Origin of the sequence: Pseudoflavonifractor sp. An187, assembly GCF_002160275.1 — a bacterium.
In the GTDB taxonomy this organism is placed as follows: domain Bacteria; phylum Bacillota; class Clostridia; order Oscillospirales; family Oscillospiraceae; genus Enterenecus; species Enterenecus faecium.
Genome location: NZ_NFKG01000002.1, coordinates 1 through 57,542, shown reverse-complemented (window position 1 = coordinate 57,542; position 57,542 = coordinate 1). Strand labels below are relative to the sequence as shown.

At 59.8% G+C, this 57,542-nt stretch carries 54 protein-coding genes, 1 pseudogene and 1 riboswitch (1 of these 56 running past the window's edge); of the genes and pseudogenes, 25 read left to right on the top strand and 30 right to left on the bottom strand.

The genetic code is table 11. The features are described from left to right. The 4 genes from B5F22_RS01865 to B5F22_RS01850 all read right to left on the bottom strand — a co-directional run. Positions 1–715, bottom strand: partial view of an ATP-dependent RecD-like DNA helicase gene (locus B5F22_RS01865; protein ID WP_087390184.1) — the 5' portion only. Its footprint begins 1,505 nt before the window's first position; the window shows 715 of its 2,220 coding nt (coding positions 1–715); its start codon is at positions 713–715; the stop codon falls past the left edge of the window. 20 nt (positions 716–735) lie between these two features. Further along, positions 736–2,184, bottom strand: coding sequence for a cysteine--tRNA ligase (gene cysS, locus B5F22_RS01860; protein ID WP_087390181.1), 1,449 nt, complete (start codon positions 2,182–2,184; stop codon positions 736–738). A 3-nt stretch (positions 2,185–2,187) separates the two neighbouring features. Beyond that, positions 2,188–2,832: a serine O-acetyltransferase EpsC gene (epsC, locus tag B5F22_RS01855; RefSeq protein ID WP_087390178.1), complete on the bottom strand. Its 645-nt coding sequence runs from the start codon at positions 2,830–2,832 to the stop codon at positions 2,188–2,190. A 277-nt stretch (positions 2,833–3,109) separates the two neighbouring features. Continuing rightward, positions 3,110–3,826 carry a hypothetical protein gene (locus tag B5F22_RS01850; RefSeq protein WP_143482154.1) on the bottom strand — a complete coding sequence of 239 codons (717 nt, stop codon included), beginning with the start codon at positions 3,824–3,826 and terminating at the stop codon, positions 3,110–3,112. A 111-nt stretch (positions 3,827–3,937) separates the two neighbouring features. On the opposite strand from B5F22_RS01850, the gene B5F22_RS01845 reads away from it, so the two are divergent. After that, entirely contained in the window at positions 3,938–4,780 is an 843-nt protein-coding gene (locus B5F22_RS01845; RefSeq protein WP_087369652.1) for a DegV family protein, read from the top strand. 46 nt (positions 4,781–4,826) lie between these two features. On the opposite strand, the gene B5F22_RS01840 is transcribed toward B5F22_RS01845, so the two are convergent. The 6 genes from B5F22_RS01840 to B5F22_RS01815 form a co-directional block, all read right to left on the bottom strand. Continuing rightward, positions 4,827–5,978, bottom strand: coding sequence for a S41 family peptidase (locus tag B5F22_RS01840; RefSeq protein ID WP_087390172.1), 1,152 nt, complete (start codon positions 5,976–5,978; stop codon positions 4,827–4,829). A gap of 105 nt (positions 5,979–6,083) precedes the next feature. Then, positions 6,084–7,412 (bottom strand): M23 family metallopeptidase, encoded by a 1,329-nt coding sequence (locus tag B5F22_RS01835; RefSeq protein ID WP_143482153.1) that lies wholly within the window; start codon positions 7,410–7,412, stop codon positions 6,084–6,086. Positions 7,413–7,425: 13 nt separating this feature from the next. Further along, a complete protein-coding gene (gene ftsX, locus B5F22_RS01830) occupies positions 7,426–8,316 on the bottom strand; it encodes a permease-like cell division protein FtsX (RefSeq protein WP_087229047.1) in 891 nt (296 codons plus the stop codon). Continuing rightward, complete coding sequence (gene ftsE, locus B5F22_RS01825; protein ID WP_087229050.1) at positions 8,313–8,993, bottom strand: cell division ATP-binding protein FtsE; 681 nt, start codon at positions 8,991–8,993, stop codon at positions 8,313–8,315. Before ftsE ends, ftsX begins: the two co-directional genes overlap by 4 nt. 156 nt (positions 8,994–9,149) lie before the next feature. After that, entirely contained in the window at positions 9,150–10,241 is a 1,092-nt protein-coding gene (locus tag B5F22_RS01820) for a helix-turn-helix domain-containing protein (RefSeq protein ID WP_087229054.1), read from the bottom strand. A 136-nt stretch (positions 10,242–10,377) separates the two neighbouring features. Continuing rightward, positions 10,378–11,082 (bottom strand): 16S rRNA pseudouridine(516) synthase, encoded by a 705-nt coding sequence (locus tag B5F22_RS01815; RefSeq protein ID WP_087390167.1) that lies wholly within the window; start codon positions 11,080–11,082, stop codon positions 10,378–10,380. A 110-nt stretch (positions 11,083–11,192) separates the two neighbouring features. On the opposite strand from B5F22_RS01815, the gene B5F22_RS01810 reads away from it, so the two are divergent. Continuing rightward, the gene (locus B5F22_RS01810; protein ID WP_158096573.1) at positions 11,193–11,750 is read left to right on the top strand and encodes a DUF4830 domain-containing protein; all 558 of its coding nucleotides are present in this window, start codon (positions 11,193–11,195) and stop codon (positions 11,748–11,750) included. A 47-nt stretch (positions 11,751–11,797) separates the two neighbouring features. Here B5F22_RS01810 and B5F22_RS01805 read toward each other — a convergent pair whose 3' ends face one another. Next, positions 11,798–12,610, bottom strand: coding sequence for a mechanosensitive ion channel family protein (locus B5F22_RS01805; RefSeq protein WP_087390161.1), 813 nt, complete (start codon positions 12,608–12,610; stop codon positions 11,798–11,800). Positions 12,611–12,810: 200 nt separating this feature from the next. Between B5F22_RS01805 and B5F22_RS11925 the strand changes: the two genes are divergently transcribed. Then, positions 12,811–13,263 (top strand): hypothetical protein, encoded by a 453-nt coding sequence (locus B5F22_RS11925; RefSeq protein WP_143482152.1) that lies wholly within the window; start codon positions 12,811–12,813, stop codon positions 13,261–13,263. A 32-nt stretch (positions 13,264–13,295) separates the two neighbouring features. After that, positions 13,296–13,811 (top strand): hypothetical protein, encoded by a 516-nt coding sequence (locus tag B5F22_RS11920; protein ID WP_143482151.1) that lies wholly within the window; start codon positions 13,296–13,298, stop codon positions 13,809–13,811. A gap of 172 nt (positions 13,812–13,983) precedes the next feature. On the opposite strand, the gene tuf is transcribed toward B5F22_RS11920, so the two are convergent. The 5 genes from tuf to B5F22_RS01780 all read right to left on the bottom strand — a co-directional run bounded on the left by tuf (position 13,984) and on the right by B5F22_RS01780 (position 18,831). After that, positions 13,984–15,189: an elongation factor Tu gene (gene tuf / locus B5F22_RS01800; RefSeq protein WP_087229063.1), complete on the bottom strand. Its 1,206-nt coding sequence runs from the start codon at positions 15,187–15,189 to the stop codon at positions 13,984–13,986. 119 nt (positions 15,190–15,308) lie between these two features. Next, positions 15,309–17,417: an elongation factor G gene (fusA, locus tag B5F22_RS01795; RefSeq protein ID WP_087390158.1), complete on the bottom strand. Its 2,109-nt coding sequence runs from the start codon at positions 17,415–17,417 to the stop codon at positions 15,309–15,311. Positions 17,418–17,435: 18 nt separating this feature from the next. Beyond that, positions 17,436–17,906: a 30S ribosomal protein S7 gene (gene rpsG / locus B5F22_RS01790; RefSeq protein ID WP_087229069.1), complete on the bottom strand. Its 471-nt coding sequence runs from the start codon at positions 17,904–17,906 to the stop codon at positions 17,436–17,438. 180 nt (positions 17,907–18,086) lie between these two features. Continuing rightward, on the bottom strand, positions 18,087–18,521 hold the full coding sequence (gene rpsL, locus B5F22_RS01785; RefSeq protein WP_087229072.1) for a 30S ribosomal protein S12: 435 nt from the start codon (positions 18,519–18,521) through the stop codon (positions 18,087–18,089). Between the two features lie 70 nt (positions 18,522–18,591). Beyond that, complete coding sequence (locus B5F22_RS01780; protein ID WP_087229075.1) at positions 18,592–18,831, bottom strand: ribosomal L7Ae/L30e/S12e/Gadd45 family protein; 240 nt, start codon at positions 18,829–18,831, stop codon at positions 18,592–18,594. Between the two features lie 206 nt (positions 18,832–19,037). On the opposite strand from B5F22_RS01780, the gene gltX reads away from it, so the two are divergent. Beyond that, positions 19,038–20,546, top strand: coding sequence for a glutamate--tRNA ligase (gene gltX / locus B5F22_RS01775; RefSeq protein WP_087390155.1), 1,509 nt, complete (start codon positions 19,038–19,040; stop codon positions 20,544–20,546). A gap of 643 nt (positions 20,547–21,189) precedes the next feature. Here the strand turns inward: gltX and B5F22_RS01770 are convergent. The 5 genes from B5F22_RS01770 to B5F22_RS01750 all read right to left on the bottom strand — a co-directional run bounded on the left by B5F22_RS01770 (position 21,190) and on the right by B5F22_RS01750 (position 26,004). Next, positions 21,190–22,929 (bottom strand): NFACT RNA binding domain-containing protein, encoded by a 1,740-nt coding sequence (locus B5F22_RS01770; protein ID WP_087390152.1) that lies wholly within the window; start codon positions 22,927–22,929, stop codon positions 21,190–21,192. Between the two features lie 3 nt (positions 22,930–22,932). After that, complete coding sequence (locus B5F22_RS01765) at positions 22,933–23,334, bottom strand: ribonuclease III domain-containing protein (RefSeq protein ID WP_087369643.1); 402 nt, start codon at positions 23,332–23,334, stop codon at positions 22,933–22,935. Positions 23,335–23,740: 406 nt separating this feature from the next. Further along, positions 23,741–24,106 (bottom strand): type II toxin-antitoxin system PemK/MazF family toxin, encoded by a 366-nt coding sequence (locus B5F22_RS01760; RefSeq protein ID WP_087229084.1) that lies wholly within the window; start codon positions 24,104–24,106, stop codon positions 23,741–23,743. Positions 24,107–24,275: 169 nt separating this feature from the next. Next, entirely contained in the window at positions 24,276–25,406 is a 1,131-nt protein-coding gene (alr, locus tag B5F22_RS01755; protein WP_087390150.1) for an alanine racemase, read from the bottom strand. Further along, a complete protein-coding gene (locus B5F22_RS01750; RefSeq protein ID WP_143482150.1) occupies positions 25,348–26,004 on the bottom strand; it encodes a hypothetical protein in 657 nt (218 codons plus the stop codon). The genes alr and B5F22_RS01750 overlap by 59 nt, the downstream gene beginning before the upstream one ends. 421 nt (positions 26,005–26,425) lie before the next feature. On the opposite strand from B5F22_RS01750, the gene pheS reads away from it, so the two are divergent. From pheS to B5F22_RS12715, 15 genes are all read left to right on the top strand, one after another. Beyond that, the gene (gene pheS, locus B5F22_RS01745; protein WP_087229093.1) at positions 26,426–27,451 is read left to right on the top strand and encodes a phenylalanine--tRNA ligase subunit alpha; all 1,026 of its coding nucleotides are present in this window, start codon (positions 26,426–26,428) and stop codon (positions 27,449–27,451) included. Between the two features lie 20 nt (positions 27,452–27,471). Then, positions 27,472–30,168, top strand: a complete 2,697-nt coding sequence (gene pheT / locus B5F22_RS01740; protein ID WP_087390145.1) for a phenylalanine--tRNA ligase subunit beta — start codon at positions 27,472–27,474, stop codon at positions 30,166–30,168. Between the two features lie 128 nt (positions 30,169–30,296). Further along, positions 30,297–31,661, top strand: coding sequence for an amidophosphoribosyltransferase (gene purF / locus B5F22_RS01735; RefSeq protein ID WP_087390142.1), 1,365 nt, complete (start codon positions 30,297–30,299; stop codon positions 31,659–31,661). Positions 31,662–31,780: 119 nt separating this feature from the next. After that, entirely contained in the window at positions 31,781–32,668 is an 888-nt protein-coding gene (locus B5F22_RS01730; RefSeq protein WP_087229100.1) for a class I SAM-dependent methyltransferase, read from the top strand. Continuing rightward, positions 32,661–33,509 (top strand): energy-coupling factor transporter ATPase, encoded by an 849-nt coding sequence (locus B5F22_RS01725; protein WP_087390137.1) that lies wholly within the window; start codon positions 32,661–32,663, stop codon positions 33,507–33,509. The genes B5F22_RS01730 and B5F22_RS01725 overlap by 8 nt, the downstream gene beginning before the upstream one ends. 15 nt (positions 33,510–33,524) lie before the next feature. Then, positions 33,525–34,388 (top strand): energy-coupling factor transporter ATPase, encoded by an 864-nt coding sequence (locus tag B5F22_RS01720; RefSeq protein ID WP_087390134.1) that lies wholly within the window; start codon positions 33,525–33,527, stop codon positions 34,386–34,388. Then, a complete protein-coding gene (locus tag B5F22_RS01715; RefSeq protein ID WP_087390130.1) occupies positions 34,385–35,191 on the top strand; it encodes an energy-coupling factor transporter transmembrane component T in 807 nt (268 codons plus the stop codon). The genes B5F22_RS01720 and B5F22_RS01715 overlap by 4 nt, the downstream gene beginning before the upstream one ends. Positions 35,192–35,222: 31 nt before the next feature. Further along, positions 35,223–35,978: a tRNA pseudouridine(38-40) synthase TruA gene (gene truA / locus B5F22_RS01710; protein WP_087369634.1), complete on the top strand. Its 756-nt coding sequence runs from the start codon at positions 35,223–35,225 to the stop codon at positions 35,976–35,978. A 48-nt stretch (positions 35,979–36,026) separates the two neighbouring features. Then, entirely contained in the window at positions 36,027–37,205 is a 1,179-nt protein-coding gene (locus tag B5F22_RS01705; protein WP_087390127.1) for a DUF5711 family protein, read from the top strand. Positions 37,206–37,249: 44 nt separating this feature from the next. Continuing rightward, the gene (locus B5F22_RS01700; protein ID WP_087390123.1) at positions 37,250–37,972 is read left to right on the top strand and encodes a CvpA family protein; all 723 of its coding nucleotides are present in this window, start codon (positions 37,250–37,252) and stop codon (positions 37,970–37,972) included. A gap of 126 nt (positions 37,973–38,098) precedes the next feature. Beyond that, on the top strand, positions 38,099–40,597 hold the full coding sequence (locus B5F22_RS01695) for an ATP-dependent Clp protease ATP-binding subunit (protein WP_242955031.1): 2,499 nt from the start codon (positions 38,099–38,101) through the stop codon (positions 40,595–40,597). A 184-nt stretch (positions 40,598–40,781) separates the two neighbouring features. Further along, positions 40,782–43,532, top strand: a complete 2,751-nt coding sequence (locus B5F22_RS01690) for a DNA methyltransferase (protein WP_087390117.1) — start codon at positions 40,782–40,784, stop codon at positions 43,530–43,532. A 183-nt stretch (positions 43,533–43,715) separates the two neighbouring features. After that, the gene (locus B5F22_RS01685; RefSeq protein WP_087390114.1) at positions 43,716–44,099 is read left to right on the top strand and encodes a hypothetical protein; all 384 of its coding nucleotides are present in this window, start codon (positions 43,716–43,718) and stop codon (positions 44,097–44,099) included. A 224-nt stretch (positions 44,100–44,323) separates the two neighbouring features. Then, entirely contained in the window at positions 44,324–44,476 is a 153-nt protein-coding gene (locus B5F22_RS12200) for a hypothetical protein (protein WP_158096572.1), read from the top strand. A gap of 72 nt (positions 44,477–44,548) precedes the next feature. After that, positions 44,549–44,674, top strand: a complete 126-nt coding sequence (locus B5F22_RS12715; protein WP_275532468.1) for a hypothetical protein — start codon at positions 44,549–44,551, stop codon at positions 44,672–44,674. A 60-nt stretch (positions 44,675–44,734) separates the two neighbouring features. Here the strand turns inward: B5F22_RS12715 and B5F22_RS01680 are convergent, their stop codons facing one another. The 4 genes and pseudogenes from B5F22_RS01680 to B5F22_RS01665 form a co-directional block, all read right to left on the bottom strand. Further along, positions 44,735–45,934 (bottom strand): NADP-dependent isocitrate dehydrogenase, encoded by a 1,200-nt coding sequence (locus B5F22_RS01680; RefSeq protein WP_087390110.1) that lies wholly within the window; start codon positions 45,932–45,934, stop codon positions 44,735–44,737. A gap of 146 nt (positions 45,935–46,080) precedes the next feature. Beyond that, positions 46,081–46,855: pseudogene (locus tag B5F22_RS01675) on the bottom strand (hypothetical protein). A gap of 104 nt (positions 46,856–46,959) precedes the next feature. After that, entirely contained in the window at positions 46,960–47,421 is a 462-nt protein-coding gene (locus B5F22_RS01670) for a GNAT family N-acetyltransferase (protein ID WP_087390108.1), read from the bottom strand. Positions 47,422–47,440: 19 nt separating this feature from the next. Beyond that, a complete protein-coding gene (locus B5F22_RS01665) occupies positions 47,441–48,211 on the bottom strand; it encodes an MBL fold metallo-hydrolase (RefSeq protein ID WP_087390105.1) in 771 nt (256 codons plus the stop codon). A 137-nt stretch (positions 48,212–48,348) separates the two neighbouring features. Between B5F22_RS01665 and B5F22_RS01660 the strand changes: the two genes are divergently transcribed. Continuing rightward, on the top strand, positions 48,349–48,996 hold the full coding sequence (locus tag B5F22_RS01660) for an HAD family hydrolase (protein ID WP_087390102.1): 648 nt from the start codon (positions 48,349–48,351) through the stop codon (positions 48,994–48,996). 37 nt (positions 48,997–49,033) lie between these two features. Here the strand turns inward: B5F22_RS01660 and B5F22_RS01655 are convergent, their stop codons facing one another. The 3 genes from B5F22_RS01655 to B5F22_RS01645 are packed head-to-tail and all read right to left on the bottom strand — an operon-like array spanning position 49,034 to position 52,844. After that, positions 49,034–51,478 carry an HAD-IC family P-type ATPase gene (locus B5F22_RS01655; RefSeq protein WP_087390099.1) on the bottom strand — a complete coding sequence of 815 codons (2,445 nt, stop codon included), beginning with the start codon at positions 51,476–51,478 and terminating at the stop codon, positions 49,034–49,036. A gap of 1 nt (position 51,479) precedes the next feature. Next, a complete protein-coding gene (locus tag B5F22_RS01650) occupies positions 51,480–52,226 on the bottom strand; it encodes an acyl-ACP thioesterase domain-containing protein (RefSeq protein WP_087390096.1) in 747 nt (248 codons plus the stop codon). After that, positions 52,227–52,844, bottom strand: a complete 618-nt coding sequence (locus B5F22_RS01645) for a hypothetical protein (RefSeq protein WP_087229150.1) — start codon at positions 52,842–52,844, stop codon at positions 52,227–52,229. Between the two features lie 158 nt (positions 52,845–53,002). Here B5F22_RS01645 and spoVAD point away from each other — a divergent pair, with 158 nt between their 5' ends. The 3 genes from spoVAD to metK all read left to right on the top strand — a co-directional run bounded on the left by spoVAD (position 53,003) and on the right by metK (position 55,818). After that, on the top strand, positions 53,003–54,013 hold the full coding sequence (spoVAD, locus tag B5F22_RS01640) for a stage V sporulation protein AD (protein ID WP_087390093.1): 1,011 nt from the start codon (positions 53,003–53,005) through the stop codon (positions 54,011–54,013). Beyond that, entirely contained in the window at positions 54,013–54,369 is a 357-nt protein-coding gene (gene spoVAE, locus B5F22_RS01635; RefSeq protein ID WP_087229157.1) for a stage V sporulation protein AE, read from the top strand. Before spoVAD ends, spoVAE begins: the two co-directional genes overlap by 1 nt. Before the next feature lie 68 nt (positions 54,370–54,437). Beyond that, positions 54,438–54,551, top strand: a riboswitch (SAM riboswitch). 79 nt (positions 54,552–54,630) lie between these two features. Further along, entirely contained in the window at positions 54,631–55,818 is a 1,188-nt protein-coding gene (metK, locus tag B5F22_RS01630) for a methionine adenosyltransferase (protein ID WP_087390090.1), read from the top strand. A 124-nt stretch (positions 55,819–55,942) separates the two neighbouring features. Here the strand turns inward: metK and B5F22_RS01625 are convergent, their stop codons facing one another. Then, entirely contained in the window at positions 55,943–56,194 is a 252-nt protein-coding gene (locus B5F22_RS01625; protein ID WP_087369619.1) for a helix-turn-helix transcriptional regulator, read from the bottom strand. A gap of 229 nt (positions 56,195–56,423) precedes the next feature. Here B5F22_RS01625 and B5F22_RS11915 point away from each other — a divergent pair, with 229 nt between their 5' ends. Next, positions 56,424–56,828: a hypothetical protein gene (locus tag B5F22_RS11915; protein ID WP_158096571.1), complete on the top strand. Its 405-nt coding sequence runs from the start codon at positions 56,424–56,426 to the stop codon at positions 56,826–56,828. A 63-nt stretch (positions 56,829–56,891) separates the two neighbouring features. Here B5F22_RS11915 and B5F22_RS01615 read toward each other — a convergent pair. After that, positions 56,892–57,542 (bottom strand): nucleoside recognition domain-containing protein (locus B5F22_RS01615; protein ID WP_275532467.1); only part of this gene is annotated, 651 nt, incomplete at its 5' end.

Sequence of the window (57,542 nt, the reverse complement as noted above, 5' to 3'; positions counted from 1 at the left end):
GGAGGAACACGTGGCCGTTGTCGGCGTTGTGCTCCAGCTCAAAGAGGAGGGCGGTCTCCACCCGCTGGGGCTCGTCCCCCGCCACACCCAGCTCAATGGCCAGCTGGTCCACCTTGGAGAAGGGGATGTCCAGGCCACGGTCGGCCAGAAGATAGGGGTTATTCTGCACCATCTCCACCGCCAGGTCCCCGAACCGCTGGTAGAGGGGCATGGCGGCGGCCAGGGGCAGCTGGTGCTGGGTGAGAAACTCCGCCAGATTCCGCATGCCCATCTGGGCCCGGAAGCCCTCGCTGATGGTGCGGGCCCGCTTGAGGCTCACCCCTCGGATTTGGGCCAACTCCTCCGGGGCATTCTCAATGATCTCCAGGGCCTGGGCCCCGAACTTATCCACAATCTGACGGGCCAGCCCCATGCGGATGCCCTTCACCGCCCCGGAAGCCAGGTATTCATAGATGGCCTTCTCCCCCACCGGCATGCGCCGATAGATGGCCTCGGCCTTGAACTGCTCCCCGTAACTGGCATGGCGGCCCCAGCTGCCCTCCAGCTCCAGGGTCTCCCCCGGAGCCACGCCGGGCATACAGCCCACCACCGTCACCTCACCCCGGTTGGGGGTGTCCAGACGCAGCACCGTGTAGCCGTTCTCCTCGTTGCGGAAGAGGATGGCGGTGACGGTGCCCTCCAGGTGGTTGTGAGATTCTTGTTGGGTCTGGCTCACGCCCCGCCCCTCCTCTTGCTTCAAATTCGTCTCCAGCTGGCCCCGTTGGGCATGTCGGTGACCTCAATGCCCTGGGCCTTCAGCTCGTCCCGGATGCGGTCGGCCTCGGCGAAGTTCTTGGCCTTCTTGGCCTCGGCACGGGCCTTCACCAGCGCGTCAATGGCGGGGTCTCCCTCGCCGTGGATGGTGAACTCCCCAGAGGCAGCCTTCTGGGCCTGGGCCTGCTGGGCCTTGCGCAGCTCAGCGGCCTTGTCCAGCAGGGACAGGGAGAGCACCTGGTCAAAGTCATTCAAAATGGCCAGACGCGTGGCATCGTTGGTCTTGGCCTTCAAGGCGTCATAGAGGCAGGTGACAGCCATGGAAGTGTTCAGATCGTTGCCCACCTGAGTCTTAAACTTGGTGCGGTACTCCTCCACCACAGCCTGGTCCACCTCGCCGTCCTCGGGCTTGAGGGCGGCAATCTTCTTCACCAGCTTCTGATAGGCGGTGGCGGCGTTGTCCAGGTTCTCCCAGGTGAACACCAGGCCCTTGCGGTAGTGGCTCTGGAGGCAGAAGAAGCGGTAGGCCAGGGGGTCATAGCCCTTCTCCTCCAGCAGGGAGACGGTGAGGAACTCGCCCTTGCTCTTGGACATCTTGCCGGAGTTGGTATTCAGGTGAGCCACGTGGAACCACTGCTTGCACCAGGGGTGGCCGAAGTAGGCCTCGGACTGGGCAATCTCATTGGTGTGGTGGGGGAAGGCATTGTCCACGCCGCCGCAGTGCAGGTCCAGATACTCGCCGTTGAACTTGGCAGAGATGCCGGAGCACTCAATGTGCCAGCCGGGATAGCCCACGCCCCAGGGAGAATCCCATTTCAGGGCCTGGTCCTCAAACTTGGACTTGGTAAACCAGAGCACAAAGTCGTTTTTGTTGCGCTTGTTCACGTCCTCTTCCACGCCCTCGCGGACACCCACGGCCAGGTCCTCCTCGTCGTGGTCGTTGAACACATAGTAGTGGTCCAGCTTGGAGGTGTCGAAGTACACGTTGCCGCCGGCAAAGTAGGCGTACCCCTTCTCCATGAGGGTCTCCACCATGTGGATGAACTCGTCAATGAGGCCGGTGGCGGGCTGCACCACATCGGGGGTCTTGATGTTCAGCTTGCGGCAGTCGTCAAAGAAGGCATCGGTGTAGAACTGGGCGATCTCCATGACGGTCTTGTGCTCCCGCTTGGCGCCCTTGAGCATCTTGTCCTCGCCGGTGTCCGCATCGGAGGCCAGGTGGCCCACGTCGGTGATGTTCATCACCCGGTTCACATCATACCCCTCCCAGCGCAGGTACTTCTCCAGCACGTCCTCCATGATGTAGGAGCGCAGGTTGCCGATGTGGGCAAAGTGGTACACGGTGGGGCCGCAGGTGTACATCTCCACACGGCCAGGGGTGTGGGTCTGGAATTCGTCCTTCTTACGGGTGGCGGAATTGTATAGATACATGGTTTACTTCTCCTTTTTCATCTGGTTTACCTGTTTTTCCAGCAGCTCAACCCGAGCCGCCAGGGTTCCCAACTTTTCCAATGTGGGGTTTTTCACGCTGGTCTGGTCCACCGTATCGGTATAGTTGACCTTTTCCCCGCGGACCCGCACCACCTGGGCAGGGACACCCACGGCGGTGGCATGGTCGGGAATCTCGGTGAGGACCACGGCATTGGCGGCAATGCGGGAGCCGTCTCCCACGCGGAAGGGGCCCAACACTTTTGCCCCGCAGGAGATCATCACATTGTTGCCAATGGTGGGGTGGCGTTTACCGCAGTCCTTGCCGGTGCCGCCCAGAGTGACTCCGTGGTAGATCAGGCAGTCGTCTCCCACCTCGGCGGTCTCGCCGATGACAATCCCCATGCCGTGGTCAATGACCAGGCGGCGGCCCAGCTTGGCCCCAGGGTGAATCTCGATCCCCGTCCAGAACCGGCTCCACTGGGACACCAACCGGGCCAGGAATTTCAGGTGGTGCACATAGAGGAAATGGGCCAGACGGTGATAGAGCACCGCGTGGACGCCGGGATAGAGCAAAAAGATCTCCAGACGGCTCCGGGCCGCCGGGTCTCTGGCTTGGTAAGCACGCAAAGTTTCTCCCAATCGGGTCAAAACGATTCCTCCTCTCCTGCGGATAGACCCATGAAACAAAAACACCTCTCATACCATCAAGGTATGAGAGGCGATGTACTCGCGGTTCCACTCTCGTTTGTCACTCAAAGGCCGTCACGTGGCCTGGCCGGAGGGCATCTGCATCCCCCTCGCTCCCGCTTGCACTTCACGCACGCTTCCCCCGAGCCCTGCTTTCAGCCGCTGACAAGGCCTCTCTGACGGATTTCACACACGCTACTCAAATGCGTTCACAGCGATATTTACTTACCTCAGTATATTACCACGGCCCCTTTGGGGTGTCAAGGCTCGTAACCGCCAAATCCTCCCCCCGGATTTCTCCTCGCTCCCACAGCACGGCCAACAGCGGCTCTTCCATCTCCTCCGGCAGGTCCAGCCCCGGGGCGGTGAGGCGCAGGCCGTCCAGGCGGCAATCCCCGTACACCTCCAGGCACCGTCCCCATCGGAGACCGCCGGGAGAAAAGGCCACCGTCACCTCCGCCCCCGCCGCAGCCGGGGCCACCGGGAGGCCGTACTGGCCGTGGAGCCACCGGGCGTAGTCCTCCCCTTCCCCTGGCACCTGGATGAGCAGCCCCTTGACCTGTGGGCACAGCCGCTGGGCGGTGCGCTGCAAGGGGATGGTAAGCCGCTGTCCCACCAGAGCTATCCGCCCCTCTCCTAGGGGAATGCCTAACCCTTCCAACGCCCCCAGAGCCAACTGGTCCGCCTGGGCCTGGTACAGGGCCTCCACCTCAATTCCGACAAAGCCCGCCTCCTGGAGGCTCCAGGGGCAGTTCTGGGGCCAGATCACCTGGCGCACCCCCGCCTGGTACAGGGCTCGCACTGCCCGCCGCATCCGCCGCCGTTTTCGCCACATCCCCATGGAGGGTGGAGCGCACACCGTCATGGTCAGCACAGGCAGCGTCCCGTAATAGTGCAGGTCACTGCTCCCCCGCCCCTTCTCTTCTCTCCAGATCAGCCGACCCACCGCTGCCACATCCGCCACCTACTTCCAAAACCCGGAACTGCACCATTGATTTCACCCCGGATTGATGATAGAATACAGGGGTATTCCAAGAACCATACTTATGACGATGGAGGACTCTCTATGTCTATTAAAATCACCGCTGACAGCACCTGCGATCTGCCCCAGGCCCTGTTGGAGAAATACCAGATCACCATTGTGCCCCTCTATGTGAATCTGGACGGGGTGGTGCATCGGGACGGCGTGGACATCGTCCCCGAGCAGATTTTCGACCACGTGGCCGCCGGAGGCAACCTGCCCACCACAGCCGCCATCAACATCGCCGATTACACCGAGATCTTCGCCCCTCTGTCCGCCCAGTATGACGCGGTCATCCACATCAACATCAGCCAGGACTTCTCCTCCTGCCACCAGAATGCGGTTCTGGCCGCTGGGGAGTTTGACAACGTGTTTGTGGTGGACTCCCGCAACCTCTCCTGTGGCCACGGCTTTGTGGTACTGGAGGCCGCTCTGGCCGCCGCTCGGGGAGAAAAGGTGGAGGACATCCTGCCCTATCTGGAGCGCTTGACCGCTCGGGTGGACACCACCTTCGTGGTGGACAAGCTGGACTACCTGGCCAAGGGTGGCCGCTGCTCCGCCGTGGCGGCGCTGGGCGCCAACCTGCTCAAGCTCAAGCCCTGCATCCAGGTCTCGGACGGCAAAATGGGCGTGGCCAAGAAGTACCGGGGCAACTGGGACAAGGTGCTGCTGGACTATGTGAAGGAGCGGGTGTCCGACCCCACGGGCATCAACCGGGACCGCATCTTCCTGGTACATACCCGGTGTGACCAGGGGGTGGTGGAGTCGGTCCGGGCCGCCCTGGTGGGCTACGGCTTCCAGGACATCTACGAGGCCACCGCCGGATGCACCATCTCCAGCCACTGTGGCCCCAACACCCTGGGCATCATCTTCCTGCGCAACGAATAAGCACAAAAAAGGACCATCCACGGACAAATCCGTGGATGGTCCTTTTTTATTTCAGCAACAAGTCAATGGCAGCTTGCAGCTGGTTGTCGGTGCCGCTGTCGTCCAGAGACAGCTCCACATCGGGCTGAATGCCCTCCCCAATGAGGGAGTGACCGCCGCCGGTGCAGTAGGCGGACACAGACAGGCCCAAGCCGCCCCCGTTGACCAGGGGGAAGGTGAGCTGGGCGTAGCCCTTGCCGGAGGTCACCTCGCCCACAATGGGGGCCTGGACGCTCTCCCGCAGCTGGGCGGCGAACAGCTCGGCGGCAGAGTAGCTGTTGGCATCCACCATCACCACCATGGGCAGGTCCACACAGGAGGCGTCGGACTCATACACCGTCTCCTTGCCCCACCGGGGCCGCTCGGTAAAGACGGGGCCTTCCGGGAGCAGGTAGTCCAGAGCGGCGATGAGCTCGGCCACATAGCCACCGGGATTGCTACGTACATCCAGCACCAGGCTGGTGGCTCCCTGGTCCATGAGGCTCTGCACCTCTCGGCTCAGGGAAGAGGCCGCCCCGGAGTAGAAGTTATCCAGGCGCACATAGCCCACGCCGTTATCCAGCAGCTTGCTGCTCACCGAGTCGCTTTTCAGGGTCTGGCGGGTACAGGTCACCGTGCGGGTGGTCCCGTCCTCTCCCAACAGGGTCAGCTCCACCTGGGTGCCCTCTTCCCCCGCAATCCTATCCGTGGCCTCATACCGGGCGTCCCCGGCCACCGAGGTGCCATCCACATGGGTGATGACATCCCCAGCCTTGACCCCCGCCTGCTGGGCGGGGCCCTCCTCGGTGACCTCCTGCACCAGCAAGCCGTCCTCCCGGTCATAGCTGACAGTGACACCGATGCCCACATAGTTGTTGGCCCGGCTCTGCAAGGTGTTCTGGTAGCTCTCCGGGTCCAGGTAGTAGGACCAACGGTCTCCCAGCCCTTCCACCATGCCGTCCAGAGCACTGTCCACCGCCTTGGACAGGTCTGCATCTGTCTCCACAAAGGAGAACTTGGCCAGCAGATACCCCTGCATCAGGGCGATGCCATCCTTACCAAACACCACCACAGCAGCGCCTGCCACAGCTCCCAGTGTCAACACCAGAGTCAGTACCACCGCTATGACGATCTTCGCCCAACCGGGAAACCGGCGGCGCTTTTTTTGTTGTTCCTCCATGTGATAACCTCCTTGGCCTATGCTTATGCGGGACCATACACCCACATTTCAAAAAAGAACCAGGGGGTGCAGAACCAGTCTGCACCCCCTCAGAGAAATCATACTTTACAGCCCACTGAAGCTCAGGTTGGGATAGAGATCCAGGGCGCTGGCGCGCTGGCCGTTGATGCGCAGCTCAAAGTGCAGGTGGTTACCGGTGGAGCTGCCTGTGGTGCCCACGTAACCAATCACCTGACCGGCAGACACAGACTCACCCACACTGACGCTGGGTGTGCTCTGCATATGAGCGTACAGAGTGGCATAGCCATCTCCATGGTACACAATGCAGTAGTTACCGTAACTGCTGCCGGCACTCTCAGGCACCACAGTGGTCACCACGCCGTCCTTGGCACACTGGATGGGGGTACCGCCGGGAGCGGGAACATCGGTGCCGGTGTGAGTCTCCCACACACCAGTGATGGGATGATAACGACCGCCGAACACAGAGGAGATGTAATAGTAGCCGGGCAGAGGCCAATACCAGTTACCAGAGGGGTCCACCACGGGGTTGCTGCTGCCGCCACCGGAGTTGCCTCCACCACCAGCACTGCTACCGCCACCAGTGTTGCCACCATTGCTGGGAGGAGCGGGCGTGGGGGTGGGCTTGGGCTTCTTGGCCTCTTCCAGCTGCTTCTTATACTTCTCCTCAGCCTCAGCCAAATCTGCCTCGATCTGCTTCTGTTCAGCCTCCAGTTGAGCTTCCTCGCTGTCGTAGCTCTTCTCATCCTCCAGCAGCTGCTGATAGTACTCGTCCGCCTCTTTCTTCTGGCTGTTCAAATCAGCCTTGGCGGTCTCCAGCTGGCTCTGGGCAGCTGCCTGCTCATCCCGGGCGCTCTGCAGATCATCCCGGGCCTGGGCCAGATCTGCCTGGGTCTGCTCCAGCTGGGTGATGATCTTATCGTTGTAGTTCATGATGTCGGTGACCAGCATCATGTAGTCCAGCAACTCCGAAAAGCTGGAGGCCTGGAAAATGATAGAGATAAAGGAGGCGCCGCCGTTCTCTTCCATCCAGCGGGTCTGGGTGTAGAACTCGTCGTACTGCTGGTCCTCCTGCTCCTCCAGCTCGGTGATCTCGGCCTTTTTGTCCTCGATCTGCTGGTCATAGCTGTCCAGCAGCTTCTGGCTCTCGCCGATCTGCTGCTCGGTGAGGAGGATTTGCTCCTGGAGCAGAGCCAGCTTCTCTTGCGTGGCCTCCTTGTCGTCCTGAAGGGCATCCAGCTTCTTTTGCAGCTCAGACCGCTGTCCCTGGACATCTTGGAGGCTGCTCTTGTAGTTGTCAATGTCTTGCTGTGTCACAGCTGCGCCAGCCAACGTGGTCATGGCGGGCATGAGCACGGACAACAGCATGACCACAGCCAGCAGCAACACCATGACTCGAATTCCTGTTTTTTTCATCATGACACTCCTTTTACACACGCAGGAAGCGGCGGATGGCCAGGCCAGAGCCGCACACACCAATGAGGACACCTGCCAGGGCAAAGACCCCCAGCACCCAATACCAAACCGCCCCGAAGGTCACCGGAATGACGATGGTAGCGGCACTGCTGGTCATCACCGCTTTGTACACCCCGGCGTAAATGCCCCACTGGGCAAAGAAGGCCAACAGGGCGCCAAACAGGCCCAACAGCATACCTTCAATGACGAAGGGCCAGCGGATGAAGCTGTCGCTGGCACCGCACATCTTCATGATGGCGATCTCCTCCCGGCGGGCAAAAGCCGCCAGGCGTACCGTATTGGCAATGATAAACAGGGAGATGGCCGCCAAAATGCCGATCAGAATGCCTGCCACAGCGGTGGCCACATTTCGCACGGTGATAAATGCGTCGGTCAAATCCTGCTCCGCCCGGTGATCTGCCACCCCTTCCAGGGCGGACACCTCATCCACCGTCTGGGAGAACTTCTCCAGATCATAGACGTGGATGACCAAGCGGTCCCGGAACACCTCGTCGGGCATGTTCACAAACATCTCCTCGGTGCGGCCTCCCAGGTATTCCTCCTTGGCCTGTTCCCGGCTGACAAACTCCACCGAGGCCACGTTGTCGATCTGTTTGACCTTGGCCTCCAGCTCGGTAATCTGTTCATCGGTATAGTTCTCGTCGATGTAGGCGTAAAAGACGTTTTCACTCTCCAGCTGGCTCATCACCTGGTCGGCGTTCAGGGCCAGCAAACTAAAGGAGCCCATGATAATGAGGCAAGCCACAATCATGCACACAGCGGCAAAGGACATCAGCCCGTGGGAGAAGATGCTGTGAAATCCCTCGCTGATAAAATATCCAAGGTTGGTTCGCCGTTTTCTCATAGTTTGTAGTAGCCTCCCTCTTCATCGCTGATGAGTTCTCCGTTTTGGATGGCCACCACACGCTTGGAGAAATGATTGACAAGGCCTCGCTCGTGGGTGACCACCAGCATGGTGGTGCCCATGGAGTTGATGCGCTCCAGCAGCGTCATGATTTCCAGGGAGCGCTGGGGGTCCAGGTTTCCGGTGGGCTCGTCGGCGATGATCATCTGGGGATTGTTCACCAGGGCTCGGGCAATGGCCACACGCTGCTGCTCGCCGCCGCTCATCTCGTTGGGGTAGGCTTTGGCCTTGTCGCTCAAGCCCACCAGGTCCAGTACGTAAGGAATGCGCTTTCTCATCTCCCGGTTGGTGGCGCCGATGATGCGCATGGTAAATTCCAGATTGCCCCACACCGTCTTTTTGTCGATGAGTCGGAAGTCCTGGAAGATGACACCCAGGGTGCGGCGCATCTTGGGAATCTGGCGGCGCTTGATGGTGCTGAGGTTGTAACCATTTACCATCACGCGTCCCTTGGTGGCAAATTCTTCCGCCGTCAAAAGCTTAATGATGGTGGATTTACCTGAGCCGGAAGGCCCCACCAGAAAAGCGAATTCTCCGTCATCTATCCGTAAATTCAGTCCTTTTATGGCTTTTGTGCCGTTGTCATATTCTTTATAAACGTCCACCATTCGTATCATGGAATTGACCTCTCCGTAGTAACTATTTGTAACCATTTGTTACACATATCTTTTTTTATTATATACTGCCCTTTGACCTGTGTCAACAATTTATGCCCATATATGTAAATAGGAAAAGAGCACCTGGAACCAGGTGCTCTTTGAACAGGTGACAAATTAGGACTCAATTCCCCGGGAAACCAGATACTTTTTGACCATCAGGGCCACCTTGAAGGTGATGGCGTCGTCAAACTCTCTCAGGTCCAGGCCGGTGAGCTTCTTGATCTTTTCCAGTCGATAGACCAAGGTGTTGCGGTGGACAAACAGCTTACGGGCGGTCTCGGAGACGTTGAGGTTGTTCTCGAAGAACTTGTTGATGGTGAACAGGGTCTCCTGGTCCAGGGCATCAATGGGGTTCTTCTTAAAGACCTCTTGCAGGAACATCTCACACAGAGTGGTGGGCAGCTGATAGATCAGACGGCCGATGCCCAGATTCTCATAGTTGATGATGGAGCGCTCGGTGTCAAACACCTTGCCCACCTCGATGGCCACCTGGGCCTCCTTATAGGACCGGGCCAGATCCCGGACATGGCCCACGACAGTGCCCATGCCCACAACAGTCTTGATTCCCAGCTCCCGCAGCAGGGTCTCCTGGATGTTCTGGGCGATCTTGTACACGTCCCGGGCGTCGGTGTGCTCGCTGAGCTGCTTGACCAGGGCCACGTCAGTCTCGCTGAGGGAGAGAACGAAGTCGGTCTGACGGTCGGGGTACAGGTTGGTCATCACATCCACGGCGGACACGTCGGGCACACCCAGCTGGCGCACCAACAGGACCACCCGGGGCACCTCGGAGACGAAGTGCAGCTCCTTGGCCCGGACATAGATATCGCCCAGGAGGATGTTGTCGGACAGGATGTTCTTGACAAAGGTAGCCTTGTCGTGCTTCTCCTCATAATAGGTCTTGGCACCGTTGAGCGCGATGGTGGCCATGGCGCACATGGTGGCAGCCTGTTCATCTTCGCCCCGGACAAAGGCGGCATAGTCAAACTGACCATTCCAACCGGACATGGCCTTAAAGGTGAAGCCGTTGCTCACCACCATGTTGTCCCCTTCGGCAGCCAACAGTGCGGGTACATTCCCCCACTTCTCACCAATGTAAGCCAATTCGTTACATGCCAGTACGGTGCCCTGCTCGTCGATGACTCCGATGGCTCGGTCGGAGCAATCCTTCATCTGGAGAACGATGCTCTGGAAAATGCGGCTGGACATTGCGCAATCCCCTTTCCTGGCAGTTTGACGCTTCCCACTGCCTTGTTTATTTTCACAAATGATATTATATCGGTTTGTCCCGCCGACTTCAATAGTTTTTTTTAATTTTTTTGGTGATATTGCCATAACTTTCGTCTCATTGACGGAAAAGCTCTTGCAATTCCTCCTGGGTTAGTGCTCTCCAACCACCTTTATCCAGTTGCGGGTCCAGCTGGAGGGGCCCAAACCTTATGCGTTTTAGATAAGATACCGGTTTCCCACGGGCTGCCATCATCCGCTTGATTTGGTGATATTTTCCCTCTCGAATGGTGATATAAGCCGAAGTATTCCCTTCTAGAAGTTCCAGTTTTCCCGGTAGGCACTGGTATCCATCCCGCAATACAATGCCCTGGGACACCGCCTCCACGTCCTGTTGGTCCAGAATTCCGTCCACTTCCACATAATATACCTTGTCCACATGGCGCTTGGGAGCGAGCAGACGATGGGCCAGCGGTCCGTCGTTGGTCATGAGCAGCAGCCCCTCCGTGTCCTTGTCCAGCCTTCCCACTGGAAATAGCCCCATGGCGGGATAGGGGTCTGGGAGCAGGTCCAGAACGGTTTTCTCCTCCCGGTCCTCCGTGGCAGACACCACCCCGGCAGGCTTATGCAGCATCAGATACACCGGTCCCGCCGCTCCGATGGAAGTGCCGTCCACCGCCACCAGGGCGTCCTCTTCCACCTTCTGGTCAATGCTGCGGCACACCTGGCCCTGCACCTGCACCCGGCCCGCCCGAATGAGCTCCCTTGCCTCCTTCCGGCTCCACCGTCCTGTGGATGCCAGCCGCTTGTCCAATCGCTCCATATCCCTTCTCCTTTTCCTTGTGTGGTATGGTTGTAGAAATTGTATCATATTTTCCCGGGAAAATACATATCCATCCTGTGTATGAGTCCATGAAGACGGGAGGAATCAACATGCTCATTGTCACGGCTCGCATTCCCCGGCGCCGACTGATGGCGGGGGGCGTCAGTGTTCTGTGCTGCTGTCTGGTGCTGGTGGTGGCACTGGTTCTGAGTCTCAATGGGGGAGCAGTGCCCACCTCAGCCTCTGTGTCGGGGATGGAGGACAACTCGGCCCGGGTCACCTATCTCCAGCAACGGGGCTGGACGGTGGGAGACCAGGCAGTTTCCACCCAAGAACTGCTCATCCCGGACACCCTGGATGAGAGTTATGATTCCTATCAGACCTTGCAGCGTCAGCAGGGCTTTGACCTGGAGAACTACTGCGGCCAGCGGGTCCAGCGGTATGTCTATCAAGTCTCTAACCATCCCACCGGGCGGTCGGATGTGCAGGCAGTGCTATTGGTGTGTGACGGGACCTTGATTGGGGGACACATTCAGGCCGCTGACGGCAGCTTTGTCAGCACCTTGGAATTCCCCGCCGCATCGGCGGCCCCGTCTGCGTCGCCGTCCCCTGCGCCTTCTGCTGCTCCCTCCCCCGCCCCCTCTCCTGCTGCCTCCGCCACCATCTAGACGAAAATGGGCCTGTGGTGTTCCACAGACCCATTTTGCTTTTTCCTTCAGTTTTTCATCATGTGCACGTTCAGGTGTGGATAGGTCATCTCAATGTTGTTGGCATCAAAGGCGGGCTTGATGGCCTCCATCAGATCATAGTGCACCGTCCAATAGTCCTCATTGGCACACCAGACCCGGATGATATACTCGATGGCGCTGTCCTGGTAGTTGTTCACCCGCACCATGATGGGCTTTTCCCGGTCCACCAGGGGATTGTCCCCCACCACTTTGGACAACACCTGTTTCACCTGTTCGGTGGGTGCATCATAGGAGGCGGTGACTTTGATCTCCACCCGGCGGTGGGTCTGGCTGGAGTAGTTGACCACATTGGAACCCACGATGGTGCTGTTGGGCAGCTGGATGAGCTTGTTGTCCACGCTGGTGAGCTTGGTATAGAACAGGCCAATCTCATACACGGTACCGGAGCAGTTACCTGCGTCCACGTAGTCCCCCACCTTGAAGGGCTTGGAGGCCAACAGCTGGAGGCCGGCAAACACGTTGGACAGGAAGTTCTGGATGGACAAGGACAGTGCCAAGCCTGCCACAGAGAGCAGGGCCACAAAGGAGGTGACTGGAATCTCCAGACAGCTCATGAGGACAATGGCCGCCACCGCCAGCAGCAGGATCTTGATGGAGGTGCGGACCAGGGTCTTAATAGTCTCGTCTGTGGGAAGGCGGCCCAGCATCCGGTCCACCAATTTCATAATGATCTTGATGGCGATCAAGCTGACCACAACTACTGGCACAATAATCAGAATCTTCCCCACGGCAAAGTCCACCAACTGGCTCAGCAATTCCGTGAGATTGTTCCATGGCATAAGCAACCCTCGTTTCTATTTATTATATAATCATATTACCATAGACAAAGGGTATCCTCAATGAAAAATACACCAAACTAATCTTACCCTTTCTTTCACTTTTTGAATTTCTAGAGAAAGATTTTCTAAGGAGTGTATACAAAATTCAGGTTCTTGATTGAAGTAAATCTTCCAATATGGTAAACTGGAGGTGCATAGAAATGTTTATTACCATCTATACAAAGGAGATGAGAATATATATGAGATTAGGAAAAAAAAGCTATCATCAAAACAACCCAAAACGTAATCAGCACAAAAGACATTCTTTTATTACTTCAGATTTTAGGCCCACTACTTCTCTAAGAAACGCAGAGGTATCTGTATCCCATTCCTCCCCAGCCATCCGTACTTCCTCCACAACACCAGTTAAAATCGTTTCTACCTCTAGCCAAAATAAAAAGCCTCGCTATATCGTCTTTCAACATAACGCTGAGCTTTATGTTGGGCGACAGTCTGGGAAAACTCTACGTGATATCACACGATTTACCGCTGAAACACCTGCTCAACTGGCTGGAAGTGAAGTTGTTATCAAGCGCAAAGGTATGTCTCGTGTAGAAGTTGCTAGTATTGTAAACGCAATGTCCAACCCCAACATGGACACATATGACAGCTGATTCTATCTCTATACGAAAGATGATGATTTACTATGACTGTTAAAAAAAAGGATACAAGAAGTTTGATAGATACCAAAAATTTAGAGTATTCTCGTAATCACCTAAACCGTGATCGAGAATATGTCAAACTGCTCCAACATTATGTAAATAATCAGCGCCGTACGGATATATCTCAACTCATTCTTAAAATTTTCTTTTTTTTGATTGTATGTAGTACCTATGTTATCACAATTTATTTTGGAGGGCAGACAATTTTAAATGTTTCCAAAAAAGAAAATATTTCTTTGGCCGATCTAGGTGCTGCTCTCACAGGTCTGGCTAGCATACTAAGTGTTATCATTATACTTCCTAGTAAAATCGCAGAACATCTGTTCCCTTCCGGTGGTGATCAAAGCAGCACCGACTTTATACAGTCCATGCAAAGTTATGATTTGTCCAAAAGTAGTTCTCAAAAATATCTATCGGATGAAAGCGACCTAGTGATACAGGTTCCTGAATCTACCAAGAATGGTCTAGCAACACCTGACCCGGATTCTTCCTCAGATTGATGTTCTCTTTTCACCCGTGTTGTTGCAATCATGTTTCAAAATGGAAAGTTTAAAATACCGAGAACTGTCAGTTCTCGGTATTTTTCGTATTTCACTTTTTGTTTTTAAATTATTTTTGCTGTGTAAAATAAAAGAGCGGCCCGAAGGCCGCTCTTTTGGGAACAACTAAAAATTAGTCGTTGATGACGTCGATAACAACACCGGAGCCAACGGTACGGCCGCCCTCACGGATAGCGAAGCGCAGGCCCTTCTCGATGGCGATGGGGGTGATCAGCTCAACGTTCATGTCGACGTTATCGCCGGGCATGCACATCTCAGTGCCCTCGGGCAGAGTGATGACGCCGGTCACGTCGGTGGTACGGAAGTAGAACTGAGGACGATAGTTGTTGAAGAAGGGGGTGTGACGGCCGCCTTCCTCCTTGGACAGGACGTACACCTGGCCAACGAACTTGGTGTGGGGGTGAATGGAGCCGGGAGCACACAGAACCTGTCCACGCTCGACCTCCTTCTTGTCGATACCACGCAGCAGAGCGCCGATGTTGTCGCCAGCCTCAGCGTAGTCCAGCAGCTTGCGGAACATCTCGATGCCGGTGATGGTGGTGTCCTTCTTCTCCTCGGACAGACCAACGATCTCCACCTTGTCGCCCATCTTGACCTGGCCACGCTCCACACGACCGGTAGCAACGGTGCCACGGCCGGTGATGGTGAACACGTCCTCAACGGGCATCAGGAAGGGCAGGTCAGCCTTACGGTCGGGAGTGGGGATGTAGCTGTCAACAGCGTCCATCAGCTCCTTGATGCAGGCGAAGTCGGGATCGTTGATGTCGCCGGACTCGCAGGTCAGAGCGTTCAGAGCGGAACCCTTGATGACGGGGATCTCGTCGCCGGGGAACTCGTACTCGGACAGGGTCTCGCGGACCTCCATCTCCACCAGCTCCAGCAGCTCCTCGTCGTCGACCTGGTCGCACTTGTTCAGGAACACGACCATGGCGGGCACGCCCACCTGACGGGCCAGCAGGATGTGCTCACGGGTCTGAGCCATGGGGCCGTCGGTAGCAGCGATAACCAGGATAGCGCCGTCCATCTGAGCAGCGCCGGTGATCATGTTCTTGATATAGTCGGCGTGGCCCGGGCAGTCAACGTGGGCATAGTGACGAGCGTCGGTCTCGTACTCCACGTGGGCGGTGTTGATGGTAATACCACGCTCACGCTCCTCGGGAGCCTTGTCGATGCTGGAATAGTCCTCGTACTGAGCCTGACCCTTCAGAGCCAGGTACTTGGTGATGGCAGCGGTCAGGGTGGTCTTGCCGTGGTCAACGTGGCCGATGGTGCCGATGTTGACGTGGGGCTTAGTACGCTCAAACTTTTGCTTAGCCATTTTGAGTTTCCTCCTTATACTTCAATAAAATTGGATTCATTCATCCAGACCCATTATGGGCCTATTTTATCCTATCGCTGGGAAAAAATCAACAGATTTTTTCCCGGCTATTAAGATTTTTAGTCGTCCTTACGACCACGCTGGGCAATGATCTTCTCAGCGATGTTCTTGGGGATCTCCAGATAGCTGTGGGGCTCCATGGAGTACTGGCCACGGCCCTGAGTGCGGGAACGCAGGTCGGTGGCGTAGCCAAACATCTCGCTCAGAGGCACCAGAGCGTCGATCTGCTGGGCGCCGGGACGAGCTTCCATGCCCAGAATCTGGCCACGGCGGCTGTTCAGGTCACCGATGACGTCGCCCATGTAGTCCTCGGGCACGATGACGGAAACCTTCATGATGGGCTCCAGCAGGCAGGCACCAGCCTTGCGGCAGGCCTCCTTAAAGGCCATGGAACCGGCAATCTTAAAGGCCATCTCGGAGGAGTCCACTTCGTGGTAAGAACCGAAGGTCAGGTGGACCTTCACGTCCACCACGGGGTAGCCGGCCAGAACACCGGCCTGCATGGCACCCTGGATACCAGCGTCAACAGCGGGGATATACTCCTTGGGAATGACACCGCCGGTGATCTCATTGAGGAACTCATAGCCCTTGCCAGGCTCGTTGGGCTCCACAGTGATGCGGACGTGGCCGTACTGGCCCTTACCGCCGGACTGACGGGCATACTTGGTGTCCTGCTCCACGCTCTTCTTGATGGTCTCCTTGTAGGCGACCTGGGGAGCGCCCACGTTGGCCTCCACCTTGTACTCACGCAGCAGACGGTCCACGATGATCTCCAGGTGCAGCTCGCCCATGCCGGCGATGATGGTCTGACCAGTCTCCTCGTCGGTGTAGGTCTTGAAGGTGGGGTCCTCCTCAGCCAGCTTGGCCAGAGCGATGCCCATCTTCTCCTGACCAGCCTTGGTCTTGGGCTCGATGGCCACGCGGATCACGGGCTCGGGGAACTCCATGGACTCCAGGATGATGGGGTGATCTTCCACACACAGGGTGTCACCGGTGGTGGTGTTCTTCAGACCCACCACGGCGGCGATGTCGCCGGAGAAGACCTCCTCGATGTCCTCACGGTGGTTGGCGTGCATCTGGAGGATGCGGCCAATGCGCTCCTTCTGCTTCTTGGTGGAGTTGAGCACGGTGGAACCGGTGGTCAGCTTACCAGAGTAGACACGGATGAAGGACAGACGGCCCACATAGGGGTCGGTCATGATCTTAAAGGCCAGAGCGGAGAAGGGGGCGTTGTCGTCGGCGGGACGCTCGTCCTCTTCCTCGGTCTCGGGATCCACGCCCTTGATGGCGGGGATGTCCAGGGGGGAGGGCATGAAGTCCACGATAGCGTCCAGCAGCTTCTGCACGCCCTTGTTGCGGTAAGAAGTACCGCACACCACGGGCACCAGCAGGTTGTCGATGGTACCACGGCGCAGAGCCTTGCGGATCATATCGGTGGGGATCTCTTCCTCCTCCAGAGCCAGCATCATGATCTCGTCGTCGATGTCGGCGCAGGCGTCGATGAGCTTGGTCCGGTACTCCTGGGCCAGCTCCATCATGTCGGCGGGGATCTCCTCCACGCGCATGTCCTTACCCAGATCATCATAGTACACGTCGGCCTTCATCTCCACCAGGTCGATGATGCCGCGGAAGGTGTCCTCAGCGCCGATGGGCAGCTGGATGGGCACAGCGTTGCACTTGAGACGATCGTGGATCATGTTCAGCACGTTGTAGAAGTCGGCGCCCATGATGTCCATCTTGTTGACGTAGATCATGCGAGGCACCCGGTAGTGGTCGGCCTGACGCCACACAGTCTCGGACTGGGGCTCCACGCCGCCCTTGGCGCACATGACGGTCACAGAGCCGTCCAGCACGCGCAGGGAGCGCTCCACCTCAACGGTGAAGTCCACGTGGCCCGGGGTGTCGATGATGTTGATACGAGTCTGGGGGAACTGCTGAGCAGAACCGCTCCAGAAACAGGTGGTAGCAGCGGAGGTGATGGTGATACCACGCTCCTGCTCCTGAGCCATCCAGTCCATGGTGGCGGTACCATCATGGGTCTCACCGATCTTGTAGTTCACGCCGGTGTAGTACAGGATACGCTCGGTCGTAGTGGTCTTACCGGCATCGATGTGAGCCATGATACCGATATTACGGGTATTCTGCAGAGAAGTCTTTCTAGTAGCCATATCTCTGTTCCTCCCGGATTACCAGCGGTAGTGAGCGAAGGCCTTGTTGGCCTCAGCCATCTTGTGAGTGTCCTCACGCTTCTTCACGGCGGAGCCGGTGTTGTTGGCGGCGTCCATGATCTCGCCCGCCAGACGCTCCTTCATGGTCTTCTCACCGCGGTTGCGGGAGTAAGTGGTCAGCCAGCGCAGACCCAGGGTCTGACGACGCTCGGGACGCACTTCCATGGGCACCTGATAGGTGGAGCCGCCCACACGACGGGACTTGGTCTCCAGAGAAGGCATGATGTTCTCGATGGCAGCGTTGAACACCTCCAGGGGCTCCTGGCCGGTCTTCTCTTTGATGATGTCAAAGGCACCGTAGACGACCTTCTGGGCAACACCCTTCTTGCCGTCCAGCATGATGCTGTTAACAAGCTTAGTGACTAAGACGGAATTATACAGCGGATCGGGCAGAACCTCCCGCTTGGGTACGTTTCCTCTTCTGGGCACTTTGCTTCCCTCCTTCTTAATAAAATAGAATTCATAGGTACTCAGGCCCCGATGGCCGGGGCTTGTGTCATGCCTGTCCGAGGTCTACCCACATATATATGGAATAAACGCTCGGCAAGGCGCAGTTTGCCTTGCGCAGTCAGCGCAGTAAGCAAGTTAGATGCACAGGTGGGGTAAGAATTACTTCTTAGCGCCGCCCTTGCCGGCCTTGGGACGCTTGGCACCGTACTTGGAACGGGCCTGCATACGGCCATTGACGCCCTGGGTATCCAGAGTGCCACGGATGATGTGATAACGCACGCCGGGGAGGTCCTTAACACGGCCGCCGCGGATCAGCACCACGGAGTGCTCCTGCAGGTTGTGGCCAACACCGGGGATGTAGGCGGTCACCTCATAGCCGTTGGTCAGACGCACACGAGCGATCTTACGCAGAGCGGAGTTCGGCTTCTTAGGAGTGGAAGTACGAACGGCAGTGCAGACGCCGCGCTTCTGAGGGGAGGGCAGGTCAGTCTCCTTGTTCTTCAGGGTGTTCAGACCATGCTGCATGGCGGGAGAGTTGGACTTGTAGGTAGTCTTCTCACGGCCCTTGCGCACCAATTGGTTAAAAGTAGGCATGATTTTCCTCCTTTCAATGAATATATATTTTAACGAACTCTCATAAGATTATTCGCTAAAATCAAGAAAATTATACGGTTGCCGCTACCGCAGCTCCCACGGCGATGCCGCAGGCATGTCCCAGAGCCTTCATGGTGTCCGTCCAGTGGACCTCCACCCCTTGCTCCTGGGCCTGTTGAGCCAGTGGCTCGGTGAGGGCGGGATCGGCATTTCGTGCCAGATAGATTCCCGTCGCCCGCCCATCTTTCAGGGCTCGGCGAACCTGCTTGACGCCCACAACCTTGCCGGCTTGTTCCAGTTTGGTCAGCATCCAAGCAGACCTCCTTTTTGGCATATCAGCACAATTTGGGATTGTAGCACAAAATCGTCCTCTCGTCAAGGAAAAACGCCCAGATTCACCTATCTATTTTTTACTCTTTTTCCCGCCATTTCCTTGTGCAATCTGTCTGCCTCTTGCCAAACCGTCCCCTGGAGGCTATAATGGGGACACACTGTAAACTGGAGGTTTTGATTGACATGGCTCTCAATCAGCAATGGTTTGACGATATGGAAGCCCGCATCCCCCACGACGGGGTGCGCACCCGCTTCGCCCCCTCTCCCACGGGCTACATGCACGTGGGCAATCTCCGCACCGCCCTGTACACCTACCTCATCGCCCGCCACGCCGGGGGCAAGTTCATCCTCCGCATTGAGGACACCGACCAGGGCCGTCTGGTGGAGGACGCCACCGAGATCATCTATAATACCATGCGCGCCTGCGGCCTGACCTGGGACGAAGGTCCCGACGTGGGCGGCCCCGTGGGCCCCTACATCCAGACCCAGCGCCGCTCCTTCTACGCCGAGTACGCCAAGCTGCTGGTGGAGCGCGGTCACGCCTACTACTGCTTCTGCGACAAGCACGAGGAGACCGAGGAGGAAGAGGGCAACTTCCAGAAGGAAGAGGACCCCTGCCGCAACCTCGACCCCGAGGAAGTGGCCGCTCGTCTGGCCAATGGTGACCCCTATGTCATCCGCCAGCGCATCCCCCACGAGGGCCAGACCACCTTTATGGACGCCGTGTACGGCGCCATCACCGTGGACAACGACACCCTGGACGACCAGGTGCTGCTGAAACGGGACGGTCTGCCCACCTATAACTTCGCCAACGTGGTGGACGACCACCTCATGGGCATCACCCACGTGGTGCGTGGCGCGGAGTACCTCTCCTCTGCCCCCAAGTACAACCTGCTGTACGAGGCCTTCGGCTGGGAGATTCCCACCTATGTCCACTGCTCCTCTGTCATGATCACCGACCCCGAGACCGGGGCCGTGCGCAAGATGTCCAAGCGCAAAGGCGACCCCTCCTACGAGGACCTCATCCAGATGGGCTATCTGTCCCAGGCTGTGGTGAACTATGTCTCCCTGCTGGGTTGGGCCCCCCACGGTGAGCTCAGCGAGCAGGAGTTCTTCACTCTGGACGAGCTGGTGAAGGCGTTTGAAATCTCCGGCATCTCCAAGTCCCCCTCCGCCTTCGACATGGAGAAGCTCAACTACTTCAACGCCACCTACCTGCGCTCCATGACCCCTGAGGCCTTTGCTGAGGTGGCCCGGCCCTACATCCGTAAGGCTGTCACCAACGAGGCCTATGACGCCGACGTCATCGCCTCCCTGCTCCAGGCCCGGTGCGAGCGCCTCACCGACATTCCCGAGAAGGTGGACTTCTTCGATGTGCTCCCCGAGTACGGCGTGGAGCTGTTCACCAACAAGAAGTCCAAGACCAACTCTGAGGTGTCCCTGGACATGCTGGAGAAGACCGTCCCTGTCCTCTCCGCTCTGGAGAGCTGGACTCAGGAGGGCATCCACGACACCCTCATCCAGCTGGCCGAGTCTCTGGGCGTGAAAAACGCCACCCTCATGTGGCCCCTGCGCATCTCCATCGCCGGCAAGACCGTCACCCCCGGCGGCGCTGTGGAGCTGTGCTACATTCTGGGCAAGGAGGAGACCCTGCGCCGCATGGAGCTGGGCATCCAGAAGCTGAAAGCCTGATTCCCTCTATAACTACGGCGGAAGCAGCCATTTGGTTGCTTCCGCTGTTTTTCTATGGTCAATCATCTGCTCTTCTCCAATGTCTTTATGCAGACTTGCCAGTCTGGCGGGGACGCTCCGCTAGGGGTCTATTTTTGAGCGGCCAAAAATAGACGAAAAAGCCGCCTAGGGGTTGCACCCCTAGGTACCCTGCTTGGGTCAGTAGTCCTTTGACTCTGGATAAATCCCAATCGGCCCAGGGGTAAGCCGATCCTCTATGCCGCTACATCCGCTACCGCTCAATCTTCCAGAGTGGAAGGAACTGCCCCAGAAGGACAGGGCCGGTGGTGGGTGGGAACTGCAAGTCTCCACCATGCACCGACGCTGTACCCAAGGAATCACCGTGGCAATACGGGGAATATATCAGCGGCAGCGGAGCAAGAAGAACCAGACAATCCTTCCTCCCTCAGTGTCGGTGGGGGATGCTCCAGCGCCATGCAAGGAGACCTCAGGGGGTACCTAGGGGGAACGCCCTAGGCGATTCTTTCCCCGATTTCTCATCGCGGAGAAATCGGGCCCAGCGGAGCGTATTTGCCACGCTAGCAAATCTGCGCCTAGTACAGAAAAGAGGGACAGCCGCCGAATTGGAAGCTGTCCCCTTTGCTCATTTCACCCGCAGTTTCTTCACCAGTTCCTCCTGGGGTGTGACATACACCGTGTTATAGGTGTTGTAGATGACAAACCCAGGCTTGGCCCCCGCAGGCTTCTTAATGGCTTTCACAGGGGTCACATCCACCGGCACCTGGGCGGAGTCCTTGGCCTGGGAGAACCAGGCGGCCAGCATGGCCGCTTCCGTCACCGACTGGTCGTCGGGCTGGACCCCTCCGGTCTTCAAAATCACGTGGGAGCCGTGGAGCTTTTGCACGTGGAACCACAAATCCCGCTTGTCCGAGTCCTTCAAGGTCAGGCGGTCATTCTGGCTGTTGTTCTTGCCCACCAAAATGGTGAGGCCAGCGGAGGAGCGAAACTCCATGGGCTTGGCGTGGATGATCTTCACCTTGCCCTTGGCGGTCATCTTCCGCTTGTGCTGGCGCAAATACCCGTTGTCCATCAGCTCCTGGCGAATCTCCTGCAAGTCCCGGTCTCCCTCGGACAGGGTGATCATTTGCAGCACGCTGTCCAGGTACTCCAGCTCGGTGCGGTTTTTCTCCAGCTGGATGGCCAGCATCTCCTCCGCCTTCTGGGCCTTTTTGTAGTCCTTATAGTACTTGGCGGCGTTCTGCTGGGGAGTGAGCAGGGGGTCCAGGGGGATCTCTACCTCTTTGCACTCCGGGTCATAGTAGTTCTGAGCCACCAGCACCGACTGGCCCCGGTGCATCTGATAGAAGTTGGTGGTGATGATGTCCCCATACTCCCGCATCTGCTCCCGGTTACCCGCTCGGCGCAGGTCTGCCTCCTGGTTGGCGATCTTCTTGGCGGTGCGGTTGCGGGCCTGGGTCACCGACCGGATGAAGTCCGCCCCCCGCTGTTTCACCCGCTCCTGGGCCTCCCGGGCGGCGTAGTAGTCGTCCAGCAGCTGGGAGAAGGTCTCACAGCGGGTCAATTCCACTTCGGGGCCGTATTGCAGAATGGGCAGGAAGGAGAAGTCCATCTCCTTCCCCTCTTTTTTCAGCACCACCGGCTCATACTTGCCCTCCAGGATGATGGAGCGCAGCCGCAGCACCTCCCGGGCCAGGCCCTGGGAAGTCTCGTCGGCCCGGAAGGCCAATTCCCGGGCCACCAGGGGGGAAATGCCGCTGAAGGTGTCCAGCAGCCACTTGTCCTGGCCCTCTCCCTGGGGCGCCTGGCTGGACACCAGCTGCTCCAGCTCTTCCTCCCCCATGGCAGTGAAGTCCAGCTTGCCCGTGGGCACGGGGTACTGGTAGAAGAGGCCGGGCATCACCGGGCGCTGGGCGGAGATATCCCCGTCCACCCGGCGCATGCTGTCGGTGATGCGCCCTGCTCCGTCCAGCATAATGAGGTTGGACTTGCGGCCGATGCACTCCAGCACCAGGGCCCGCTCCACCCGGTCCCCCAGCTCACTGAGGGTCTCAAAGCGGAACTCCAGCAGCCGCTCCATGGGGGGCTGTTTGATTTCCAGAATGCGGCCGCCCAGGAAATACTTGCGCAGCAGCATACAGAACATGGGAGGCGTCTCCGGGTTCTCCCGGGTCACGGTGGTGAGCTGGGCTCTGGGGTGGGCGGGGTTTGCCGACAGCAGCAGCTTCACATTTCCCTGCCCAGTGCGCATGTGCAGCACCACCTCATCCCGGGTGGGCTGATAGATCTTGTCCACCTTTCCGCCGGTGATGCGTTCCCGCAGCTCTCCGGCCAGGGCGGTCATGACAATTGCATCCAAGGGCATGGCTCATTCCTCCGTCATCATCCGTTCAAACAGCTCATTGAGCCGGTCCAGGCGGCCCTGCAAGTACAGCCAGCCGAACAGGGCCTCCAGCCCGGTGGCGGCGTGGTACTCTCCCACGCTGGCCCCCTTGGGGATGGCGGCGGTGTGACTGTTGCGGGCCCGGCGGTACACGTCCTGCTCCTCCTCGGTGAGGATGGGCAAAATCAGCTTGACCCGCTTGGCCTGGGCGGGGGCGGAGACATAGGTCACCGCCGCACGGTGCAGCCCCTTGTTGGTGGCCTTGCCCTTCAGGCACAGCCAGGTGCGCACCATGAGCTCATACACTCCATCCCCCAGGTGAGCCAGCGCCAGGCTGCTCATGGGGTGGAGGATATCCTGTCCCACTGACAGGTGAAAGTAATCCATATGATTTCTCCATTCTCTAGGTTGGCCCGGGCGTCCCCGGACATTCGGCATCTCTCCATAGTCTACCCCGTCCAGGCGAACTTGGCAAGTGTTTTCCGTTTTCCCCCTTCTCCCGGCACAAAAAAAGCCTGTCAGGAAAGGCTTGGCCGTTCCGACAGGCTAAACAGAGAGGGTGTCTCTGGAGTTGTTTGTCCGGGGGGCTCCGACTGCTGCCAGAGCAGCCCCGGTTGTTCGTTCGTCGCTGTCAAGGGAGGTCTCAGCTCTGCCTGGACATCTCTTCCTGACATGGCCTATGATACCAGAACCCCCATGTCGAATGATAGACAATTTGGGAACCAGTTGTGAACCTTTTGTAAACCCCAAACACAGCTTGCGGCCTGCCCCAAATTTGGGGCAGGCCGCACCTTCAAACCAACTGCTGGTTGGACAGGCCGAAGCTGACCGCAATGGCCCCGTCCACCTTTTTCATCACTTGTTCGTCCACCCGGCCCATATGTTCCCGTAGCCGCCGTTTGTCCAGGGTACGAATCTGCTCCAACAGCACGATGGAGTCCTTGGGCAGGCCATAGCTGTGGGCTGCCAGGGTGATATGGGTGGGCAGTCGGGCCTTCCCCGTCTGAGAGGTGATGGCCGCTGCAATGACCGTGGGGCTGTGTTTGTTTCCGGTGTCGTTTTGCACGATCAGGACAGGGCGAACGCCCCCTTGTTCGCTGCCCACCACCGGACTGAGGTCGGCGTAATAAATATCGCCGCGTTTGACACTGTTGTCCACAGGATTTCACACTCCGCCGGATTTATAGTGCCCGGTCCTTGCCATGCCTGCCGGGTACTATCATTCTCCCACGGTGGGGCGGATCTTATACCGGTGGAACAGGATTCCTTCGCCACCGGGTGCCGCTCCATCTCTCGCCGCTCCCTCGGGGGCGACCCCCCGTGTTATCTTATGCGCCCTGGTACAATCTGGGCACCCGGGGGGAGACGGCGCACAGCAGCTCGTAGGGGATAGTCCCCGCCAGCTGGGCCATATCCTCCAGGGAGTGGTGGGCGCCGAACAGCTCCGCCTCGTCTCCCGGCTGCACCTGGTCCTCCTCCTGGAGGGCCACCATGCACATGTCCATGCACACCCGGCCCACAATGGGCCGCTCCTGGCCGCCCACCAGCACGGTGCCCTGGCCGGACAACACCCGGTGCAGGCCGTCGGCATAGCCCACCGGCAGCACCGCCACCCGACCGCCGGAGGCGGGCATGTGCTGGGTGCAGCCGTAGCTCACCGGGGTGTCCCCCGGCAGCTCCCGCACCGCCGCCACCCGGGTCTTCAGGGTCATCACCGGCCACAGCTCCCCGGCGTCCAGCCCCTGGCAGGAGGGGTCGGACAGGTAGCCGTACAGGGCAATGCCCGGGCGCACCATGTCCAGGTGGGTGCAGGGGAAGTTGAGCACGGCGGCACTGGCCGCGCAGTGGCGCAGCTGGAAGGTGCGTCCATAGGTGTTTTTCAGCACATCCAGGGTGTCCAGGAAGCGGGTAAACTGCTCCATGGTGTACCCCTCGTCCCCGTCGGCGTTGGCAAAGTGGGTGAAAATGCCCTCGGCCTCCAGCCCCTCCAGGGCGCACAGGGCGTCCACCTCCTGGGCCGCCTGGGCCGGGTCGTGGGCCAGAATCCCCAGACGGCTCATGCCGGTGTCCAGCTTAACGTGGATTTTGGCCCGCTTGCCCTGGGCCACAGCGGCCTTGGACAAGGCCTGAGCCAGCTCCAGGGTAAACACCGCCTGGGTCAGGTCGTGCTCCACCACCTGGGGGGCAAACTCCGCCGGGGTGGCTCCCAGAATGAGAATGGGCATGGTAATGCCAGACTGGCGCAGCTCGGTGGCCTCGTTGAGGCAGGCCACGGCCAGATAGTCCGCCCCCAGCTGCTGCAATTTGTGGGCCACTTCCTCCGCCCCGTGTCCGTAGGCGTTGGCCTTCACCACGCCCAGAAACTTGCTCTGGGGGGCGCAAGACCGCAATACATGGTAATTATGCTCCAGATTGTCCAGACGGATCTCCGTCCAGGTCCGCATGGTCTGTTGATTCATCCTCGTTCATCTCCATGGTAAAATCATCACTTGTCACGGTGAGCACGGTGACTCCTTCCACCTGTACCTCCGCCATGCGAAGGGCAAAGGTGTCCGGGGCAAACCACATGGTATACTCCGTGCCCGCTCCCTGCTCCTGCTCCGGGTCCCGGCAGGTCAGCTCCAGGAAGGTGTCCTCCCCCTCCTGCGCCCAGCTGCACTGGGCTATGTAGCCCTGGGCCACCTGGTCCAGCATCTCCGGTATGGCGGCAATGGGGCTCAGGCCGTCCCCGTTGAGGGTGCCCAAGGTCATCCCCGCTCCGTCATACTCCAAGACCGCCTCCTCATCGGTCATCCGGGCGGTGACTCCTGCCATCCACTCCGGCTCCACCACGGTGAGTACCGTCTCTCCCTCCTGCTGGGCCGTCCCCTCTAAGGTGAACTCATAGAGCTGCTGGCCCAAATGGGCGCTGACCCGGAAGGTGCCCGACCAGCCGCTCATGGCCTGGTACTGGCCCCGCAGCAGCACGCCCTGCTGCTGCGCCTGCTGGTCCTGCTTGGAGCAGCCTGTGAGCAGCACCGTCATCATCAGCGCCCCGCAGACCAATTCTCTGCGCAATGCGCTCCCCCCTTTCCCGTACTTGAGGGGCGGAAACCGCCGCCCCTGTCTCCATATATATGAAGACGAGATGGGGGTATGTCAGATCGTGCACGCCCCATTATAAAGTTTTCCCTCTTGCTTTTCAACCTATATTGTGATATAAAAGTTTTTAGTGCAAATGCGAAGAACGGGAAAATAGCGTGCTGGCATATCTGAAGAGAGAGGCGGTCACCGGCTGAAAGCCGCCTTGGTGTGTGTCGCTTGGTTCGCCCGGGAGCGGCCTGTGAGAGCAGGACGGCGTGCCCTCCGTTATGGGGCAGAGAGTGTGTGCGCATGGCGCACAAATGCGGGTGGTACCGCGGAAGGCTGGCCTTTCGTCCCTGTTTGTAGGGAGGAAAGGCTTTTTCATTTCATATTTTACCCGAAAGGAAGAGAATAGATGAAGCAGCAATTAAACGACATTCGTGTGCAGGCCCTTGCCGCCTTCGAGGCCGCTGACAGCCTGGCAGCCCTGGACGCCCTGCGGGTGCAGTACCTGGGCAAGAAGGGCGAGCTCACCGGCGTGCTCAAGCAGATGGGCAAACTCTCTGCTGAGGAGCGCCCCGTCATGGGCCAGCTGGCCAACCAGGTGCGCGCGGACCTGGAGGCCGCTCTGGAGACTCAGGGCAAGAAGCTGGAGGCCCAGGCCCTGGAGCAGCGGCTCAAGGACGAGGCCCTGGACGTGACCATCCCCGGCAAGCCTGTGAAGGTGGGCCACCGTCACCCCATGTATATCGCCCTGGATGAAATCAAGGAGATCTTCATCGGCATGGGCTTCACCGTGCTGGACGGCCCCGAGGTGGAGCTGGCTGAGCTGAACTTCGACCGCCTCAACGCCGAGGAGAACCACCCCTCCCGGGACTGGTCCGACACCTTCTATTTTGATGAGGACAGCCGGGTGATGCTCCGCTCTCAGACCTCCCCCATGCAGGTGCGGGCCATGGACACCATGGAGCTGCCCATCCGCATCATCGCCCCCGGCCGTGTGTACCGCAAGGACGAGGTGGACGCCACCCACTCCCCCATGTTCCACCAGGTGGAGGGCATGGTCATCGACAAGAACGTCACCATGGCCGACCTGAAGGGCACCCTGAACACCGTGGTGGAGAAGCTCTACGGCAAGGGCACCAAGACCCGGTTCCGTCCCCACCACTTCCCCTTCACCGAGCCCTCCTGCGAGATGGACGTGCAGTGCCACAAGTGCGGCGGCGTGGGCTGCCCCACCTGTAAGGGCGAGGGCTGGATTGAGCTGCTGGGCGCTGGCATGATTCACCCCCGGGTGCTGGAGATGAGCGGCATCGACCCCAACGAGTACTCCGGCTGGGCCTTCGGCATCGGCCTGGAGCGTACCGCCATGCGTCGGTTCAAGATCGCCGACCTGCGCCTGATTTTTGAAAACGACGTGCGCTTCCTGGAGCAGTTTTAAGGAAAGAGGGGAACATTACCATGAATTTAAGCAGAAACTGGCTGCGTGAATTTGTCACCGTAGACGCCAATGACCATGATTTTGCCGAGGCCATGACCCTGTCCGGGTCCAAGGTGGAGCTGACCCACGACCTGGGCGCTGAGATCTCCAACGTGGTGGTGGGCCGCATCCGGTCCATGGAGCGCCACCCCGACTCCGACCACATGTGGATCTGCCAGATCGACGCCGGCCAGGCCGAGCCGGTGCAGATCGTCACCGGCGCCTGGAACGTCCACCCCGGCGACCTGGTGCCCGTGGCCCTGCACAAGTCCACCCTGCCCGGTGGCAAGAAGATTGAGAAGGGCAAGCTGCGTGGCGTTGTGTCCAACGGCATGATGTGCGGCCTGCTGGAGCTGGGCCTGGACGAGCGGGACTTCCCCTACGCCGCCATCACCCCCGCCGCCATTCTGGGCGACTACAAGCCCCTGGACCCCGCCAAGCCCTCCATCTCCACCGATATCCAGCCCGGCGACAAGATTTACGGCCCCGTGGTGGCCGCCAAGGTCCTGGAGTGCGCCTCTCAGCCCGACGGCACCTTCCACACCTGCCTGGATACCGGTGACGGCACCGCCGCTCCCGACACCATCTGCCCCAACCTCCACGAGGGGGATCTGGTGGCCTACAACACCAAGACCGACTCCATCTGCACCCTGGCGGACCTCCACGCCCAGCAGGCGGAGTTCCCCCACTGCATCCCCGACGGCATTTTCGTGCTCCGGGAGGACTGCAAGCCCGGCGACGACATCAAGCCCATCATCAACGCCGACGACCACGTGGTGGAGTTTGAGATCACCCCCAACCGCCCCGACTGCCTGTCCGTCATCGGCCTGGCCCGGGAGGTGTCCGCCACCTTCGGCGCACCCCTCACCCTCCACGAGCCCGTGGTGAAGGGCGGAGCCGAGGGCAACCTCATGGAGCTGCTGGACGTGGAGACCCCCGCCGCCGATCTGGTGCCCCGGTACACCGCCCGGATGGTGCGCAACGTGAAGATCGGCCCCTCCCCCAAGTGGATGCGGGAGCGGCTGCGCTCCATGGGCGTGCGCCCCATCAACAACATCGTGGACATCACCAACTATGTCATGCTGGAGTATGGCCAGCCCATGCACGCCTTTGACTACCGCTATGTCCACGGCGGCAAGATCATCGTCCGCCGTGCCCAGGAGGGGGAGGAGCTGACCACCCTGGACGGCAAGAGCCACATCCTCAATGCCAACCACCTGGTCATCGCCGACGAGACCCGGGCCGTGGGCCTGGCTGGCATCATGGGCGGCGAAAACAGCGAGATCGTGGACGACACCGTGGACGTGGTGTTCGAGTCCGCCTGCTTTGACGGCGCCACCATCCGCAAGGGCGCTCTGGCCCTGGGCATGCGCACCGAGGCCAGCGCCAAGTTTGAAAAGGGCCTGGACCCCATGAACACCCTCCCCGCTGTCCAGCGGGCCTGTGAGCTGGTGGAAATGCTGGGCGCCGGCGACGTGGTGGACGGCATCATCGACATCCTCAACTATGTGCCCCAGCCCCGGGTGCTCACCCTGGAGCCCGACCGCATCAACGCCCTGCTGGGCACCGATGTGGCCGAGGAGGAGATGGTGCGCATCCTGCGCAGCCTGGACTTCCAGGTGGAGGGCAACCAGGTCACCGTTCCCTCCTGGCGTGGCGATGTCATCGGCATGGCCGACCTTGCCGAGGAAGTGGCCCGGTTCTACGGCTACAACAACATCCCCTGCACCCTCATGCGGGGCCAGACCACCCTGGGCGGCTACTCCGATGAGGAGCTGCTGGAGCGCCAAGTGGGCAGCATGTGCCGCACCATGGGCTATGACGAGATCATCACCTACTCCTTCATCTCCCCCACCTGCTACGACAAGATCAACTGGCCCGCGGACTACCTGGGCCGTAACTCCCTGAAGATCTTGAACCCTCTGGGCGAGGACACCTCCATCATGCGCACCACCACCCTCCCCTCCATGCTGGAGATTCTCACCCGCAACTACAACTACCGCAACCAGAACGTGCGCCTGTACGAGGTGGGCCGCACCTACGCTCCCGGCGGCGAAGATGGCCTGGCGGTGGAGTCCAAGACCCTCACCCTGGGCGCCTATGGCTCCGACATGGACTTCTACACCATGAAGGGCTGCATTGAGGCCATTTTGAAGGACCTGCGGGCCAGCGACGTCACCTTCCGCACCGGCTCCGGCTTCACCGAGCTGGTGTCCTACCACCCCGGCCGCTATGCCGAGGTGTGGGTGGGCTCTGACTGTGTGGGCTTCTTCGGCCAGATTCACCCCCTGGTGGCTCAGAACTACGGCGTGGACGGCGAGCTGTACTGCGCCCAGCTGGCTCTGGACGAGCTGGCTCTGGCCAAGGGTGCTGACCCCGTGTACACCCCCCTGCCCAAGTTCCCCGCCGTCACCCGTGACATCGCTGTGGTGTGTGACGAGGCCGTCACGGTGGGCGCTCTGGAGGCCTGCATCCAGAACGCCGCCCACGGCCTGCTGAAAAACGTGACCCTCTTCGACATCTACCGGGGCAAGGGGGTGGAGGACGGCAAGAAGTCCGTGGCCTTCAACCTCACCCTCCGGGCCGACGACCGCTCCCTCACCGGCGAGGAGGCGGAGAGCGAGGTGCAGCACATTCTGGCCGCCCTGGCCTCTGAGCTGGGCGCCACCTTGCGCTAAGAGCCATTTTTCGGCAATTCGCAGATTGACAAGCTCCCGTCTACTCCGCTATAATGGGCGTATGACGACAGCAAGGGCGCTGTGGCCATTGGGTCACAGCGCCCATTTGATTTTCAGGAGGAATGACCATGTCCATCCACGAAGAGTGTGGCCTGTTCGGCATCAGCGACCCCCACGGGGACTGTGCCCGCACCACCTATTACGGCCTGTACGCCCTCCAGCACCGGGGGCAGGAGGCCTGTGGCATCGCCACCATCAACCAGCGGGTGCTCTCCTTCCACAAGGATGTGGGCCTGGTGGGAGACGTGTTCCACCCCGACGTGCTGGACCGTCTCAATGGCACCATGGCCGTGGGCCATGTGCGCTACGCCACCACCGGCGGCGGGCAGCGGGAAAACGCCCAGCCCCTGACCCTCAAGTACGTCAAGGGCACCCTGGCGGTGGCTCACAACGGCAACCTGGTGAACACCGCCGAGCTGCGCACCTTCTTTGAGTACCGGGGCGCCATCTTCCAGACCACCACCGACTCCGAACTCATCGCCTACGCCATCGCCCAGGAGCGGCTGCGCTGCGCCTCCGCCGAGGAGGCAGTGTGCCGGGCGGTCAAGGGCCTGCGGGGCGCCTTCTCCCTGCTGGTCATGTCCCCCCAGAAACTCATCGCCGTCCGGGACCCCTGGGGCTTCCGCCCCCTGTGCATGGGCCGCCGGGGGGATGCGGTGATCTTCGCCTCGGAGAGCTGCGCCCTCCACGCCGTGGGAGCCCAGTTCGAGCGGGAACTGGACCCCGGCGAGATCGTAGTGGTGGAGGGCACCCAGGTGCGCTCCATCCGGGAGAACTGTCAGGGTTCCTCCAGCCATATGTGCATCTTCGAGTATATCTACTTCGCCCGCCCCGACTCGGTGCTGTGCGGCCAGTCGGTGCACCTGGCCCGGCGCAACGCCGGACGGCTGCTGGCCCGGGAGTTCCCCGTGGAGGCGGACGTGGTCATCGGCGTGCCCGACTCCGGACTGGACGCCGCCATGGGCTTTGCCGAGGAGTCCGGCATTCCCTACGGGGTGGGCCTGGTGAAAAACCGCTACATTGGCCGCACCTTCATTACCCCCGACCAGGAGAGCCGGGAGCAGGCGGTACGCATCAAGCTGGGGGCTCTGGCCAGCTGTGTGGCAGGCAAGCGGGTGGTGATGGTGGACGATTCCATCGTCCGGGGCACCACCTCCAAGCAGATTGTCTCCCTGCTCCGAGAGGCGGGGGCCACGGAGGTACACATGTACTCCTCCGCCCCGCCCTTTATTGCCCCCTGCTACTTCGGCACCGACATTCCCGACCGGGACGCCCTCATCGCCTGCAACTACACCCAGGAGGAGATGCGGGAGATGATTGGGGCCGATTCCCTCCACTTCTTGTCTCTGGAGGCCCTGCACCAGATCGCACCCCAGGCCGACTGCGGGTTCTGCGACGGGTGCTTCACTGGCAAGTACCCCATCGAAGTCTAACCCCCTCACCCCACGGAATGTTCCCCCTTCCGTGGGGTGTTTTTTCGTCCCCCACGGGTTTGACTAATTCCCACCTGTGTAGTATAATACGTTGATTATATAATGAGGAGAATGTGCTCATGTGGTTGGCCAAAAATTGGAAAGATTATGAGCTGCTGGACTGCGGCCGTGGAGAAAAACTGGAGCGTTGGGGCTCTCACCTGCTGGTGCGCCCGGACCCCCAGGCCATTTGGAATACCCCCCGCCAGAACAAGGGCTGGAAGACGGCCCACGCCCGCTATTCCCGCTCCCACACCGGCGGCGGCCAGTGGGCCTCCAAGCAGGTGCCCGAGCGGTGGCAGATTCACTATAAAGAACTGACCCTGAACGTGGGCCTGATGAACTTTAAACATACCGGCGTGTTCCCCGAGCAGGCGGCCAACTGGGACTTTGCCCAGGACCTCATCCGCCGGGCGGGCCGCCCCATTTCGGTGCTGAACCTGTTTGCCTACACCGGCGGGGCCACGGTGGCCTGCGCCGCGGCCGGGGCCAGCGTGTGCCACGTGGACGCCGCCCGTGGCATGGTTCAGTGGGCCCGGGAGAACGCCAAGTCCTCGGGTCTGGAGGACAAGCCCATCCGCTGGATCATTGACGACTGCGCCAAGTTTGTAGAGCGGGAGATCCGCCGGGGCCGCCGCTACGACGCTATCATCATGGACCCCCCCTCCTATGGCCGGGGCCCCTCCGGTGAGGTGTGGAAGCTGGAGGAGAACCTGTACCCCTTTGTGGAGCTGGTGTCCAACGTCCTCAGCGATGACCCCCTCTTTGTGATCCTCAATTCCTACACCACGGGCCTGGCCCCGTCGGTGCTGACCTATATTTTGCAGACTGTCATCGGCGGCAAGTTCGGAGGGCGCACCGTGTCCGACGAGCTGGGCCTGCCGGTAACCCAGACCGGGCTGGCCCTCCCCTGCGGCGCTACCGGGCGCTGGGTGGCATCTTCCGTGGAGCATGTCTACCATGGCTAATCCCATCATCCAGGCCAGAGGCCTGACCTTTCGCTACACCACCGCCGAGGGGGTAGCCCCCACAGTGCTGGACCACGTCAATCTGGACATTGAGGCCGGCTCCTTCGTGGCCATTCTGGGCCACAACGGCTCGGGCAAGTCCACCTTCGCCAAGCACCTCAACGCCATCCTCCTGCCCACTTCGGGCAAGGTGTACGTGGACGGCATGGACACCACCGACGAGGACAAGCTGCTGGACATCCGCCGCACGGTGGGTATGGTGTTCCAAAACCCGGACAACCAGATCGTGGCCAGCGTGGTGGAGGAGGACGTGGCCTTCGCCCCGGAAAACCTGGGGGTTCCCTCGGCGGAAATTCGCCGCCGGGTGGACGAGGCCCTGGCGGCCGTGGGCATGACGGAATATGCCCGCCACGCTCCCCATCTACTCTCCGGCGGCCAGAAGCAGCGGGTGGCCATCGCTGGGGTGCTGGCCCTGCGTCCCCGGTGCATCGTGCTGGACGAGCCCACCGCCATGCTGGACCCGGTGGGACGCCGGGAGGTGCTGGACACGGTATGCCGCCTCCAGCGGGAGCTGGGGATGACCGTAGTACTCATCACTCACCACATGGACGAAGCGGCCCGGGCCCAGCGGCTGGTGGTCATGGACAACGGCCACGTGGTCATGGACGGCCCCCCCGCCCAGGTCTTTCAGAACGTGGTGGGGCTGCGCCGCCTGGGGCTGGAAGTGCCGGACTCGGTGGCGCTGCTGTACGAGCTGCGCCAGGCCGGGCTGGACGTGCCCCTGGACGTCCTCACCTGCGAGGACTGCGCCCAGGCACTGGCCCACATTCTACCCCGATAAGAGAGGCCCGTATCTATGACGCCTATCATTGAACTCAGACAACTCACCCATATCTATAGTCAAGGCACCCCCTTTGAGCACGTGGCCCTGCAAAACGTGGACCTGACCGTGGCCCCGGGGGAATATCTGGCGGTCATTGGCCGCACCGGCTCGGGCAAATCCACCCTGATGCAGCACCTCAACGGGCTGCTCCGCCCCACCTCGGGACAGGTACTCTTTGAAGGGGAGGACATCTGGGGCTCCAAGGAGCGTACCCGTCAGGTGCGCTTCCAGGTGGGCCTGGTGTTCCAGTACCCCGAGTACCAGCTCTTTGAGGAGACGGTGTACCGGGATATCGCCTTCGGCCCCACCAACATGGGGCTGGACCAGGCCGAGGTGGACCGCCGGGTGCGCCAGGCCGCTTGCTTTGTGGGCCTGTCCGACCACACTCTGGAGAAGTCCCCCTTTGACCTGTCCGGCGGCCAAAAGCGCCGGGTGGCCATTGCGGGGGTCATCGCCATGGAGCCCAAGGTGCTCATTCTGGACGAGCCCACCGCCGGGCTGGACCCCGCCGGAGCCGCTCAGATTCTGGGCAACATCCGGGCCTATCACCGGGAGAAAAAGGCCGCCATCATTCTGGTGTCCCACTCCATGAACGAGGTGGCCCGGGAGGCCCAGCGGCTGGTGGTGTTCCGAGACGGCACCATTCCCTACTCCGGCACCCCCCAAGAGGTGTTCTCCCACGGGGCCGAGCTGGAGAAGATGGGCCTGGGCGTGCCCGAGATGACCCGGGTGTTCGCCCGGCTGCGGGACATGGGCTATGAGGTGCCCGCCTCGGTGTACACCGTGGAACAGGCCCGGGACGCCATCCTGCTGGCCCGAAAGGGGGCGCAGGCATGAACCTCAAGGACATTACCCTGGGGCAATTTTTCCCCGGCAACTCCTTTCTCCACCGGGTAGACCCCCGCATCAAGCTGGCGGGGCTTCTGGTGTATGTGGTGGCCCTGTTTTTGGCCAATTGGTTTGTCACCTACGGCATTATGCTGGCCCTGCTGGTGTGGGGCTGCGCCGTGGCCCACATCCGGGCCAAAACCCTGCTGGGGGGCATGAAGCCGGTGATTTTCCTGCTGATTTTCACCGCTGTCTTGAACATGTTCTATACCCCCGGCACCCCTCTGGTGTCCTTCTGGATTTTTACCATCACCTATGAGGGTATTTTACATGCCTTTTTCATGGTGGTACGCATTCTCATGCTCATCTGTGCCACCTTCCTGCTCACCTATACCACCTCCCCCCTGGCCCTCACCGACGGTCTGGAGAGCCTGCTCTCCCCCCTGAAAAAGGTGAAGGTTCCGGTGCACGAGCTGGCCATGATTATGTCCATCGCCCTGCGCTTCATCCCCACCCTCATTGAGGAGACGGACAAGATCATGTCCGCCCAGCGGGCCCGAGGCGCGGACTTCGACTCCGGCGGCCTCATCCGCAAGGCCAAGGCCCTCATCCCCCTGCTGGTGCCCCTGTTCATCTCCGCCTTTCGCCGGGCGGACGAGCTGGCCACCGCCATGGAGTGCCGCTGCTACTGCGGCGGGACAGGCCGCACCCGGATGCGGGAGCTCCGCCTGCGCCCCGCCGATTGGCTGTTTCTCCTGGGCCTGGTGGTGGTGGCCGTGGCGGTGGGCCTGCTGGCCCACGTGGGTCTGTGAGCGCCCCCCATTTTATCTATGAGGTGTTCCTATGCAATCCCGTAACATTGCCCTGCGCCTGAGCTATACCGGCACCGCCTACCACGGCTGGCAGGTGCAGAAAAACGCCGTCTCCGTGGCGGAGACTCTGGAAAAGGCCCTGTCCTTTGTGGTCAATCACCCGGTGAAAGTCACCGGGGCGGGCCGCACCGACGCCGGGGTCCACGCCCGCACCTACGTGGCCAATTTCCGCACCACCTCCGGCATCCCCCTGGAGCGGCTGCCTCTGGCGGTAAATACCCGCCTGCCCGACGACATTGTGGTGTCCAAGGCCACCCTGGTGCCCGATGACTTCAACGCCATCGGCTCCTGTCTGAAAAAAGAATACACCTACCGCATCTACAACTCCCGCATCCGGGACCCCTTCTATGTCAACCGGGTGTGGTTCTACCCCCGCCATCTGGACGAGTCCATCATGGCGGCGGCTGCCGCCCAGTTTGTGGGCACCCACGACTTTGCCGCCGTGCGCTCGGTGGGCACCGAGACCCGCACCACCGTGCGTACCGTCCACTACTTCGACATTGAGCGGAAGGGACAGATCATCGACTGTCGGGTGTGCGCCGACGGCTTTTTGTACAACATGGTCCGGGCCATGGTGGGCACCTGCATCTATGCCGCCGAGGGCAAGCTGGCCCCCGAGGATATCCCGGACATTCTCTCCTCCCGCAACCGCACCTTGGCCGGGCCCACCGCCCCGCCGGACGGGCTGTATATGACCAACCTGTGGTATGACGAGGACGTACTGTGACGATACTCCGGCGCCTGTGTGCGCCGCCGCCTTTTGAGGTATACGATTATGGAAGACACAAAGAATAACCAATCCAACACCCAGCCCAAAAAGCCCAAGTTTTTGGTGCGGGTTCTGCTCTTTCTCCTGGCCGTCCTGGTGGTCCTGGGGGCGGTGGCCGTGGTGGTGTTCCGGGACCGGCTGTCCCTGGACAACTTCAAGCGGTGGCTCCACTACCGCTCTCTGGTACTCAACGACAGCGGCCAGGCCGACTCCTTCCCCCACGACGGCAGCCTGGACGACACCTTCGCCGTGCTGGACGGAGACCTGCTGGTTTGCTCCTCCACCTCCATCTCCCTGTACTCCGGCAGCGGCACCCAGTATGTGGACCTGTCTGTAGACATGGACAACCCCGTGGTGGACACCAACGGCTCTCTGGCTGTGATTTATGACGCCGGGGGCTCCTCCCTGTACGTGCTGGGCCAGCGGGAGGTGATCTGGTCGGCCACCGACCTGACCTCCATCCTCTCGGCCCACCTCAACCAAAACGGACAGCTCACCGTGGTCAGCCAGACCAGCGGCTACAAGGGTTCTGTGACGGTGTACAGCACCGACTACGAGCCCATGATGAGCGTCAACCTCTCCTCCGCCTATGTCATGGACGCCGCTCTGTCCGACGACGGCCAGACCCTGTCCATCCTCAACGTGGGGCAAACCGACGGCGTGTTTGACTCCACCCTCTCCCTGTATACCCTGAACACCACGGACTCGGGGAACTTTGAGCCCAACCTCACCAGTGATCTGGGCTCCTCGGTGGTTCTGGAGACCCGCCACACCGTCTCCCAGGTCTGGTCCATCTCCGACCAGAACCTGACCCTCACCGACCACGAGGGCAACAACGCCGTCATCGACTGGAACGATATGCACCTCAAGCGCTACTCCCTGTCCGGGGACGGCTTCGCCGTGGCTCTGCTGGCCAAGTACCGGGCAGGTAGCCAGGGCGAGCTGTGGGTGGTCTCCTCCGACGGCTCCCACAAGAGCCTGGAGATCGACCAGCAGGTGCTCTCCCTGTCCGCTGCCGGTCGGTATATCGCCGTGCTCACAGGCAAGCAGCTGAACATCTACACCAAGGACCTGGAGCTGTACGCCACCCTGGACAGCACCCAGGGCGCCCGTCAGGTGCTGCTCATGGAGGACGGTTCCGCCGTTCTCATCTCCGCAGACAGCGCCAGCTTCTACGTGCCTTAAACGAATGAGATTGCCCCTGAGGGCGTATAGTTAAGGAGGATTCCATGACCGCTTATATTTTCGATGCCGCCATCGTCGTTATCTTGGCTTTCTTCGCCTGGCGTGGCGCCAAAAAGGGCCTCATCCTCACCCTGTGCGGACTGCTGGGCCTGTTTGTGGCCTTCTTCGGAGCACAGTTCATCTCCACCCAGTTCCACGGCCCTGTGGCCCACATCATGGAGCCTGCCATCTACCAGGCCATCCGTGGGGCCGAGCCCCAGGGGGAGGAGACCGACTCCGGTGACCCCGGCCTGAGCATTCCCGGCAACATCGCCGAGCAGGCGGAGCCCGACTACACCCTGGACCAGCTGCTGGAGTCCATGAAGGAGCAGGGCCTGTTCGCCGGTTTCTCCTACTTCCTGGACCAGGCCAAGAACGAAGCGTCCATCCCCAGTGAGGGCGGGACCACGGTAGCCAGCGCGCTGGCGGACTACCTGGCCAACCTGGTGGCCAAGGCCACCCTGTTCGCCCTGTCCTTCCTGCTCATTCTCCTGATCTGGTTTTTGCTCAGCCACATTCTGGACCTGGCCTTCCACCTGCCCATCCTGGCCACGGTGAACACCGTGGGCGGACTGTTGGCAGGGCTTTTGAAGGCGGTGCTCATCGTCTTTGTGCTGGTGTGGCTGGGTCAGCTGGCGGAGATCATCCCCGCCAACCCCACCACCCCGGTCCTCTCCCTGTTCACCCCCAAGGGACTGGGCGCTCTGTTGGATCGGCTTCTCCTGTGATTTTCAGGGAAATTTCAGATTCTTCATGCCTAGTTCATATTCTTCTGGTAGGGTACCCCAAAAAGGATACCTTCCGAAAGGAGTTTAACCATGCAGCCGACACTTTGTACTCGCTGCCACAAGAACGTGGCAGTGATCTTTATCACGAAAATTGAAAACGGCGAGACCAAAAACGAAGGTCTCTGCCTGAAATGCGCCCGGGAACTGGGGCTCAAGCCTGTGGACGACATGATGCAGAAAATGGGCATCTCCGACGAGGACCTGGACTCTCTCTCCCATGAGATGATGTCCGCCTTCGGCGGCGTCGAGGGTCTGGAGCAGCTGGCCCAGGACCGCCCGGAGAACCCCGACGAGGAGGAGGACGAGGGGCGCACCGCCACCTTCCCCTTCCTGAGCAAGCTCTTCGGCTCCCAGCCTCCCCAGGAGGGCTCTGGCCCCCGGGGCGGCAAAGAGGATAAGCCCTCTGGCCCGCCCAAGCCTCCCAAGCGCAAGTTTTTGGAAAACTACTGCATCTCCCTGACCCGCAAAGCCCAGGAGGGCAAGCTGGACCGCATCGTGGGCCGGGACAACGAGATTCAGCGCACCATTCAGATTCTCAACCGCCGCCAAAAGAATAACCCCTGTCTCATCGGCGAGCCCGGCGTGGGTAAAACCGCCATCGCCGAGGGCCTGGCCCAGAAAATCCAGGACCGCCAGGTGCCCTATAAACTGCTGGACAAAGAGGTGTACCTGCTGGACCTCACCGCCCTGGTGGCAGGCACCCAGTTCCGGGGCCAGTTTGAGAGCCGCATGAAGGGCCTCATTGAGGAGATCCGCAAGCTGGGCAACATCATTCTGGTCATCGACGAGGTACACTCCATCGTGGGTGCCGGCGACGCCGAGGGCTCCATGAACGCCGCCAACATCCTCAAGCCCGCCCTGTCCCGGGGCGAGATTCAGGTCATCGGCGCCACCACCCTCACCGAGTACCGCAAGTATATCGAAAAGGACACCGCCCTGGAGCGCCGCTTCCAGCCTGTGATGGTGGAGGAGCCCTCCATGGAGGAGGCCACCCAAATCCTCCAGGGCATCGCCCCCTACTATGAGGGCTACCACCACGTGGTCATCACCCCGGACATCTGCCGTCTGGCGGTGTCCATGAGTGAGCGGTACATCACCGACCGCTACCTCCCCGACAAGGCCATCGACCTCATCGACGAGGCCGCCTCGGAGGTCAACCTCCACAACAAGGACCTGGCTCGTATGGCAGAGATCGAGAAGGAGCTGGCCGACTACGCCAAAGAGGTGGACGTGGTGCTGGCCGCCACCGGGGCCGACAATCCCCAAATCCAAGATCTGCAGCAGCAGGAGCAGAAGCTCCAGCGGCAGCGGGACAGCCTGGAAATGGCCATCAGCCGGGACGACAACGAGGCCCCCAACCGGGAGGACCCCGCCTTCCAGACCCGCCAGGAGGAGCGCCGGAGCCAGCTCCAGGACCTGGAGACCAAGCTGTCCCAGGTGACCGCCCAGAAAGAGCAGCTCCAGGAGGAGTGCAACCAGAAGGCCTACCGCCGTCTGGCCGAGCTCAAGAGCCGTCAGGCCCAGCTGAATGCCCAGCTGGAGGAGCTGAAAGCCAAGGGCGACCCCATGCTCACCGTGGCCCATCTGGCCCGTGTGGTGGAGCTGTGGACCAAAATCCCCGCCAGCCAGATTCAGGAGCAGGAGTTTGAGCGTCTGGCCCATCTGGAGGACCGCCTGAAGACCCACATTGTGGGCCAGGACGAGGCGGTGTCCGCCGTGGCCCGGGCCATCCGCCGGGGCCGTGTGGGCATCTCCGCCAAGCGCAAGCCCGTGTCCTTCATCTTCGTGGGCTCCACGGGTGTGGGCAAGACCGAGCTGGTGAAACAGCTGGCCGCCGACCTGTTCGACTCCCCCGAGTCCCTCATCCGTCTGGACATGTCCGAGTTTATGGAAAAGCACGCCGTCAGCCGCATCATCGGCTCTCCCCCGGGCTATGTGGGCTATGACGACGCCGGACAGCTCACCGAGAAGATCCGCCGCAAGCCCTACTCGGTCATCCTCTTTGACGAGATCGAGAAGGCCCACCCCGACGTGCTCAACGTGCTGCTGCAAATTCTGGACGACGGCCACATCTCGGACGCCCACGGCAAGGTGGTCAACTTCGAGAACACCGTCATCGTCATGACCTCCAACGCCGGAAGCAACGTCAAGGGCGGCTCTCTGGGCTTTGATCGCTCCCCCACCCAGTTGGCCAAAGACAAGGCCATGAAGGGTCTGGAGTCCTTCCTGCGCCCTGAGTTCATCAACCGGGTGGACGAGATCATCTGCTTCAACCAGCTCTCTCAGGAGAACTTCCAGGAGATCGCCAAGATCATGCTGGGCGAGCTCAGCCAGGTGCTGCGCAACAAGGGCATCACCTTCACCTATGACCAGAGCGTGCTGGACTACCTGGTGGACACCTCCTTCTCCCCCGTCTACGGCGCCCGCAATCTGCGCCGCCAGATTCAGAAGGATTTGGAGGACGCCATCGCCACCCTGCTCATCGACCACTACGACCAGCCCATTGTGGCGCTGGACGTCAAGTGCGTGGAGGGTAAGGTGGAGTTGAGTCCCACGTTCCAATAAAACGAAAGCGACACCCCCGGCCACATGGCCGGGGGTGTTCTGTTTGCACTGTTAATTTATTTCTCTCACATCCCCTATCTCCGAGTTCTAAATACACAATTTTTCGCAAACTATCTCAACTGTGTGGAAAAGCAGCTCAAAATGTAGTATACTTGAGAAAACACTTATTTGGAGGACACAGCTTATGACAGACGCACAGCGTCGCACCGCTGCAAAAGAATTTGCCGCCCAGTGGGCGGGTAAGGGATATGAAAAGGGACAAAGCCAACCCTTCTGGCTCTCCCTTCTGCGGGATGTGTATGGCGTGGAGCACCCCGAAACCTTTATCACTTTTGAGGACCAGGTGGCGTTGGACCACACCAGCTTCATTGACGGCTTCATCCCGGCTACCCATGTACTCATTGAGCAAAAGAGCCTGGGGAAAGACCTGAACAAGCCCATCCGCCAGTCGGACGGCACTCTGCTCTCCCCCTTCCAGCAGGCCAAACGGTACTCCGCCGAGCTGCCCTATTCCCAGCGGCCCCGGTGGATCGTCACCTGTAACTTCTCCCAGTTCTACGTCTACGACATGGAGCGGCCCACGGGTGAGCCTGAGATCATCGAACTCAAGGACCTGGAGCGGGAGCACTACCGCCTGCAATTCCTGGTGGACACCGGGGACACCAACATCCACAAGGAGATGGAGGTCTCCTTGGAGGCTGGACGCATTGTGGGTGTGCTCTATGATGCTTTGCTGGCTCAGTACAAGGACCCGGAGTGCGAAGATACCTTGAAGCACCTCAACGCCCTGTGTGTGCGTCTGGTCTTCTGCCTCTACGCTGAGGATGCGGGGATTTTCGGCCCCCGGAACATGTTCCACAACTATTTACAGCACCACACCGCCGACGCCCGCCGGGCACTGATGGATTTGTTCGAGGTGCTCAACACCAAGCCAGAGGACCGGGACCCTTATCTGGATGAGGACTTGGAAGCCTTTCCCTATGTCAACGGCGGACTGTTTGCGGAAAAGAGCGTGATTCCCCGACTGGATGAGACCATTGTGGACCTGATTCTCCACAAGGCCAGCGAGGACTTTGACTGGTCGGTCATCAGCCCCACTATTTTCGGCGCTGTCTTTGAGTCCACCCTCAACCCGGACACCCGGCGCAAGGGCGGTATGCACTATACCAGCATTGAGAACATCCACAAGGTCATTGACCCCCTGTTCCTGGACAGCCTCCGGGACGAGCTGGCCCAGATTTTTGAGGTTACCGTGGAGAAAACCCGCATGGCCAAGCTGAAAGCCTTTCAGGCCAAGCTGGCCGGGCTGACCTTCCTGGACCCCGCCTGTGGTTCGGGAAACTTCCTCACCGAGACCTATTTGTCCCTGCGGCGGATGGAGAATGAGGTCATTGCCGCCCTCCACCACGACCAGATCACCCTGGACATGGACAACCCCATCCAGGTGTCCATCAATCAGTTCTACGGCATTGAGATCAACGACTTTGCCGTCACGGTGGCCCGCACCGCCCTATGGATTGCGGAAAGTCAGATGATGAAGGAGACGGAGGACGTGGTGCACATGTCCCTGGACTTCCTGCCCCTGAAAACCAACGCCTCCATCGTGGAGGGGAACGCCCTGCGGCTGGACTGGGAGAGCGTGGTGCCCAAAGACAAACTGGATTATATCATGGGTAATCCGCCGTTTGTGGGTGCTAGGTTGATGGATGCCGCACAAAAAGACGATTTGAATCTCATTTTCCAAGGTTGGAAAAACGCCGGAAATCTGGATTATGTTTGTTGCTGGTACAAAAAAGCCGCCGACCTTATGGCTGGCACCGAGATTCGTTCTGCTCTGGTCTCCACTAACTCTGTTTCTCAAGGCGAAACCGTAGCAAATCTGTGGAAACCCCTGTTTGAGGCCGGTGTCCACATTGACTTTGCCCACCGTACCTTCCGTTGGGACAGTGAAGCTAAGATAAAAGCCCATGTCCATTGTGTTATCATCGGTTTCAGCATTGCACCGAATGACAAGCCTAAGCTCCTGTTCTCCTCGGATCGTCCTCAAAAAGTCCAAAATATCAACGGCTACCTGCTGGATGCGGAAAATATTTTTGTAGAGAGTCGGAGTAAGCCGCTTTGTGATGTTCCTGAAATTGGGATTGGAAATAAGCCCATAGATGGAGGCAACTACCTATTTACTCAGGAAGAAATGCTGGACTTTGTTAAGAAGGAGCCAGCAGCAGAAAAATGGTTTAAGCCATGGTATGGCTCTCAAGAATTTATCAACCGTTGTCCTCGACAGTGCCTATGGCTTGGTGAATGTCCTCCGAATGAGTTGCGTAAAATGCCCGAAAGCATGAAGCGAGTAGAGGCTGTACGAGAATTTCGCCTTGCAAGTAAAAGTGCTGGAACAAGAAAACTGGCCGACACTCCAACACGCTTTCATGTAGAAAATATGCCAAATAGCACCTTTATTTTGCTTCCTAAAGTATCTTCTGAACATCGTCGCTATATCCCTATGGGATTTATGACCCCTGATGTTCTATGCAGTGATCTAGTATTCATTATACCAGACTCTACCTTGTATCATTTCGGTGTACTGACCTCAAATGTTCATATGGCATGGATGCGGGCAGTATGTGGCCGTCTGGAAATGCGCTATCGGTACTCCAAGGACATTGTTTACAACAATTTTGCCTGGCCCACACCCACGGAGGCGCAAAAGGCCAAAATTGAGCAGACTGCCCAGGCAATTTTAGACGCCCGTGCCCTGTACCCGGATTGCAGCCTTGCCGACCTCTACGACGAAGTGACCATGCCCCCAGAGCTGCGAAAGGCGCACCAGCAAAACGACAGAGCCGTCATGCAGGCGTATGGCTTTGACGTGAAAACCACGACGGAGAGCAGCTGCGTGGCGGAACTGATGAAGATGTATCAGAAACTTACTCAGTAACTCGCAAAAACGGTAAAAAGTAGAGCTATTTATCTGTCATTATTTTACACCGCAATTTTATTGTGTGAATTTTTTGTGAAATGTACAATAAATTCACATCATTTTATTACTATCAAGCAATTATCCTTGATTTTTGCCATATAGCATGTTATAATCGAATTAAAGACGAGGGAGGTGGATGAAATGACTTTGCTGGAAGGATTCAAGGCTTTCGATTTCTCAGAGGGTGTTCCTTATATCTCCATTACACAAAATGGAATTACTTTCAATAAAGCCGTTACCCTCAAACTCGATGAACCTGAGTACGCAAGATTTCTCATCAATGAAAGCACGAAGCAAGTTGCTCTCCAGGCATGTGCTGCAGATGCGCAGAACGCAACTTTATTCTATCGTCCAAAGGCATCTGGTACTCTCTCAGTTCGTTGGAACGTGAAAGACCTGCTGAATACCCTGGAGCGTCTCACAGGATGGAACTTGAAAGAATGCGGCTACCGTGTGGAAGGGATTCTGCTTCGAGAAGAACACGCCATTGTTTTTGATTTAACAAAGGCAACGATACTCACCTAATATGGTGTCTCCCGGTACTGACCGGATGACATAAAAAAGCCTGGCTGAGTTGCCGCTCAGCCAGGCACAAATTGAGAAAGTTTCAGACGACAAAACCGTCTATACACTCTCCTCTCACTGTTAAGTGTATAGTTCGTCTGGAGTTTTTTCAATAGATTCAGAGATTTGCTTGAAATTCATTTTTCTCTTGTCTCTGAAAATCTATTTGAAAGGACGGCGAATCTATGAAGCAGTATAACACCTGTTGTATGGAAGAAGATGAATCCAACCAGGCGTTCATCTATTCGGCGTATATCACGACCCGAAACGGTCGGCGCATTTACGCCCGAGCATACGGCCTGACTGCGTTCCGCTTTAAGGCAAACAAGCGTAAGTAAGTATTCACCTAGAGAGGATGTTGGCGGTTTCATCCTCTCCCCCATCGCCAATAGACGAAAGGAGTCTTTTGTATGGCAGTTCATCATGGTGGAAAAGTCGGCAGAGCCGCCAAAACTTTAGTCAGTAAATCTTCTACCTCAAAGCAAAAGAGTGCAGCAGGTAAAACTCTGGCCATTCACAAAGCCAACAAACACTAAGTTAATTACAAACACAGCCCCCGGCCAATATGGCCGGGGGCTGCATCTTTCCCCAAAATATCAAAGCTTGGCGGCGATGGCCTTCATAAACTCCAGGCCAGTCACCTTCTGGGCAGGGGCTTTCCCCTCCCACAGGCCCACCAGGTCACCAGTCATGACACCGGACTCGATGGTGTCAATGGCGGCCTTCTCCAGGCGGTGGGCGAAGTCCACCAGCTCGGGCTGTCCGTCCAGCTCGCCCCGCTTGGCCAGGGCGCCCGTCCAGGCGAAGATGGTGGCCATGGGGTTGGTGGACACCTGCTCCCCTCGCAGGTGGCGATAGTAGTGCTGGGTGACGGTGCCGTGGGCGGCCTCGTACTCATAGTAGCCCTCGGGGGACACCAGCACGGAGGTCATCATGGCCAGAGAGCCAAAGGCGGTGGACACCATGTCGCTCATGACATCGCCGTCGTAGTTCTTGCAGGCCCAGATAAAGCCGCCCTTGGAGCGGATGACACGGGCCACAGCGTCGTCAATGAGGGTGTAGAAGTAGGTGATGCCCGCCTTCTCAAACTTCTCCTTATACTCCGCCTCAAAGATGTCGTGGAAGATATCCTTGAAGGTGTGGTCATACTGCTTGGAGATGGTGTCCTTGGTGGAGAACCACAGGTCCTGCTTGACATCCAGAGCGTACTGGAAGCAGGAGTGGGCAAAAGACGTGATGGACTGGTCCAGGTTGAACTGGCCCTGCACCACGCCCCGCCCCTTGAAGTCCTGGATGGTCTGGCGCTGCTCGGTGCCGTCGGCGGCGGTGAACACCAGCTCCGCCTTGCCGGGGCCAGTCAGGCGCATTTCGGTGGCCTTATACACGTCACCGAAGGCGTGACGGGCGATGGTGATGGGCTTGGCCCAGTTCTTCACCACCGGGTTGATGCCCTCCACCATGATGGGGGCACGAAACACGGTGCCGTCCAGAATGGCACGGATGGTGCCGTTGGGGGACTTCCACATCTGGGAGAGGTTGTACTCCTCCACCCGCTGGGCGTTGGGGGTGATGGTGGCGCACTTCACCGCCACGCCATACTTCTTGGTGGCCTCGGCGGCGTCCACCGTCACCTGGTCCCCAGTCTCCTCCCGGTGGCGCAGACCCAGGTCGTAATACTCGGTTTTCAGGTCAATATATGGCTCCAGCAGCTCCTCTTTGATCTGCTGCCAGAGAATGCGGGTCATCTCGTCCCCGTCCATCTCCACCAGGGGGGTCTTCATCTGAATTTTACTCATGGGTATCGCTCCTTTTTCCCTTGCCTCGGGCGTGTACTCGTAGCTTTCATTTTAACCCAGGGCCGTCAAAATTTCAAGCACTTTCGCACACTAGCGAAGCAACATTTTTACACAGAAAAAGGGCCGGGATGTCCCGGCCCTTTTGGTTAGGCAAAGAAGCGGTTCCAATAGCCCATGACAAAGATGATGAACATGATAATGGGCAGTAGATAGGTCACATAGAAGCGCACGTTACGGGGGAAGCGCAGGCCCGAGCCGGTGTTGGCCTCGGCCAGGAAGTTGTCCCAGCCCCAGCCCTTGCGAGTGACGCAGAACAGCAAATACACCAGGGAGCCCAGGGGCAGAATGTTGTCGCTGACCAGGAAGTCCTCCAAATCCATGATGGAAGTGCCAGCCCCCAGAGGCTGGAATCCGCTCCACAGGTTGAAGCCCAGCACGCAGAGCCTCGCCGGGGAGGGTGTGCTCCTTGCCGATGTAGCTGCCGAAGATGGCCAGAGCGCCGATGCCCAGAGACAGAGTGAAGAAGGCCTGACCCATGGCAGCGTAGATGGCCTCCCAGAGGATGAAGTTGCCCTGGGCATCGTACATCAGGTTGTGGAAGTTGGGCATGAGGTAGAAGGCCAGGCCCTCCATGCCGCCCTCCAGAGTGAGGGAGCGCACGGCCAGTAGTACCATCACCGCCAGCAGGCAGAGCATCATGGCCTTATTGATCTTCTCCACGCCGTTTTGCAGGCCCCGGGAGACCACCAGCATGCTGCCCACCACCACCACCAAAAACAGCAGGTACACCACCACAAAGGCGGCCCCGCCGTACTGGCCGGTGATGTAGGGGAACCGCCATACGTTGCCCAGCCCGATGGCGCACCCGGCGGATATGAGCAAAAAGCCCAGCCGGGAGGAAAAACTCTCGCGTTGTTTCATGGTTGCAAACTCCTCTTTTCTCTTGTCTCGTTCCCAGAGTTGGGATGATACTCGAACACTCTACACGTTTTTCCCCCGTCAGTCAAGCACAGCACTGTGCTAAATTATCCAATCTCTGTCACCGGCTTCTCCATGACGAAGTTGGTCAGGGCTACCCCCTGCCGCTCCACCTGCTGCTGACGCACCACCCGATAGCCCCTGGCCTCAAAAAAGGGGCGGGCGGTGATGGAGGCGTGGGTGGTCACAGGCCCTGACACCGCCCCCTCCAATCGGTCACACAGCGCACGGGCCACCCCCTGGCCCTGGCAATCCCAGCGCACATACAGCCGGTCCAGATAGCCGTCTGGGTGGATGTCACCAAAGCCGAGGATGCCCGTCTCGTCCTCCGCCACCAGGGCACAGTGGCCCAGAAAAGACTGCTCCCACTGCTCCAGGTCCATCTTCCCCGTGGCCCACACCGCCAACTGCTGAGGCGTGTAGTCCCGGGCGTTTACCCTGTGGACGGTGTTGTAAAATAGCTCTGCCATTTCCCGGCCGTCTCCCGGCTGAAAAGCTCGAATCATCATACCTTTTCTCCTCTCTCTATCACAGCTGGATGGCCCAGTCCCCATAGGTATGGGTTCCGCTTCCGTGGCGCAGCTCCCCCGCCCGGTCCAGCTGGCGCAGCCTGTCCCGCATCTCCAAGCACAGCTCTGGGGGCAGGTCCAGGTCATGGTGGCCGGGAAAGAGTCGCTGCACAGGCAGCTGGGCCACCTGCTCCAGGGATTTGAGATAGGCCTGGGGGTCGGTGGAGGGGAACCAGGCGGTGAGCAGGCCCCGGTAAATGAGGTCCCCGGTGAACAGGTACCCCCGCTCCGCCTCCCAAAAGCACATATGGCCCGGGGCATGGCCGGGGGTATGGAACACCTGGATATCTCGGCCTCCCAGATGGATGGTCTCCCCGCCCCGGAGCACTCGGGTTGGGGTGCCCTGGAAAAATTCGTAGGTGTTCACGTCGTAGCCCTCGGGCAGCTGGCAGCGGTCCGTCACATAGCCCCGTATCAACTCAATGGGCTGGGGAAAGCCCCCCTGGAGCCAGGGTAGCTCCGCCTCGTGGGCGTAAAAGTCCGGGTAGTAGCGGTGCCCGCCGATGTGGTCCCAGTGGATATGGGTGGCCACCGCCGTCACCGGGCCCCGGGCCAGAGCAGCCACCACCGGGGAGATATCGCAGATGCCCAGCCCCGTGTCAATGAGCAGGGTGCGGTCTCTGCCATTGAGCAAATAGCAGTGGGCCTCCTCCCAGTGGCGGTATTCGCTGATGATATAGGTATCCGGGTCCACCTGGTCCACGGTGAACCATGGTTTTTGGTCCTTCATGGGCTCCCCTCCTTGAATGTCGTTGCTCCCCATGATAGCACAGGGACGAGGTGAACTCAACCACTCCATCTTGGTCTTGTCCCTGCCCTCCACTTCCGGTATAATAGTCCCATCCCATACAAACGAGGAAGCAACTTATGTACACCCACATTTTCTTTGACTTAGACGGCACCCTCACCGACCCCAAAGAGGGTATCACCAACTCGGTGGCCTATGCTCTGGCCTCCTTCGGCATCCACGAAGACCCGGACCGGCTCACCCCCTTCATCGGCCCGCCCCTCATCGACTCCTTTATGGAGTTCTACCACTTTGACGCCCCCACCGCCCAGAACGCGGTGGAGAAGTACCGGGAATACTTCTCCCAGAAGGGCATTTTTGAAAACAAAGTGTTTTCTGGCACCCAGCCCCTGCTGGCCCAGCTGAAAGAGGCGGGAAAGACCGTGTGTCTGGCCACCTCCAAGCCGGAAGTATTCGCCCGTCAGATTCTGGAGCACTTCCACATGGACGGGTACTTTGACCAGATTGTGGGCAGCTGCCTGGACGGCACCCGCACCAAAAAGGGCGAAGTGATCGAGGAGGTATTCACCCGGTTGGGGGAAAAGTGCCCGGACAAGGCCATGTGCGTCATGGTGGGCGACCGCCTCCACGACATCCACGGGGCCCAGGAGAACGGCCTGGACTCCATCGGCGTCACCTTCGGCTATGGCAGCCAGGAGGAGCTGACCCAGGCCGGAGCCACCCACATCGCCCACAGTTTTGAAGAATTGGCCCAGCTTTTGGGCTAAAAAACAGCCTCTGAGGTACACTCAGAGGCTGTTTTTCTTATTGTTCGGTTTTAACACGCTGCTTCCTGCGCTTGAGCCACTCCCCTTTGATGCGGCTGCCCCACTCAAAGGCAGTCTCAAAGGCATAGATCACCGAGGGGGTGAGCAGCAGGAACACCGTCACCACCAGGGCGGACTGGAGGTCCAGGGCGGTGAGTTCGAAGAAGGGTCCAAACCACACCACGGCCACCACCATGGCCACGGTCATGGCCCCTAGCAGGGCCCACCGCTTCTTGTCCAAGGGCCGGGCCACATAGTAGATCACCAGCAGTCCCACCGCCCCGATGGTGACGGTGGACAGGGTGGACAAGGTGGCCCGCTGGAAGGTAAAGGCGTAGGTGAACAGCTCCAAGCCCACAATGAGCACGATGTTGGTGAGGCCTCCCGGCAGAGCCCGGCGGAGCACATTGTGCATGAATCGGCCCCGCACCAGCTCATGGTTGGGCTCCAGGGCCAGCACAAAGGAGGGAATGCCGATGGTCAAGGCGCTGATGAGGGTGAGCTGAATGGGGACAAAGGGGTACGGGAACCCGGCAATGAGGGTGATGAGGGCCAAAAACACCGACATGATGTTTTTCACCAGGTAGAGGGCGGCGGCCCGCTGGATGTTATTGATGACCCGTCGGCCCTCCTCCACCACCCGGGGCATGGCGGAGAAGTCGGAGTCCAGCAGTACCAGCTCGGCCACCTGGCAGGCGGCCTCGGCTCCCGAGGCCATGGCGATGCCGCAGTCGGCGTCTTTCAGGGCCAGCACGTCGTTGACACCGTCGCCGGTCATGGCCACGGTGTGCCCCGCTTTTTGCAGGGCCTTCACCAGCTTGCGCTTCTGGTCCGGGGTCACCCGGCCAAAGACGTTGTATTCCTGCACGGCCCGGTCATAGTCCCCTGGCTCCTTGAGGGTGGCAGCGTCCACAAATCGCTCCGCCCCGGCAATGCCCGCCTGTTGGGCCACCCGGGACACGGTCTGGGGGTTGTCACCGGAGATGACCTTCACGTCCACCCCGTACTTAGCGAAGTAGCGGAAGGTGTCGGGGGCCTCGGGGCGGATGGGGTTGGCCACCACCACCAGGGCCACGGGAACCACCGCGCCCTGCAAGCCGCCCTCCTGGGTGGGAGGCGTGTCGCACTGGGCCAGCAGCAGCACCCGGCACCCCGCCTGCTGGTAGGGCTCCACCCGGTGGGCAATGGCTTGGTAGCCCTCTTTGAGAATGAATTCCGGGGCGCCCAGCACATAGGAGCCGTGGTCCTGGAACACCACCGCCGACCACTTGTTGGCGGAGGTGAAGGGGACTACCTGCTGGGCCTGCCAGCCGTTCCCCTGCTGGAAGCGCCGGGCCAGAGCCTTGGCGGTGTCGTTGTCGGCGTCCATCACCTGGTAGTAGGCGCCCAGCACCCCCTCCACCTGCTGGGGAGAGGTCTGGGGGGCCAGGCACACCAGCTCCTGCACCGACATGTCCGGCTGGGTGACGGTGCCTGTCTTATCCACGCACAGCACGTCCACCCGGGCCAGGGTCTCGATGGCGCTCATCTGGTGGACCAGGGTCTTCCGCTGGGCCAGGCGCATCACCGAGACGGCCAGGGCCACGCTGGTCAAGAGGTACAGGCCCTCGGGAATCATGCCGATGAGGGCGGCCACCATGGAGGTGATGGAGGTGGAGAAGCTCTGCTCCTGCACCAGAAATTCGTTGCAAAACAGGGCGATGCCCAGGGGAATGAGGGCAAAGCCGATGACCCGAATCAGGCGGTCCAGAGACTTCATCATCTCGGACTTGCCCGCCCCCTGGTCCGCCTTGGCCTCATGGGCCAGACGGGCAGCGTAGCTGGCCGCCCCCACCTGATCCATCCGGGCCCGGCACTTGCCAGACACCACAAAGCTGCCGGAGAGCAGTGGGTCCCCGGGATTTTTCACGATGGGGTCCGCCTCGCCGGTGATGAGGGCCTCGTTCACCGTCACCTGGCCCACCAACACCGGGCCGTCGGCGGGAATCTGGTCCCCGGCCCCCAGCTCCACAATGTCCTCCCGCACCAACTGGTCCACGGGCACGGTGCCCAGCTGTCCGCCCCGTACCACTTTGACCCGGGCCTGGGCCACCAGGGCCAGCTTGCTCAGGGTGGCTCGGGAGCGCAGCTGCTGGACGATACCGATGAGGGAGTTGATGGCGGCGATGAGCAGAAAGAACATGTCCCGGAAGCTGCCCGCCAGCACCAGCAGCGCCGCCAGCACCACAAACACCAGGTTGAAGAAGGTCAGGGTGTTTTCCCGGATGATCTCCCCGGTGGATTTCAGGTTGGTCTCCTCCACCCGGTTATGCCATCCGGCGGCGGCCAGCTGGGCGGCCTGGGCCTGGGTCAGGCCCTGTTCCGGGGTGGGAAAATAGCGATCCATGGGGACGGGCTGCCGGAGCTGGCCGTCCCCTCTCTGTCTCTTGTTTCGCTTTATCATCTTATTGTTCCTCGTCCGCCAAGGTCATGGCGTATTCAAACCGGACCTCACCCTCTGGGCCGATGCCACGGGCAAAGAGGTGCTCTCCCTCCACGGCGGTGGCCATGGACAGCTCTTCCCCCGCCCGGCACTCACTAATGTAGGAGATTTGGATTTCCCGGATGTACTTTCCCTTTCCGTTTCGCTCCATGTGGAGGGCATCACAGGCATAGTCGGCATAGTGGCTGTTGTTGATATGGCCGTTGATGTCGGTATCCGAATACCCGAGATACCGCTTCCCTGCCGCACCAAATTCCTTGGGCATGGGTACCCGGTGGAGCTTGATGGACTTGTTCCGCTCCCCGCCGTCGGTGCCCTGGAACTCGGTGACATCCCGCAGCCGGAACAGCTTGTGGGTATCGGCGTCCACCATCACCCACTGGGCCACACCCTGGCCGATGAGCTTCCCGTCCCGGAAGATGTCAAAGTCCCGGTAGGTGGCCACACCGGTGCCGCCCCGGTGCCAGGTCTGAATGGTAAACGCATCGTTCCACCGCAGGGGGGCGTACAGCTCCACCCAGTTGCGGGACACCATCCATAGGCAGTGATACCGCTCAAAAATCTCCGGCCCCGAGGCCCCCAGCTGGATGGCCGCCTGGGTGGCGGCCTCCTGCAAATAGCCCAGCAGCGCCGAGGGGCGGCACTGGTTGAACATGTCCACATCCAAGGAGCCCACCCGGAAGGTGACTTCAGTGATTTGATGACTCATTTACTCTTCCTTCTTTCCAGGAATGGTGAGGGTGTAGCGGGCGCAGATTTCGTCCACGTCGTCCAGGGTGGCGGCAGGCAGCCGCAGGGTGGCACCGCATCCAGCGCACACCACATCCACCGAGGAGTACCCCACCTTGATGCCGTACTGGTCGCAGCCGCAGCCGCAGGAGATGCCCTTACGGCCTGCAATGTCCTTGAGCTCCGCCAGCACCTCGCCCATGACGATCTCGTCCAGGAAGGTGCCCCGGGTCTCCTCCTGGTCATCCATGCGCAGCTTGTCCACGGCCCGCTCCAGCTTCTCCATCTCGCCGAACACCGCCTCCTCTTCTCCGATGAAGCAGCAGCCCAGTCCTGAGGCAGAGCAGGAGAGCACCAGCAGCTTCTCCTCCATCATGGCCCGGGTGGAACACACAGTGTGGTGGTCCTTGGCGCAGAAGAGACAGGGCACCGTCACCTGACAGTGCTCTCCCTGCTGGTGAAATTCCAGCTGAGACTTGCCGCAGGGGCAGGGAATGGTCTGGTCCCCAGCGGCCAGGGCAAAGGCGGTGCGCTCCACCACCACAGCCTTGCCGCACACGGGACAGATATAGCCGATGTATCTGGTCTGTTCCGACATAACAGGATTCCTCCCATAACATTTCTCAAAAAATTTTCCAACAGAGTGCATTATACCACCCCTTTGTGAATTTTTCTAGCACTCCCTGGCTTTTGTGATAAATTCCTTGTCGGTGCGCATACTAGAGGCAAGACATTTTCTTGAAGGAGTCTTTGCCTATGCCCCGCTCGTCCCAAACCTATCAACTCTCCCGGCCCCCCGTCATCGTGGGCTACGGCAGCGCCGGAGGCCGCAAGGAGAAAGAGGGCCCCCTGGGCCGCTTTTTTGACCACACCTGTGAAGACGACACCTTCCAGCAGTCCAGCTGGGAGATGGCGGAGACCACCATGCAGCAGATGGCCCTGGAGTCTGCGCTGAAACGGGCCAAGCTGGAGGCCCAGCAGCTGGACTTTCTTCTGGCGGGAGACCTTCTCAACCAGTGCATCAGCTCCGCCTTTGCCGCCCGGTGGGCGGGGGTTCCCTATCTGGGCCTCTATGGGGCCTGCTCCACCATGGGGGAGAGCCTGGCGCTGGCCTCCCTGCTCCTCTCCGGGGGTTGGGGCCACCACGCCGCCGCCATGACCTCCTCCCACTTCTGTTCCGCCGAGCGGCAGTACCGCACCCCTCTGGAGTACGGCTGCCAGCGGCCCCCCACCGCCCAGTGGACCGCCACCGCTGCCGGGGCGGTGGTGCTCTCTGCCCAGGGGGACAAAGGCCCTGTGGTCACCGCCGTCACCATCGGCAAGGTGATGGACAAGGGGGTCAAAGACCCCGCCAACATGGGGGCGGCCATGGCTCCGGCGGCCTACGAGACCCTGCGGGCCCATTTCCGGGACACCGGGCGCAGTCCCGCCGACTACGACCTCATCCTCACTGGAGACCTGGGCCAGCTGGGGTGGGAGATCGTCTCCGATTTCTTCTCCCGGGACGGGTGCCCCCTGTCCAACTACAACGACTGCGGCCTGCTCCTCTTTGAGCGGGAGGCCCAGGACGTCCACTGCGGCGGCTCCGGGTGTGGGTGCAGCGCCGCCGTGCTCACCACCATGGTTCTGCCCGGCCTCCAGTCCGGGCGATGGAAGCGGGTCCTCTTCTGCCCCACCGGGGCGCTGCTCTCCCCCGTGTCCACCATGCAGGGGGAGTCCATCCCCGGCATCTGCCACGCCATTGTGCTGGAAGGAGGTGCAAGCTGATGGAATACTTCAACGCCTTTTTGCTGGGCGGCATTCTCTGCGTCATCGGTCAGGTGCTCTTGGACCGCACCAGCCTCACCCCCGCCCGGATTCTGGTGTTTTACGTGGTGGCGGGGGTCATCCTCAGCGGACTGGGGCTGTACCAGCCTCTGGTGGACTGGGCGGGGGCCGGGGCCACCGTCCCCCTCACCGGATTCGGCCACACCCTGGCCCAGGGGGTGCGCAAGGCCGTGGAGGAGGAGGGCTGGCTGGGGGTGCTCACCGGAGGACTCACCGCCACCGCTGGGGGTATCGCCCTGGCCATCACCCTGGGTCTTGTGGCATCTTTCCTGTTTCGACCCCGGCCCAAGAAGTGATTTTCCATGTTTCTGCCATTGACAAAGCCAGTGGTGTAAAGATATAATGTTACCCGCAATTGAACATTGCCTTATCGAGAGTGGCGGAGGGATCGGCCCAATGAAGCCACGGCAACCTGCTTACCTGAGCAAGGTGCCAAATCCGGCGAAGACGAGTGTTACACTCGCGCGCAAGATGAGGACACGCTGTCTCCATCCGCCGGACTGTCCGGCGGATTTTTTGTTTGACGCTTTTACCGTACAAAGAAAGGAAGATTACTTATGGCAAGACGTTTCTTTACCTCGGAGTCTGTCACCGAGGGACACCCCGACAAGATCTGCGACCAGATTTCCGACGCCGTTCTGGACGCCATTCTGGCTCAGGACCCTGTGGCCCGTGTGGCCTGTGAGACCACCGTGTCCACCGGCCTGGTGCACATCATGGGCGAGATCACCACCTCCTGCTACGTGGACATCGCCAAGGTGGCCCGGGAGGTCATCCGGGACATCGGCTATGACCGGGCCAAGTACGGCTTTGACTGCGACACCTGCGGCGTGGTGCTCAACATCGACGAGCAGTCCCCCGACATCGCCATGGGCGTGGACAAGGCCCTGGAGGCCCGGGAGGGCGAGATGACCGACGAGCTGGACGGCGGCGCTGGCGACCAGGGCATGATGTTCGGCTACGCCTGCCGGGAGACTGAGGAGCTGATGCCCCTGGCCATCTCCCTGTCCCACAAGCTGGCCCAGCGGCTCACCGCCGTGCGCAAGGACGGCACCCTGGACTACCTCCGCCCCGACGGCAAGTCTCAGGTCACCGTGGAGTACGACGAGAACCAGAACCCCGTACGGGTGGACGCTGTGGTCATCTCCACCCAGCACAGCCCCGAGGCCTCTCTGGAGCAGATTCGTGCCGACATGGTGGAGCACGTCATCCGTCCCACCATCCCCGCAAACCTCATGGATGAGCACACCAAGATCTACGTCAACCCCACCGGCCGCTTCGTGGTAGGCGGTCCCCAGGGCGACTCCGGCCTCACCGGCCGCAAGATCATCGTGGACACCTACGGCGGTTCCGCTCCCCACGGCGGCGGCGCCTTCTCCGGCAAGGACCCCACCAAGGTGGACCGTTCTGCCGCCTACGCCGCCCGCTGGGTGGCCAAGAACGTGGTGGCCGCTGGGCTGGCCGACCGCTGCCAGGTGCAGTTGGCCTACGCCATTGGCGTGGCCCGGCCTGTGTCCGTGCTGGTGGACACCTTCGGCACCGGCAAGGTGTCCGACGAGGTGCTGGAGCAGGCCGTGAATCACGTGTTTGACCTGCGGCCCACCGCCATCATCAACCGCCTGGACCTGCGCCGTCCCATCTACCGCCAGACCGCTGCCTACGGCCACTTCGGCCGTCCCGAGCTGGACCTGCCCTGGGAGAAGATCGACATGACCCAGGCTCTGCTGGACGCCTGCAAGGGCTAATCCCTATCCCATCAACCAAAATGAGTGAGAGCCGCCAAAAGGCGATTCTCACTCATTTTTTCATGTCCCAGCTTTCTGTTTGGACTCAGCCACTATCATTTGCAACGGGTTTCCCCCAGGTAAATCACTCTTCTTCGTCATCCTCAAAGGAATATTCATTGAGCGACTCAAAATCTAAAAACTCTGCCACCGTCATGTTGAAGGCCAACGCCAATTTGTGCAGCGTCTTCACCCGTGGATTTTTGGTCACCCCTCGCACAATGTTGTCCAAGGTGGACTGCTTGACATTGCTCATGGAGGCCAGTTTATTGATGGAAATCCCCCGCTGTCTGCAAAGCTCCCGGATGCGCTGAATATATAGCTCGTAATATTCCATAGGCTTCTCCCTCTGCAATCATTACCCATTTACGGGTTGATGTGATGATAGCAACAAACAAGGGAGAACCTACCCGAATACGGGTTGACTTGTGGAATAATTTTGTTTTACAATTGTCATATACCCGAATAAAGGTAACTTCTTTGGAGGGAGCAATATGTCAACGTGTACATTTTTGGGGCATCGTCAATGTCCCCCTGATTTAAGGCCGCAACTGCGCCGAGTTCTCATGGATTTCATCGAAGAGCACGGCGTTCGTACATTCTATGTAGGCAACCAAGGCGGTTTTGAGCGCATGGCTTGTTCTGTCCTCCGTGAGCTTTGCCTGGAATATCCAAGCGTCACCTATGGGGTTGTTCTGGCGCATCTCCCCATCCATGGGCAAGAGACGAGAGAGAACGCCATGGATGACTCCCATTTGATTCTTCCAGACGGTATTGACACCATTCCCAAGCAATTTGCCATGGACTGGAGAAATCGCTGGATGTTAAAACAGTCGGATTATGTGGTGACATATGTGACCCATCCCTGTGGTCATGCAGCCAGATATGCAGCACTGGCCAAGCAAATGGGCAAGCGGGTGCTCAATCTGGACCCACCCCGTTCCGTATCTCCTTACATTGGGAGGCTATGAAGAAGCCGCTGCAAAACAGAAACAGGCTGTTGCAAACCGCATGTCTGCAACAGCCCCTTTCTTCTAGATTCCCAACAGACTCCCCAAAGCATTGACCAGAACACACAGCCCCACTCCCAGCAGGGTGGGCACCGCCACCGCCACCAGGGTCCACTTGATACTCTTGCTCTCTCGCCAGATGGTGAGGCAGGTGGTGGAGCAGGGCCAGTGAAACAGCGTGAACAGGAGGGTACACACCGCTGTGGTCATGGTCCACCCCTGCGCTTCCAGAAGGGTCTGCACCCCGGTGAGCTGGTCAAAGTCCACCAGGCTGCCCTGGGCCAGGTAGGCCATAAGCATCACCGGCATGACAATCTCGTTGGCGGGCCAGCCCAGGAGGAAAGCGGTCAAAATCACCCCATCCAGGCCCATAAGCCGCCCCAGGGGGTCCAAAAATCCAGTGATATGGGCCAGAATGGTGGTGTCCCCCAGGGTGATGTTGGCCAGCAGCCAGATGACACCCCCGGCGGGGGCCGCCACCGCCACCGCCCGGGCCAGCACGAACACCGTGCGGTCCAGCAGGGAGCGCACCACCACCTGCCCCACCCGGGGACGGCGGAAGGGAGGCAGCTCCAGGGCAAAGGCGGAGGGGGTACCTTTCAGCACGGTAGCGGTGAGCAGTCGGGTACACCCCAGGGTGGCAGCCACCCCCAACAGCAGCACCCCCAGCAGAGC

Coding starts and splice junctions, on each gene's coding strand:
- cysS (WP_087390181.1), bottom strand. CDS start 2,184: ATGTATCTATACAATTCCGCCACCCGTAAGAAGGACGAATTCCAGACC.
- B5F22_RS01845 (WP_087369652.1), top strand. CDS start 3,938: ATGTCTATTAAAATCACCGCTGACAGCACCTGCGATCTGCCCCAGGCC.
- B5F22_RS01840 (WP_087390172.1), bottom strand. CDS start 5,978: ATGGAGGAACAACAAAAAAAGCGCCGCCGGTTTCCCGGTTGGGCGAAG.
- B5F22_RS01835 (WP_143482153.1), bottom strand. CDS start 7,412: ATGAAAAAAACAGGAATTCGAGTCATGGTGTTGCTGCTGGCTGTGGTC.
- ftsX (WP_087229047.1), bottom strand. CDS start 8,316: ATGAGAAAACGGCGAACCAACCTTGGATATTTTATCAGCGAGGGATTT.
- ftsE (WP_087229050.1), bottom strand. CDS start 8,993: ATGATACGAATGGTGGACGTTTATAAAGAATATGACAACGGCACAAAA.
- B5F22_RS01820 (WP_087229054.1), bottom strand. CDS start 10,241: ATGTCCAGCCGCATTTTCCAGAGCATCGTTCTCCAGATGAAGGATTGC.
- B5F22_RS01815 (WP_087390167.1), bottom strand. CDS start 11,082: ATGGAGCGATTGGACAAGCGGCTGGCATCCACAGGACGGTGGAGCCGG.
- B5F22_RS01810 (WP_158096573.1), top strand. CDS start 11,193: ATGCTCATTGTCACGGCTCGCATTCCCCGGCGCCGACTGATGGCGGGG.
- B5F22_RS01805 (WP_087390161.1), bottom strand. CDS start 12,610: ATGCCATGGAACAATCTCACGGAATTGCTGAGCCAGTTGGTGGACTTT.
- B5F22_RS11925 (WP_143482152.1), top strand. CDS start 12,811: ATGTTTATTACCATCTATACAAAGGAGATGAGAATATATATGAGATTA.
- B5F22_RS11920 (WP_143482151.1), top strand. CDS start 13,296: ATGACTGTTAAAAAAAAGGATACAAGAAGTTTGATAGATACCAAAAAT.
- tuf (WP_087229063.1), bottom strand. CDS start 15,189: ATGGCTAAGCAAAAGTTTGAGCGTACTAAGCCCCACGTCAACATCGGC.
- fusA (WP_087390158.1), bottom strand. CDS start 17,417: ATGGCTACTAGAAAGACTTCTCTGCAGAATACCCGTAATATCGGTATC.
- rpsL (WP_087229072.1), bottom strand. CDS start 18,521: ATGCCTACTTTTAACCAATTGGTGCGCAAGGGCCGTGAGAAGACTACC.
- B5F22_RS01780 (WP_087229075.1), bottom strand. CDS start 18,831: ATGCTGACCAAACTGGAACAAGCCGGCAAGGTTGTGGGCGTCAAGCAG.
- gltX (WP_087390155.1), top strand. CDS start 19,038: ATGGCTCTCAATCAGCAATGGTTTGACGATATGGAAGCCCGCATCCCC.
- B5F22_RS01770 (WP_087390152.1), bottom strand. CDS start 22,929: ATGCCCTTGGATGCAATTGTCATGACCGCCCTGGCCGGAGAGCTGCGG.
- B5F22_RS01765 (WP_087369643.1), bottom strand. CDS start 23,334: ATGGATTACTTTCACCTGTCAGTGGGACAGGATATCCTCCACCCCATG.
- alr (WP_087390150.1), bottom strand. CDS start 25,406: ATGAATCAACAGACCATGCGGACCTGGACGGAGATCCGTCTGGACAAT.
- pheS (WP_087229093.1), top strand. CDS start 26,426: ATGAAGCAGCAATTAAACGACATTCGTGTGCAGGCCCTTGCCGCCTTC.
- pheT (WP_087390145.1), top strand. CDS start 27,472: ATGAATTTAAGCAGAAACTGGCTGCGTGAATTTGTCACCGTAGACGCC.
- purF (WP_087390142.1), top strand. CDS start 30,297: ATGTCCATCCACGAAGAGTGTGGCCTGTTCGGCATCAGCGACCCCCAC.
- B5F22_RS01730 (WP_087229100.1), top strand. CDS start 31,781: ATGTGGTTGGCCAAAAATTGGAAAGATTATGAGCTGCTGGACTGCGGC.
- B5F22_RS01725 (WP_087390137.1), top strand. CDS start 32,661: ATGGCTAATCCCATCATCCAGGCCAGAGGCCTGACCTTTCGCTACACC.
- B5F22_RS01720 (WP_087390134.1), top strand. CDS start 33,525: ATGACGCCTATCATTGAACTCAGACAACTCACCCATATCTATAGTCAA.
- B5F22_RS01715 (WP_087390130.1), top strand. CDS start 34,385: ATGAACCTCAAGGACATTACCCTGGGGCAATTTTTCCCCGGCAACTCC.
- truA (WP_087369634.1), top strand. CDS start 35,223: ATGCAATCCCGTAACATTGCCCTGCGCCTGAGCTATACCGGCACCGCC.
- B5F22_RS01705 (WP_087390127.1), top strand. CDS start 36,027: ATGGAAGACACAAAGAATAACCAATCCAACACCCAGCCCAAAAAGCCC.
- B5F22_RS01700 (WP_087390123.1), top strand. CDS start 37,250: ATGACCGCTTATATTTTCGATGCCGCCATCGTCGTTATCTTGGCTTTC.
- B5F22_RS01690 (WP_087390117.1), top strand. CDS start 40,782: ATGACAGACGCACAGCGTCGCACCGCTGCAAAAGAATTTGCCGCCCAG.
- B5F22_RS01685 (WP_087390114.1), top strand. CDS start 43,716: ATGACTTTGCTGGAAGGATTCAAGGCTTTCGATTTCTCAGAGGGTGTT.
- B5F22_RS12200 (WP_158096572.1), top strand. CDS start 44,324: ATGAAGCAGTATAACACCTGTTGTATGGAAGAAGATGAATCCAACCAG.
- B5F22_RS12715 (WP_275532468.1), top strand. CDS start 44,549: ATGGCAGTTCATCATGGTGGAAAAGTCGGCAGAGCCGCCAAAACTTTA.
- B5F22_RS01680 (WP_087390110.1), bottom strand. CDS start 45,934: ATGAGTAAAATTCAGATGAAGACCCCCCTGGTGGAGATGGACGGGGAC.
- B5F22_RS01670 (WP_087390108.1), bottom strand. CDS start 47,421: ATGATGATTCGAGCTTTTCAGCCGGGAGACGGCCGGGAAATGGCAGAG.
- B5F22_RS01665 (WP_087390105.1), bottom strand. CDS start 48,211: ATGAAGGACCAAAAACCATGGTTCACCGTGGACCAGGTGGACCCGGAT.
- B5F22_RS01660 (WP_087390102.1), top strand. CDS start 48,349: ATGTACACCCACATTTTCTTTGACTTAGACGGCACCCTCACCGACCCC.
- B5F22_RS01655 (WP_087390099.1), bottom strand. CDS start 51,478: ATGATAAAGCGAAACAAGAGACAGAGAGGGGACGGCCAGCTCCGGCAG.
- B5F22_RS01650 (WP_087390096.1), bottom strand. CDS start 52,226: ATGAGTCATCAAATCACTGAAGTCACCTTCCGGGTGGGCTCCTTGGAT.
- B5F22_RS01645 (WP_087229150.1), bottom strand. CDS start 52,844: ATGTCGGAACAGACCAGATACATCGGCTATATCTGTCCCGTGTGCGGC.
- spoVAD (WP_087390093.1), top strand. CDS start 53,003: ATGCCCCGCTCGTCCCAAACCTATCAACTCTCCCGGCCCCCCGTCATC.
- spoVAE (WP_087229157.1), top strand. CDS start 54,013: ATGGAATACTTCAACGCCTTTTTGCTGGGCGGCATTCTCTGCGTCATC.
- metK (WP_087390090.1), top strand. CDS start 54,631: ATGGCAAGACGTTTCTTTACCTCGGAGTCTGTCACCGAGGGACACCCC.
- B5F22_RS01625 (WP_087369619.1), bottom strand. CDS start 56,194: ATGGAATATTACGAGCTATATATTCAGCGCATCCGGGAGCTTTGCAGA.
- B5F22_RS11915 (WP_158096571.1), top strand. CDS start 56,424: ATGGATTTCATCGAAGAGCACGGCGTTCGTACATTCTATGTAGGCAAC.